The 57,671-nt window shown below is 61.1% G+C and carries 41 protein-coding genes, 1 tRNA gene and 2 rRNA genes (1 of these 44 running past the window's edge); 26 read left to right on the forward strand and 18 right to left on the reverse strand.

Going from position 1 to position 57,671, the window contains the following annotated elements; genetic code table 11:
• Positions 1-59 precede the first annotated feature (59 nt).
• From BN1188_RS00745 to recD, 6 genes are all read left to right on the forward strand, one after another.
• A tRNA-Ala gene (locus BN1188_RS00745) sits at positions 60-135 on the forward strand.
• Positions 136-383: 248 nt separating this feature from the next.
• A 23S ribosomal RNA gene (locus tag BN1188_RS00750) occupies positions 384-3,271 on the forward strand.
• A 117-nt stretch (positions 3,272-3,388) separates the two neighbouring features.
• Positions 3,389-3,504, forward strand: a 5S ribosomal RNA gene (gene rrf, locus BN1188_RS00755).
• Positions 3,505-3,687: 183 nt separating this feature from the next.
• Positions 3,688-7,152 carry an exodeoxyribonuclease V subunit gamma gene (gene recC / locus BN1188_RS00760; RefSeq protein WP_040259275.1) on the forward strand — a complete coding sequence of 1,155 codons (3,465 nt, stop codon included), beginning with the start codon at positions 3,688-3,690 and terminating at the stop codon, positions 7,150-7,152.
• A complete protein-coding gene (gene recB, locus BN1188_RS00765; protein WP_040259276.1) occupies positions 7,149-10,841 on the forward strand; it encodes an exodeoxyribonuclease V subunit beta in 3,693 nt (1,230 codons plus the stop codon). Before recC ends, recB begins: the two co-directional genes overlap by 4 nt.
• The gene (recD, locus tag BN1188_RS00770; protein WP_040259277.1) at positions 10,838-12,907 is read left to right on the forward strand and encodes an exodeoxyribonuclease V subunit alpha; all 2,070 of its coding nucleotides are present in this window, start codon (positions 10,838-10,840) and stop codon (positions 12,905-12,907) included. The genes recB and recD overlap by 4 nt, the downstream gene beginning before the upstream one ends.
• On the opposite strand, the gene BN1188_RS22075 is transcribed toward recD, so the two are convergent.
• From BN1188_RS22075 to BN1188_RS00790, 4 genes are read right to left on the reverse strand one after another with little or no spacing between them, the layout of a single operon-like run.
• Positions 12,876-14,432 (reverse strand): amino acid ABC transporter permease/ATP-binding protein, encoded by a 1,557-nt coding sequence (locus tag BN1188_RS22075; RefSeq protein ID WP_040259278.1) that lies wholly within the window; start codon positions 14,430-14,432, stop codon positions 12,876-12,878. The two genes, recD and BN1188_RS22075, sit on opposite strands and share 32 nt — an antisense overlap.
• A gap of 41 nt (positions 14,433-14,473) precedes the next feature.
• Positions 14,474-15,262 (reverse strand): ABC transporter substrate-binding protein, encoded by a 789-nt coding sequence (locus BN1188_RS00780; protein ID WP_040259279.1) that lies wholly within the window; start codon positions 15,260-15,262, stop codon positions 14,474-14,476.
• Between the two features lie 41 nt (positions 15,263-15,303).
• Positions 15,304-16,338: an isopenicillin N synthase family dioxygenase gene (locus BN1188_RS00785; protein WP_040259280.1), complete on the reverse strand. Its 1,035-nt coding sequence runs from the start codon at positions 16,336-16,338 to the stop codon at positions 15,304-15,306.
• On the reverse strand, positions 16,335-17,189 hold the full coding sequence (locus BN1188_RS00790; protein ID WP_040259281.1) for a sugar phosphate isomerase/epimerase family protein: 855 nt from the start codon (positions 17,187-17,189) through the stop codon (positions 16,335-16,337). The genes BN1188_RS00785 and BN1188_RS00790 overlap by 4 nt, the downstream gene beginning before the upstream one ends.
• A 483-nt stretch (positions 17,190-17,672) precedes the next feature.
• On the opposite strand from BN1188_RS00790, the gene BN1188_RS00795 reads away from it, so the two are divergent.
• The 6 genes from BN1188_RS00795 to BN1188_RS00820 all read left to right on the forward strand — a co-directional run bounded on the left by BN1188_RS00795 (position 17,673) and on the right by BN1188_RS00820 (position 31,824).
• A complete protein-coding gene (locus BN1188_RS00795; RefSeq protein WP_052469098.1) occupies positions 17,673-19,676 on the forward strand; it encodes a peptidase domain-containing ABC transporter in 2,004 nt (667 codons plus the stop codon).
• A 270-nt stretch (positions 19,677-19,946) separates the two neighbouring features.
• Positions 19,947-20,666: a hypothetical protein gene (locus tag BN1188_RS00800; protein ID WP_148485229.1), complete on the forward strand. Its 720-nt coding sequence runs from the start codon at positions 19,947-19,949 to the stop codon at positions 20,664-20,666.
• On the forward strand, positions 20,663-22,021 hold the full coding sequence (locus tag BN1188_RS00805) for a hypothetical protein (RefSeq protein WP_040259283.1): 1,359 nt from the start codon (positions 20,663-20,665) through the stop codon (positions 22,019-22,021). The genes BN1188_RS00800 and BN1188_RS00805 overlap by 4 nt, the downstream gene beginning before the upstream one ends.
• A gap of 1,615 nt (positions 22,022-23,636) precedes the next feature.
• A complete protein-coding gene (locus tag BN1188_RS00810) occupies positions 23,637-28,226 on the forward strand; it encodes a S8 family serine peptidase (protein WP_232430882.1) in 4,590 nt (1,529 codons plus the stop codon).
• Positions 28,227-28,282: 56 nt separating this feature from the next.
• The gene (locus tag BN1188_RS00815; protein WP_040259285.1) at positions 28,283-30,412 is read left to right on the forward strand and encodes a peptidase domain-containing ABC transporter; all 2,130 of its coding nucleotides are present in this window, start codon (positions 28,283-28,285) and stop codon (positions 30,410-30,412) included.
• Complete coding sequence (locus BN1188_RS00820; RefSeq protein ID WP_040259286.1) at positions 30,409-31,824, forward strand: HlyD family type I secretion periplasmic adaptor subunit; 1,416 nt, start codon at positions 30,409-30,411, stop codon at positions 31,822-31,824. Before BN1188_RS00815 ends, BN1188_RS00820 begins: the two co-directional genes overlap by 4 nt.
• A 12-nt stretch (positions 31,825-31,836) precedes the next feature.
• On the opposite strand, the gene BN1188_RS00825 is transcribed toward BN1188_RS00820, so the two are convergent.
• Positions 31,837-32,766 (reverse strand): LysR family transcriptional regulator, encoded by a 930-nt coding sequence (locus tag BN1188_RS00825; RefSeq protein WP_040259397.1) that lies wholly within the window; start codon positions 32,764-32,766, stop codon positions 31,837-31,839.
• A gap of 122 nt (positions 32,767-32,888) precedes the next feature.
• On the opposite strand from BN1188_RS00825, the gene BN1188_RS00830 reads away from it, so the two are divergent.
• Together BN1188_RS00830 and mmsB are read left to right on the forward strand one after the other, a co-directional pair.
• A complete protein-coding gene (locus BN1188_RS00830) occupies positions 32,889-34,415 on the forward strand; it encodes a CoA-acylating methylmalonate-semialdehyde dehydrogenase (RefSeq protein WP_040259287.1) in 1,527 nt (508 codons plus the stop codon).
• A 9-nt stretch (positions 34,416-34,424) separates the two neighbouring features.
• Positions 34,425-35,318 carry a 3-hydroxyisobutyrate dehydrogenase gene (gene mmsB / locus BN1188_RS00835; protein ID WP_040259288.1) on the forward strand — a complete coding sequence of 298 codons (894 nt, stop codon included), beginning with the start codon at positions 34,425-34,427 and terminating at the stop codon, positions 35,316-35,318.
• Between the two features lie 26 nt (positions 35,319-35,344).
• Here the strand turns inward: mmsB and BN1188_RS00840 are convergent, their stop codons facing one another.
• Complete coding sequence (locus BN1188_RS00840; protein ID WP_040259289.1) at positions 35,345-35,641, reverse strand: putative quinol monooxygenase; 297 nt, start codon at positions 35,639-35,641, stop codon at positions 35,345-35,347.
• Between the two features lie 155 nt (positions 35,642-35,796).
• Here BN1188_RS00840 and BN1188_RS00845 point away from each other — a divergent pair, with 155 nt between their 5' ends.
• The 3 genes from BN1188_RS00845 to ggt all read left to right on the forward strand — a co-directional run bounded on the left by BN1188_RS00845 (position 35,797) and on the right by ggt (position 39,034).
• The gene (locus BN1188_RS00845; RefSeq protein WP_040259290.1) at positions 35,797-36,381 is read left to right on the forward strand and encodes an NADPH:quinone oxidoreductase MdaB; all 585 of its coding nucleotides are present in this window, start codon (positions 35,797-35,799) and stop codon (positions 36,379-36,381) included.
• 20 nt (positions 36,382-36,401) lie between these two features.
• Positions 36,402-37,298: a LysR family transcriptional regulator gene (locus tag BN1188_RS00850; protein WP_040259291.1), complete on the forward strand. Its 897-nt coding sequence runs from the start codon at positions 36,402-36,404 to the stop codon at positions 37,296-37,298.
• Between the two features lie 68 nt (positions 37,299-37,366).
• Positions 37,367-39,034 (forward strand): gamma-glutamyltransferase, encoded by a 1,668-nt coding sequence (gene ggt, locus BN1188_RS00855; protein ID WP_040259292.1) that lies wholly within the window; start codon positions 37,367-37,369, stop codon positions 39,032-39,034.
• Between the two features lie 44 nt (positions 39,035-39,078).
• Here the strand turns inward: ggt and BN1188_RS00860 are convergent, their stop codons facing one another.
• The gene (locus tag BN1188_RS00860; protein WP_040259293.1) at positions 39,079-40,662 is read right to left on the reverse strand and encodes an aldehyde dehydrogenase (NADP(+)); all 1,584 of its coding nucleotides are present in this window, start codon (positions 40,660-40,662) and stop codon (positions 39,079-39,081) included.
• A 310-nt stretch (positions 40,663-40,972) separates the two neighbouring features.
• On the opposite strand from BN1188_RS00860, the gene BN1188_RS00865 reads away from it, so the two are divergent.
• The 6 genes from BN1188_RS00865 (at position 40,973) to BN1188_RS00890 (ending at position 45,946) form a co-directional block, all read left to right on the forward strand.
• Positions 40,973-41,965, forward strand: a complete 993-nt coding sequence (locus tag BN1188_RS00865; protein ID WP_040259294.1) for a response regulator — start codon at positions 40,973-40,975, stop codon at positions 41,963-41,965.
• A 1-nt stretch (position 41,966) separates the two neighbouring features.
• Positions 41,967-42,920: a sensor domain-containing diguanylate cyclase gene (locus tag BN1188_RS00870; RefSeq protein WP_040259295.1), complete on the forward strand. Its 954-nt coding sequence runs from the start codon at positions 41,967-41,969 to the stop codon at positions 42,918-42,920.
• 79 nt (positions 42,921-42,999) lie between these two features.
• Positions 43,000-43,461, forward strand: a complete 462-nt coding sequence (locus BN1188_RS00875; protein ID WP_040259296.1) for a DUF3597 domain-containing protein — start codon at positions 43,000-43,002, stop codon at positions 43,459-43,461.
• Positions 43,462-43,471: 10 nt separating this feature from the next.
• Positions 43,472-43,666, forward strand: a complete 195-nt coding sequence (locus BN1188_RS00880) for a hypothetical protein (protein WP_040259297.1) — start codon at positions 43,472-43,474, stop codon at positions 43,664-43,666.
• A gap of 144 nt (positions 43,667-43,810) precedes the next feature.
• Positions 43,811-45,679, forward strand: coding sequence for a bifunctional diguanylate cyclase/phosphodiesterase (locus BN1188_RS00885; protein ID WP_052469100.1), 1,869 nt, complete (start codon positions 43,811-43,813; stop codon positions 45,677-45,679).
• A 27-nt stretch (positions 45,680-45,706) separates the two neighbouring features.
• Entirely contained in the window at positions 45,707-45,946 is a 240-nt protein-coding gene (locus tag BN1188_RS00890) for a hypothetical protein (RefSeq protein WP_040259298.1), read from the forward strand.
• Between the two features lie 325 nt (positions 45,947-46,271).
• Here BN1188_RS00890 and BN1188_RS00895 read toward each other — a convergent pair whose 3' ends face one another.
• Complete coding sequence (locus BN1188_RS00895; protein ID WP_040259299.1) at positions 46,272-47,156, reverse strand: bestrophin family protein; 885 nt, start codon at positions 47,154-47,156, stop codon at positions 46,272-46,274.
• 208 nt (positions 47,157-47,364) lie between these two features.
• Here BN1188_RS00895 and BN1188_RS00900 point away from each other — a divergent pair, with 208 nt between their 5' ends.
• Complete coding sequence (locus BN1188_RS00900; protein WP_040259300.1) at positions 47,365-48,051, forward strand: helix-turn-helix transcriptional regulator; 687 nt, start codon at positions 47,365-47,367, stop codon at positions 48,049-48,051.
• Positions 48,052-48,240: 189 nt separating this feature from the next.
• Positions 48,241-49,497 (forward strand): RtcB family protein, encoded by a 1,257-nt coding sequence (locus BN1188_RS00905; protein WP_052469101.1) that lies wholly within the window; start codon positions 48,241-48,243, stop codon positions 49,495-49,497.
• Positions 49,498-49,518: 21 nt separating this feature from the next.
• On the opposite strand, the gene BN1188_RS00910 is transcribed toward BN1188_RS00905, so the two are convergent.
• From BN1188_RS00910 to BN1188_RS00955, 10 genes are all read right to left on the reverse strand, one after another.
• A complete protein-coding gene (locus BN1188_RS00910) occupies positions 49,519-49,845 on the reverse strand; it encodes a type II toxin-antitoxin system PrlF family antitoxin (RefSeq protein ID WP_040259301.1) in 327 nt (108 codons plus the stop codon).
• Positions 49,846-50,093: 248 nt separating this feature from the next.
• Positions 50,094-50,402 (reverse strand): curli-like amyloid fiber formation chaperone CsgH, encoded by a 309-nt coding sequence (gene csgH, locus BN1188_RS00915; protein WP_040259302.1) that lies wholly within the window; start codon positions 50,400-50,402, stop codon positions 50,094-50,096.
• A gap of 5 nt (positions 50,403-50,407) precedes the next feature.
• A complete protein-coding gene (locus BN1188_RS00920; RefSeq protein WP_040259303.1) occupies positions 50,408-50,923 on the reverse strand; it encodes a hypothetical protein in 516 nt (171 codons plus the stop codon).
• Positions 50,913-51,806, reverse strand: coding sequence for a CsgG/HfaB family protein (locus BN1188_RS00925; RefSeq protein ID WP_040259304.1), 894 nt, complete (start codon positions 51,804-51,806; stop codon positions 50,913-50,915). Before BN1188_RS00925 ends, BN1188_RS00920 begins: the two co-directional genes overlap by 11 nt.
• A 74-nt stretch (positions 51,807-51,880) precedes the next feature.
• On the reverse strand, positions 51,881-53,026 hold the full coding sequence (locus BN1188_RS00930) for a hypothetical protein (protein ID WP_040259305.1): 1,146 nt from the start codon (positions 53,024-53,026) through the stop codon (positions 51,881-51,883).
• Positions 53,027-53,156: 130 nt separating this feature from the next.
• Entirely contained in the window at positions 53,157-53,585 is a 429-nt protein-coding gene (locus BN1188_RS00935; protein ID WP_052469109.1) for a curli assembly protein CsgF, read from the reverse strand.
• An 11-nt stretch (positions 53,586-53,596) separates the two neighbouring features.
• Positions 53,597-54,025 (reverse strand): CsgE family curli-type amyloid fiber assembly protein, encoded by a 429-nt coding sequence (locus tag BN1188_RS00940; RefSeq protein ID WP_040259306.1) that lies wholly within the window; start codon positions 54,023-54,025, stop codon positions 53,597-53,599.
• A gap of 465 nt (positions 54,026-54,490) precedes the next feature.
• Positions 54,491-54,661, reverse strand: a complete 171-nt coding sequence (locus tag BN1188_RS21830) for a DeoR/GlpR family DNA-binding transcription regulator (protein WP_232430883.1) — start codon at positions 54,659-54,661, stop codon at positions 54,491-54,493.
• 267 nt (positions 54,662-54,928) lie between these two features.
• The gene (locus tag BN1188_RS00950) at positions 54,929-55,684 is read right to left on the reverse strand and encodes a nuclease-related domain-containing protein (RefSeq protein ID WP_040259307.1); all 756 of its coding nucleotides are present in this window, start codon (positions 55,682-55,684) and stop codon (positions 54,929-54,931) included.
• A gap of 166 nt (positions 55,685-55,850) precedes the next feature.
• On the reverse strand, positions 55,851-56,054 hold the full coding sequence (locus BN1188_RS00955) for a hypothetical protein (RefSeq protein WP_040259308.1): 204 nt from the start codon (positions 56,052-56,054) through the stop codon (positions 55,851-55,853).
• 890 nt (positions 56,055-56,944) lie between these two features.
• Between BN1188_RS00955 and BN1188_RS00960 the strand changes: the two genes are divergently transcribed.
• Positions 56,945-57,671: the 5' portion of an AAA family ATPase gene (locus BN1188_RS00960; protein WP_084596122.1), read on the forward strand. It continues 1,565 nt past the right edge of the window; the window shows 727 of its 2,292 coding nt (coding positions 1-727); it begins with the start codon at positions 56,945-56,947; the stop codon falls past the right edge of the window.

Genomic DNA, 57,671 nt, shown 5'->3' on the forward strand with positions numbered 1-57,671 from the left:
GCAGTTCGAATCTGCCCAGACCCACCAATTTCCAGTGGTAACGGCCGGTAGTAGAATACGGGGCCATAGCTCAGCTGGGAGAGCGCCTGCCTTGCACGCAGGAGGTCAGCGGTTCGATCCCGCTTGGCTCCACCACCATCCTCTGTTCGAAAGCTTAGAAATGAGCATTCCTTCACACTGAAGCGGAATGTTGATTTCTGGTCTTTTCCAGAATCGTTCTTTAAAAATTTGGGTATGTGATAGAAAGATAGACTGATCGACCAGTTTCACTGCTGGTAGGATCAGGCTAAGGTAAAATTTGTGAGTTGCTCGAAAGAGCGAATGCGAATTTTCGGCGAATGTTGTCTTCACAACCGTAATCCCAAGATTGCTTGGGGTTATATGGTCAAGTGAATAAGCGCATACGGTGGATGCCTTGGCAGTCAGAGGCGATGAAAGACGTGGTAGCCTGCGATAAGCTTCGGGGAGTCGGCAAACAGACTTTGATCCGGAGATCTCTGAATGGGGGAACCCACTCAGCACAAGCTGAGTATCTTGTACTGAATCCATAGGTGCAAGAGGCGAACCAGGGGAACTGAAACATCTAAGTACCCTGAGGAAAAGAAATCAACCGAGATTCCCTTAGTAGTGGCGAGCGAACGGGGACCAGCCCTTAAGTTGACTTGAGATTAGCGGAACGCTCTGGAAAGTGCGGCCATAGTGGGTGATAGCCCTGTACGCGAAAATCCCTTGTCAATGAAATCGAGTAGGACGGAGCACGAGAAACTTTGTCTGAATATGGGGGGACCATCCTCCAAGGCTAAATACTACTGACTGACCGATAGTGAACCAGTACCGTGAGGGAAAGGCGAAAAGAACCCCGGAGAGGGGAGTGAAATAGAACCTGAAACCGTATGCGTACAAGCAGTGGGAGCAGACTTGTTCTGTGACTGCGTACCTTTTGTATAATGGGTCAGCGACTTATATTCAGTGGCGAGCTTAACCGAATAGGGGAGGCGTAGCGAAAGCGAGTCTTAATAGGGCGTTTAGTCGCTGGGTATAGACCCGAAACCGGGCGATCTATCCATGGGCAGGTTGAAGGTTAGGTAACACTGACTGGAGGACCGAACCGACTACCGTTGAAAAGTTAGCGGATGACCTGTGGATCGGAGTGAAAGGCTAATCAAGCTCGGAGATAGCTGGTTCTCCTCGAAAGCTATTTAGGTAGCGCCTCATGTATCACTGCTGGGGGTAGAGCACTGTTTCGGCTAGGGGGTCATCCCGACTTACCAAACCGATGCAAACTCCGAATACCAGCAAGTGCCGAGCATGGGAGACACACGGCGGGTGCTAACGTCCGTCGTGAAAAGGGAAACAACCCAGACCGTCAGCTAAGGTCCCAAAGTTATGGTTAAGTGGGAAACGATGTGGGAAGGCTTAGACAGCTAGGAGGTTGGCTTAGAAGCAGCCACCCTTTAAAGAAAGCGTAATAGCTCACTAGTCGAGTCGGCCTGCGCGGAAGATGTAACGGGGCTCAAACCATACACCGAAGCTACGGGTGTCACGCAAGTGACGCGGTAGAGGAGCGTTCTGTAAGCCTGTGAAGGTGAGTTGAGAAGCTCGCTGGAGGTATCAGAAGTGCGAATGCTGACATGAGTAACGACAATGCGAGTGAAAAACTCGCACGCCGAAAAACCAAGGTTTCCTGCGCAACGTTAATCGACGCAGGGTTAGTCGGTCCCTAAGGCGAGGCTGAAAAGCGTAGTCGATGGAAAACAGGTTAATATTCCTGTACTTCTGGTTACTGCGATGGAGGGACGGAGAAGGCTAGGCCAGCTTGGCGTTGGTTGTCCAAGTTTAAGGTGGTAGGCTGGGATCTTAGGTAAATCCGGGATCCCAAGGCCGAGAGCTGATGACGAGTGCCCTCGGGCACGAAGTGGTCGATGCCATGCTTCCAGGAAAAGCTTCTAAGCTTCAGGTAACCAGGAACCGTACCCCAAACCGACACAGGTGGTTGGGTAGAGAATACCAAGGCGCTTGAGAGAACTCGGGTGAAGGAACTAGGCAAAATGGCACCGTAACTTCGGGAGAAGGTGCGCCGGCGAAGGTGAAGGGCTTGCCCCGTAAGCCTATGCCGGTCGAAGATACCAGGCCGCTGCGACTGTTTATTAAAAACACAGCACTCTGCAAACACGAAAGTGGACGTATAGGGTGTGACGCCTGCCCGGTGCCGGAAGGTTAATTGATGGGGTTAGCGCAAGCGAAGCTCTTGATCGAAGCCCCGGTAAACGGCGGCCGTAACTATAACGGTCCTAAGGTAGCGAAATTCCTTGTCGGGTAAGTTCCGACCTGCACGAATGGCGTAACGATGGCGGCGCTGTCTCCACCCGAGACTCAGTGAAATTGAAATCGCTGTGAAGATGCAGTGTATCCGCGGCTAGACGGAAAGACCCCGTGAACCTTTACTATAGCTTTGCACTGGACTTTGAGCTTGCTTGTGTAGGATAGGTGGGAGGCTTTGAAGCGTGGACGCCAGTCTGCGTGGAGCCATCCTTGAAATACCACCCTGGCAACCTTGAGGTTCTAACTCAGGTCCGTTATCCGGATCGAGGACAGTGTATGGTGGGTAGTTTGACTGGGGCGGTCTCCTCCCAAAGAGTAACGGAGGAGTACGAAGGTGCGCTCAGACCGGTCGGAAATCGGTCGTAGAGTATAAAGGCAAAAGCGCGCTTGACTGCGAGACAGACACGTCGAGCAGGTACGAAAGTAGGTCTTAGTGATCCGGTGGTTCTGTATGGAAGGGCCATCGCTCAACGGATAAAAGGTACTCCGGGGATAACAGGCTGATACCGCCCAAGAGTTCATATCGACGGCGGTGTTTGGCACCTCGATGTCGGCTCATCACATCCTGGGGCTGAAGCCGGTCCCAAGGGTATGGCTGTTCGCCATTTAAAGTGGTACGCGAGCTGGGTTTAGAACGTCGTGAGACAGTTCGGTCCCTATCTGCCGTGGACGTTTGAGATTTGAGAGGGGCTGCTCCTAGTACGAGAGGACCGGAGTGGACGAACCTCTGGTGTTCCGGTTGTCACGCCAGTGGCATTGCCGGGTAGCTATGTTCGGAAGAGATAACCGCTGAAAGCATCTAAGCGGGAAACTTGCCTCAAGATGAGATCTCACTGGAGCCTCGAGCTCCCTGAAGGGCCGTCGAAGACTACGACGTTGATAGGTGGGGTGTGTAAGCGCTGTGAGGCGTTGAGCTAACCCATACTAATTGCCCGTGAGGCTTGACCATATAACACCCAAGCAATCTGCCCAAGGGCAGAACGCGAAGGCAACACCGAAAATTCGCCATCACAAACACACATACCCAGATTCGCTGCACCGTGCAAACGAGGCAGCTACCGAATTTCTTGACGACCATAGAGCGTTGGAACCACCTGATCCCATCCCGAACTCAGCAGTGAAACGACGCATCGCCGATGGTAGTGTGGGGCTTCCCCATGTGAGAGTAGGTCATCGTCAAGATTCATTCCCAAAACCCCTGGTCGCACCGCGATCAGGGGTTTTGTCTTTTTCCGGGTCTGAAACGGCACGCGTCGAGCCTCAAGCCTTAAGCAAACAGATCTAAAGCTGCAGGCGCGTGCTTGAGCTTGCAGCACCCGGCTTGTAGCTTATGCCTGTTTTCCGCCAATCTGACTCAGGTAGCCCATGTCGCAGTTCGAACCCATCACGCCAGGCTTCATGGTGATCCACGGCAACCGCCCAGATGATCTACGTAGCCTGGTGGTGGAGTGGATGCGTCGCTATCCCTTGCGCCCACTTGAGAACGAAGTTGCCTTGGTACAAAGCAACGGTATCGCTCAATGGTTGAAAATGGCCCTGGCCGCGGACCCAGAAGACGGCGGCTGTGGCGTCGCGGCTGCAATCGACGTGCAACTACCAGGCAGTTTCATGTGGCGGCTGTACCGGTCGGTACTGGGCCGCTCGGAGATTCCGGAAAACTCGGTACTAGACAAGGGCCCCCTCACATGGCGGCTCATGCGCCTCCTGCCAGTGCTGATCGAGCAGCCCGTGTTCGCCCCGCTGGCCCGCTTCCTCAAAGAGGATCGGGACATGCGCAAACGCTACCAGTTGGCGCAACGGCTGGCTGATCTCTATGACCAGTACCAGGTCTATCGCGCCGACTGGCTTGAAGATTGGGCCGAAGGACGTTACCAACTGCGCAGCGTGCGGGGTGACGCGCGCCCTTTGAACGACGGCAACACTTGGCAAGCCGCGCTGTGGCAGGCGTTGCTGGCTGACGTGGGCACGCAAGGCATGGCACAGAGCCGGGCAGGGGTGCATCAGCGTTACATGCATACCATGCTGTCGGCGCAAACCCCGCCACCGGGCCTGCCGAGCCGAGTGATCGTATTCGGGATCTCCTCGCTGCCCGCGCAGGTACTGCATGCCTTGGCCGGACTGGCCCGATTCACGCAAGTCCTGCTGTGCGTGCACAACCCCTGTCGCCATCACTGGGCCGACATCGTAGCGGACAAGGACCTCCTGCGCCGCGAGTACAGAAGGCAAAGCCGCAAGCCCGGCATGCCGCTGCAGCTGGACGCTACCAGCTTGCACCAGCACGCGCAGCCGCTTTTGGCCGCCTGGGGCAAGCAAGGCCGTGACTACATAGCCTTGCTGGATGAGTTCGACCAGCCAGACAGTTACAGGGGCGCGTTCAGCGACGGCAAGATCGACCTCTACAGCGATGGCGGCACCGATACGCTGCTGAGCCAGCTACAGAACGACATCCTGGAGCTGCGCCCCCTGGCTGAAACCCGTGAGCTCTGGCCCCCGGTAGATCCGCAGGTGGACCCTTCCGTCCGTTTCCACATCGCCCATAGCGCTCAGCGTGAAGTGGAGGTGCTGCATGACCAGCTCCTGCAGCGCTTTTCCAGCAGTCCGGACCTGAAGCCGAGGGACATTATCGTGATGGTCCCGGACATCAATGGCTACGCGCCTTACATCCGCGCCGTGTTCGGCCAGGTGGCGCGGGACGATAAACGCTTCATACCCTTCACCCTGAACGATCAGGCCCAGCGCGGTCGGGACCCACTGCTCATCGCACTGGAGCATTTGCTGCAGCTGCCCGATAGCCGCTTCGCCGTCGGCGAGATTCTGGACCTTCTCGACGTACCCGCCGTGCGGGCTCGTTTCGGCATCCCCGAGCAGTCCCTGGCCATCCTGCACGCCTGGATCGAGGGCGCCGGCATCCGCTGGGGGCTGGACGCCGGGCAGCGCAAGGCGTTGGGCCTGCCTGAAGGCATGGAACAAAACAGCTGGCGATTCGGCCTGCGACGCATGCTGCTGGGCTATGCCGTGGGCGGCGGCGAAGGGTTCGCCGGAGTCGAACCCTATGATGAAGTCGGTGGCCTGGACGCTGCGCTGGTGGGCCCCTTGTTCGCCATCATCGACCGCCTGGACCACTGGTACCAAGCCCTGCTCGAGCCGGCCGCGCCTGAGATATGGGGCCAGCGCCTGCAAGGCTTGGTCAACGACTTCTTCAAGCCCGAGGACGAGCACGCCGAGTACCTGCTCATACAGCTCGATGAGCTGCGCGACCAATGGCTGCAAGCCTGCGAAGAGGTCGGCCTGGTGGAGGCGCTGCCTCTGACAGTCGTACGCGAAGCCTGGTTGTCGGGGTTGGACCAGGGCGGATTGAACCAGCGCTTCCTGGCCGGCTCGGTGAATTTTTGTACGCTGATGCCCATGCGCGCCATTCCCTTCGAGATGGTTTGCCTGCTTGGCATGAACGATGGTGACTACCCCCGCGCGCAACCGCCGCTCGACTTCGACTTGATGGCGGCCGACTACCGCCCCGGTGACCGCTCCCGGCGTGAGGACGATCGCTACCTGCTGCTCGAAGCCGTGCTCTCGGCCCGTACGGAGCTGTACATCAGCTGGGTGGGGCGCAGTATTCGCGACAATACCGAGCGCCCACCCTCGGTGCTGGTGGGCCAGTTGCGCGATCATCTTGCCGCCGGTTGGCGGCTGCAGGGTGAGCCCGATCAAGGGGAGGCCCTGGTGAAGGCTTTGAGCCTGGAGCACCCCTTGCAGCCCTTCAGCATCCGTTATTTCCAAGAAGGCCAACCGGCCTTGTTCAGTTATGCCCGTGAGTGGCAATCGGTCCATGAATCTGGCGCTCCATTGACCGCGGTCGAGGACTTGCCGCCCTTCGAGCCCGACGGCCCGCTGGGGCTGGAGGTGCTGGCGAACTTCCTGCGCAACCCGGTCAAGCACTTCTATACGCAACGCTTGAAGGTGCATTTCGAAGCGTTGCAAGGCGCCTTGGAAGAAGCCGAGCCGTTTATCCTCGATGGTCTACAGCATTACAGCCTGAGCACTCACTTGCTGGAAGCGGCCCTGCAAGGCGGGGAAGGCGAACTTGAAGCCCTACTGCGCACCCAGGCTGGGCGACTGCAGGCAGCCGGGCATTTGCCCATGGCCGGCTTTGGCGAACTGCTCCAGGCGGAGCTGATCGCGCCTTTGCCAGACCTGCTCGCCCGCTACCAGGGCTTGCTGGTCCGCTGGCCCGCGCCAATGGAAAGCGCGCTGCCGTTGTACTTCCAGGCTCAGGGCCTGGAAGTGGAAGGCTGGCTGGCGGGGCTACATGAAGGTGAGGGCGGAGCCTTGTTGAGCGTCACCCTGCTGGCCAACGCAATCAACACCCGAGGCGGGCGCAAATGGTCGCGGCTGATCGCGCCCTGGGTGCAGCACCTGGTGGCCTGCGCCGAAGGGCTGCCACTGCACACCGCCGTGGTTGCCACTGATACCACCCTGCTTCTGGCTCCCCTGGATGCACAGATCGCCCATGACACGCTGACAGAACTGCTAATAGCGTGGCGCAACGGCATGTCACGGCCGTTACCGGTTGCCCCGCGCACTGCCTTCGCCTTTCTTGCGGCCAAGGACCGGGACGCGGCATTCAAGGCGGCCCAAGTGGCCTACGAAGGTTCGGAATTCCCAGGCGCGAGTGCCGGCGAGCGGGCGCGTGACATGGCCTTGGCACGGCAATACCCTGACTTCGCCGCGCTTATTGCCGATGAGACTTTCGAAGGGTGGGTGCAGGCGCTGTACCAGCCCTTGTTCAGCGCCCCCTGGGCGGACCTTCAGGCCCGGGAGAATGCCCGATGAGCGAAGCACCCCGCCCCCTCGCCCTCAGCTTTCCGCTGCGCGGCAGCCAGCTGATCGAAGCCAGTGCCGGCACCGGCAAAACCTTCACTATCTCTGCCCTTTATCTGCGCCTGGTACTGGGCCACGGGGTAGGGGATTCAGGGTTCGGTCGCGAACTGCTGCCACCGCAAATCCTGGTGGTGACCTTCACTGACGCCGCCACCAAGGAGTTGCGAGACCGCATCCGTGCACGCCTGGCCCAGGCGGCACAGTTCTTCCGGGACGAGATCGCCGCGCCTGATGCGCTGGTCGGCCAGCTCCGCGACGATTACCCCAACGACGCCTGGCCCCTGTGTGCCAGCAAGCTCGATGCGGCAGCCCAGTGGATGGATGAAGCAGCGGTCTCGACCATCCACGGCTGGTGCCAGCGCATGTTACGCGAACATGCCTTCGACAGCGGCAGTCTGTTCACCCAGAGTCTGGAAACCGACCACAGCGAGTTGCTCAATGAGGTGGTACGCGACTACTGGCGCCAGTTCTGTTACGGCATGGTAGGCGACACCCTCGGCTGGGTAAGGGAAAACTGGAAGTCGCCAGCCGCCTTGCTGACGCGGGTGAAAGGCCTGCTTGGCGGTGCTGGCCCCTTGGACGAAAACGCACATCCGGCCTTGCACATCGAAGAAGGGCTGCGTCGCCGCCTGGATGAACTGGCCCAGATCAAACAACCCTGGGGCACCTGGGTGGAGGAGCTGCGTGCCTTGCTATTGCAGGGCATCGCTGACAAGGCCGTGGACGCCCGCAAGCTGCAGCCCCGTTACTTCGAGCCCTGGCTGCAAGGGCTGGCCGAGTGGCATGGGACTTCGGATGCTCACTTACTGGATATCGGCAAGGGCTTCGAGCGGCTGACACCACAGGGCCTGGCTGAAGCCTGGAAGACCGAGCCGCCCAGCCATGCCGCTCTGGACGCCATGGTCGACCTGCGCGAACGCTTGCGGCAGTTGCCCGACCCCGGCACGGATGCGCTGGCCCACGCGGCGGCCTGGGTGGCGGCGCGCTTCGAAAGCGAAAAGCGTCGGCGGGCCGAAATGGGCTTCGACGATATGCTGCTGCGTCTGGACGCAGCCCTGCGCGGAGAATCCGGCGAGGCGCTGGCGCAGGTCATTCGCGAGCAGTTCCCGGTGGCGCTGATCGACGAATTCCAGGACACCGACCCGGTGCAATACCGCATCTTCGAGCGTATCTACCAGATCGAACAGAACCGCCAGGACCTGGGCATCTTCCTGATCGGCGACCCCAAGCAGGCCATCTATGCCTTCCGTGGCGCGGATATTCATACCTATCTGCGCGCGCGACGGGCCAGCGCCGGGCGGCTGCATAGCCTGGGCACCAACTTCCGTTCCACCGAGGCCATGGTAGCGGCGGTCAATCGCGTGTTCGAGCACGCCGAGGCCAGGCCTACCGGGCGCGGTGCCTTCCTGTTCCGCGAAGGCACTGACAACCCGGTGCCCTTCCTGCCAGTGGCGGCCCAGGGCCGCAAGGATAGGCTCCAGGTAGAGGGTCAGGCGCAACCGGCCCTGACCTTCTGGGCCCTGCACAGCGACAAGCCCGTGGCCAACGGCAGCTATCGGGAGCACCTGGCCCCCGCCTGCGCCAGTGAGATCGTTCGCCTGTTGGAACTGGCCAAGGTCGGCCAATGTGGGTTCGCCAGCCCAGACGGCCAGCTGCGGCCACTGGCCCCGGCGGATATCGCCATCCTCGTGCGCGACGGCGGTGAAGCCCAGGCTATTCGTTCCGAGCTGCGTGCCCGCGGCGTGCGCAGCGTCTACCTATCGGACAAGGAATCCGTGTTCCGCAGTCAGGAGGCGGTCGATGTGCTGGCCTGGCTGCGCGCCTGTGCCGAGCCGGACGCGGACCGTCTGCTGCGCGCGGCCCTGGCCAGCGTCACCCTGGCCCGACCGCTGGCTGAGCTGGAAGCCTTGAACCGCAACGAGCTGGTGTGGGAAGCACGGGTGATGCAGTTCCGCGAGTACCGCGCGCTCTGGCGCGGGCAAGGCGTGCTGAGCATGCTGCGCCGCCTGTTGCATGACTTCGAGTTGCCGGTACGCCTCACTGCCAGGGCCGATGGCGAGCGGGTACTTACCAACCTGCTGCACCTGACCGAGCTGCTGCAGCAAGCCTCGGCGGAGCTGGATGGCGAACAGGCGTTGATCCGCTACCTGGCCGAACGCATTACCAGCCAAGTGGATGGCGGCGAAGAACAGGTGGTGCGCCTGGAGAGCGACGAACAGTTGGTCAAGGTGGTAACCATTCACAAATCCAAAGGCCTGGAGTACCCCCTGGTGTTCCTGCCTTTCGTCTGCAGCGCGCGGCCGGTGGATGGCAGCCGCCTGCCCGTCAGCTGGCACGATGCCCAAGGCGAACTGCGGGTGACCATGACGCCGGATGAACAGGTGATCGCCATGGCCGATGACGAGCGCCTGGGGGAAGACCTGCGCCTGCTCTATGTCGCGCTCACCCGGGCGCAGTATGCCTGCTGGCTCGGCGTGGCGGACCTCAAGCGGGGCCGCGATAGCCGTTCCGTGCTGCACCGCTCGGCCCTGGGCTATCTGCTCGGCGGCGGCGCAGCGCTAGAAACGTCCGCCGAACTGGCCGGCTGGTTGACCGAGGTCTGCGCGGGCGCTCCGGCCCTGGACGCCCAGGCATTGCCGCCAGTGAGCGACCAGCTCTACGTGCCGCCGCGTAGCGAGCAGCGCCTACAGCCCGCCCGCGAGCCGAGCAGGCGCGCTGCCGAACATTGGTGGATCGCCTCCTACAGCGCCCTGCGCATTGCCGATAGCGTGGAAGGCGAGTCGGCGCCGGACAGCCTGCGCGCCCAGAACCTACTGGATGACGAGCCCCTGGGCAACGCCGGCCTGGTGGCCTCCGGTCATGGTTCGATCCACCAGTTCCCGCGCGGGCCGCACCCGGGAACCTTCCTTCATGGGCTGTTGGAGTGGGCCGGGCGCGAGGGCTTCGGCCAGTTGGCGGAAAACCCCGAAGCCCTGCGTGATACCCTGGCCCGACGCTGCGCCACGCGCGGCTGGGACGGCTGGATACCTACCCTGGAGCACTGGCTTAACGCTCTGCTAGCCGCGCCATTGCCGCTGGCGGAAGACGTCCAGGTTCGCCTGTGCGAACTGCGGGATTACCGCTATGAAATGGAATTCTGGTTCGCCAGCCGAGAAGTAGACGTGGTGCGCCTCGATACCCTGGTACGCCAGCACACCCATGCAGGCGCCCCACGCGCCGCGGCCGAAGGCAGCCGGCTGAACGGGCTGTTCAAGGGCTTCATCGATCTCTGTTTCGAGCATGAAGGCCGTTATTACGTGGCCGATTACAAATCCAACTGGCTGGGGGCCGAAAACGCCAGCTATTCATCGGCCGCCATGGAAGTCGCCATCCTCGAGCATCGCTACGACCTGCAATATGTACTCTACCTGCTGGCGCTGCATCGCCAGCTCAAGGCACGCCTGCCCGGCTACGACTACGACCGCCACGTGGGCGGCGCGCTCTTCATCTTCCTGCGTGGGCTCGGTGCGCGCAGCCGCGGCGTCTATTTCAGTCGCCCACCCAGGATATTGATCGAGCAGTTGGACCTGCTCTTCCAAGGCAGGCTGCACGCGCTGAATACCGATGCCCAAGCCGACCTGTTCGAAGGAGCCCGGCCATGAGTGATCGCTTCAGTCTAGACAACACCATTGCGGTAGCCGAGCCGCTGACCCCGCTGGCCTCCAGCGCCGGCCTGTTCGCGCTTCTGGACCGTTGGGTCGCACGCGGCTGGCTGCGCCCATTGGACCTGGCACTGGTACGCTTCCTGGCCGAGCAAGCCGCCTGCGCGGAACCCCTGGTGCTATTGGCGGCGGCCTTGACCAGCCACCAACTGGGCCATGGCCATGTCTGCCTGGACCTGGCACAAACCCTGGCCGAGCCGGACTTTGCCCTGTCGCTGCCCCCGGAGGGCGAAGACAGCCTCAATCCCGAGGTACTGCCCTCGAGCGTCCTGGCGCACCAGGGCCTGGCGCAGTGGATTCAGGCACTGGAAGCATCGGCGCTGGTTGCCCAAGGCCAGCATGGGCCCAGCGATAGGCCGTTGGTGCTCAGCAACGAACGTCTGTACCTGCGTCGGTACTGGACCTACGAGCGTGCCGTAGAGCTGGCCCTGCGCATGCGCCTGGCTTCGCCAGCGGAGGTGCCCGGCGACCTGCCCGTACGTTTGGCCGCGCTCTTCCCCACGCCTGCGGCCGGGGGTGTGGATTGGCAAAAACTGGCCTGCGCGCTGGCCACCCGTGCCGCCCTGAGCATCATTACCGGCGGGCCTGGTACCGGTAAAACCACCACGGTGGTGCGCCTGCTGGCGTTGTTGCAAGGGCCTCGGGTCGAGGCCGGGCGGCCTTTGCGTATTCGCCTGGCGGCTCCCACCGGCAAGGCCGCCGCCCGCCTTACCGAATCCATCGGCGCCCAGGTGCAGAGCCTGGACGTGGCCGACGCCATCAAGGCGCGCATTCCCACCGAAGTGACCACGGTGCACCGCCTGCTGGGCAGCCGCCCGGGCACTCGGCATTTCCGTCATCACCGGGGCAATCCGCTGCCGCTCGATGTACTGGTGGTGGACGAAGCCTCGATGATCGACCTGGAAATGATGGCCAACCTGCTCGAAGCCCTGCCGCCGCGTGCAAGGCTGGTGTTGCTGGGCGACAAGGACCAGCTTGCCTCGGTGGAAGCCGGCGCGGTACTGGGCGACCTTTGCCGGGACGCAGAGGCTGGTTATTACAGCCCGGCCACCTGGGCCTGGCTGGAAAAGGTCGCCGGTCAGGCCCTGGACGCTTCCGGGCTGCGCGTGGGCGACCCGGTCGAACATGCCCTGGCCCAGCAACTGGTGATGCTGCGCCACTCCCGCCGCTTCGCCCAAGGCAGCGGCATCGGCGAACTGGCCCGGGCGGTCAATGAGCAGCGCCCGGTCGATGCCCGCCGCGCCCTGGCCGACGCCAGTTTCGACGACATCACCAGCTGCCGCCTGCAAGGCGAGCAGGACCAGGCCCTGGAAAGGCTGTTGCTCAGCGGTAGCAGGCGCGGTCGTGGCAGCGCCAGCGGTTATCGTCAGTATTTCGATGTGCTGCAGCGGCACCGCCCGCCGGCAGATACGCACTTGGCGGACCCGGCCTGGCTGGCCTGGGCTGGTGAAGTACTGGGCAGCTTCGACCGCTTCCGCCTGCTCTGTGCGGTACGCAAGGGGCCCTGGGGCGTGGACGCCATCAACCAGCGCGCCACTCGGGCACTCTATGGCGCGAACCTGATCGAAAGCGATCACCACTGGTACGAAGGCCGCCCCGTACTGATGACCCGCAATGACTACGGCCTGGGCCTGATGAACGGTGATATCGGTGTCACCCTCCGTTTGCCCGAATCGGAAGACAGCAACCGGTTGACGCTGCGCGTCGCCTTCCCACGCAACGACGGCCAGGGTGGAGTGCGCTTCGTCTTGCCCAGCCGCCTCACCGATGTGGAAACCGTGTACGCCATGACCGTGCACAAGTCCCAGGGCTCTGAGTTCGAGCACACGGCGCTCATCCTGCCGGATGTGCTCAACCCGGTGCTGACCAAGGAGCTGATCTACACCGGCATCACCCGGGCGCGGCGCTGGTTCACCTTGGTGGAACCACGCCCGGGCGTGTTCGAGGAGGCGGTAAGCCGACGGGTGCGGCGCCTCAGTGGCCTGATGCTAGAGCCGGCTGGCTGAGCTCGACCGGCGCTTGCTCTTCCAGGCCCACGAAGCGGCGCACACGCTGTGCCGCGGGGTCGCTGCGCAAGGCTGTGGGCGAGCCGTCGAAGGCCACCGTGCCGTGCTCCATGAAGATGACCCGGTCGGAAATGGAAAGGGCGAACTCCATTTCGTGAGTGACGATAATCAAGGTCATGCCTTCGTTGGCCAGGTCGCGGATCACCTTCAACACCTCGCCCACCAGTTCCGGGTCCAGGGCCGAAGTGGGCTCGTCGAACAGCATCACATCAGGCACCATGGCCATGGCCCGAGCGATGGCCACCCGCTGCTGCTGCCCACCGGAAAGCTGCTGCGGATACTTGCGCGCATGGGCCAGCAAACCCACCTTGTCCAGCAATGCCAGCGCCCGGCTTTCGCTCAGCCCAGCCGGCTCGCCGTGGTAGCGGGGCGCGAGGGTGATGTTGTCAACCAGGGTGCGATGAGGGAATAGGTTGAAGTTCTGGAACACCATGCCGATGCGGCGTATGCCTTGGCGCACGCGACCGCTATTGGGATGCTCGCCAGCGTTGATGTAGCTTTCTCCGAAGAGCACGATCTCGCCGCGGTCGATGCTTTCCAGGCCGTTGATGGTGCGGATGAGCGACGTCTTGCCTGAGCCTGACGGGCCGATGATGGAGATCACCTCGCCACTGGCCACGCTCAGATCGATGCCCTTGAGCACTTCATGGTTGCCGTAGCGCTTGTGCAGCCCACGCAGTTGCAGCGCTGGCGCCGCGCCTCGGGTCGGCACTTGCGCTGGACGCAGCGCAGCCGCTGGCAGGGTACTGCGTAGCCGAGCCACTTCAACATCACCCAAGGCAGCCGGGGTGCGCCTGTTGAGGTCCAGGCCGCGTTCCAGCCATTGCAGCGCCCAGCCGAACACCGTCACGATCAGCACGTAGTAGGCACCCACCGCGGCCAGGGTTTCCATCACCAGGAAGTTTTGCGCGTACAGGCGTTGACCCACGGTGAGCAGCTCGGTCAGGGAAATCACCGAGACCAGCGACGTTAGCTTCACCACCGTGATGTATTCATTGATCAGGGTCGGCAGCGAGATCCGAAAGGCCTGGGGAATGACGATCAGCCGCTGCAGGCCGATCGGCCCGATGCCAAGCGCGCGGCCCGCTTCGCGCTGCCCCTTGAGCACGGAGATCAATCCGCCGCGGTGAATCTCCGCCATGTAGGCCGCCTCGGTCACCACCAGGGCGAGCAGGCCGGAATAGAAAGGTTGCGATAGCAGCGCGCCGCTGGCGGGAAACAGCTGTGGCAAGTTGTAGACGAATACCACCAGTACCAATAGCGGAATGCTGCGGAAAAACCAGATGTACAGGCTGGCCGGCACACGCAGCCAGGCCAGCGTCGAAAGCTTGGCCGTGGCCAGGAAAAAGCCCAGCACCATGCCCAGCAGCCAGGCCAGGGCGCTCAGGCAGATCACGGTGACGCAGGCCTTCCAGAAATCCGCCATGGAAAACAGCGAAACGAAATAACCCCAATCGAATTCCATAGGCACCTCAAGCGCCGCCCCGGACGAGGCGGCGGATAAACTCAGTTAACCGCTTCCAGGTCGTATTTCTTCAGGATCGCGGCGTACTCGCCGTTTTCCTTGCTTGCCTTCATTGCCTGCACGAGGGCCTGGTAGGTTTCGGCATTGCCTTTCTTCACGTAGATGCCCAGGGTTTGTGGGTACACCAGCTTTTCCGAGCTGACCACCACCCGGCCATTGGTGCGCTGGGCGATCATGTGCGCCGCGCCGGCGATTTCCACCTGGGCCTGGACGTTCTTGGAAAGCAGGGCCTGGGTGACTTCCGGGGCGGAAGGGAACTCGCTTACGGTGATGGCGCCTTTGTTGTTGGGCACGCAATAACTGCTGGAGAGTTCGCGGAATTTCGCTACCCAGGTGGTGCCTTGTTCCAGGCCGATCTTCAGCCCGCACAAGTCTTCGGGCGTCTTGGGGCTCAGCTCGCTGCCCTTGGGCACCATGATCGCCGCGCCCGTGTTGGCGTAGGGAATGGCCTGGGCCTGAGCCTCGCGCTCAGGGGTGATGTACATGCCGGAGATGATCGCGTCGTAGTGCCCCGCGTTCAGGCCATTGATGAGGTTGGGGAACTTGGTGTCCACGAAAGCCGCCTGGCTGCCCATGGTCTTGGCCAGGGCGTGAGCCAGTTCCGGGTCCGAGCCCACCACCTGTTTGTTGGCGTCATAGGACTCGAACGGGGGGTAGGTGATTTCCATCCCCACCTTGAACACACCCGGCGTGGCGGTCGGGCCAGCGGAGCTGGCGGTGGCGCAAAGCAGGCCGGCGGCAAGCAGGCCGAAGCGAACAGTGTGGCGCATGGGTGAAGGCTCCTGAAGGGTCACGGGGGAAGGCGGTACGTTCATAGCGCGGTCGCCTGGTTCTTGAGATGGCCGAAGCTGGCCGGCTTGCGTGCCTCACTGGGCAAGCGCAGCTCGCCGGCGGCGACCTTGCGGCGCAGGTACTGGTAGGTTTGCAGCGCCTGGCCCCACATGTGCTCGCCGATGGCCAGCGCTTCGTACTGCTGTTGGCCCTTGTCGAAGCTGGGCAGCGGGGCGATGCGGGTGTGGTAGTCGCAGGCGTAGAACAAGGGGAAGGCATAGCGCTCGGCCGCGACCTTGCGCACCCGGTGAGCGGTGGCCACGAAGGTACCGGCGGTCATCACTTCGAGCATGTCGCCGATGTTGACCACGAAGGCGCCAGGGTGTGGTGGCGCATCCACCCACTGGCCTTGGTCGTTCATTACTTCCAGGCCCGGCTGGTCGGCGTGCAGGATGGTGAAACACTCGTAATCGGTGTGCGCCCCGATGCCCGGGGCATCCACTCGACGCGGGTCGAAGGGGTAGTGAATCAGCCGTAGCTTGGACGGCGGGCGGCTGACCATGGGCGCGAAGTAGTCCTCCGGCAGGCCCAGGGCCAACGCGAAGCCGCCGAACAGTTTGCCGCCCAGGTCGAACACCGCCTTGTAATACGCTTGTACCGCGGCCTGGAAGCCGGGCACCGGGGGCCAGTCGTTGGGCCCCAGCAAGGGTGTGCCGGCCAGGAAGAGCGGGTCGTCGGCGGGCACTTCGAAGCCCACGTCGAAGGCTTCCTTGTGATCTGGCTCACCTTCCCCGTACACCTCTTCGCCCTTGGGCACGAAGCCCTTGTGGCTGGCCGAGGTGCCGATGTAGTGCTTCATCTTGGCATCCAGCGGTTGGGCAAAGTACGCCTTGGCCGCTGTCTGCAAGCCTTCGATCAAGGCCAGGTCAATGCCGTGGCCGGTGATGTACAGAAAGCCCACCTCACTGGCGGCACGGCCGAGTTGCTCGGCCACTGCCAGGCGATGCTCCAGCTCGACGCTGAACAGGCCGGCGATATCGACCACGGGAATGCTGCTGAAATTGGCGTTGCTCATGCCGACTGGCCCTCGTCGAGGAAACGTTGGAAATGGGCGCGCTCGGCGGTGGCCATCCACTGGTTGATAGCCCACAGGTCCGCCACTGGCGCGTTGATGAAAGGCAGGTGATGCAGGTAGCCGTCGGCACCGAATTCAGGCGTGAGGGTGGTGACCGCCTGGCCACGGGCGCGCTGGGCCCGCCACACGGCTTCCCAATGGCTTTGATGGAAGGCCAGGGCAGCGGCGTATTCCGGGGCAGCGGGGTGGGGCACTTGGGGGCCTTGGTCGTAGCCCACCCGGGCCTGGATGTGCATCACCCGCTCCACGAACGGTGATAGGTCATCGGCCAGGTCATCCAGCAGGCGCTCGCAGCACACCACCCAATGGCTGATATCGCTGGTGAAACGCAGGTCAGGCAGTTGGCGGATCAGCTCCAAGGTGACCCAGGGGTTGAACAGGGAGCGGGCGCGGTGGGTCTCCACCAACACAGGCGCCGCCTGTGCGGAGGCCATCGCCAAAAGCTCGCCGAAGAACTCCACCTGTTGCGCCAATGGCCAGCGATCATTGCCCGCCAGCAGGTTGATGAAGCGCGGCGTCAGTTCGCTAGCCCAGTCCAGCTTGCGGCGCAGGTCTTCAAGGTGCTCGGCGGGTGTGGCGCGCTGCTCGGGCAGCACATCGTAGGCTGTAAACACCGTGGCGATATAGGGCACCTGGTTGCTGGCGAGGAAGGCCCCGAATTCCCGCCGCTCTGCCGCCTCCAATGGCAGCCGCGCCTCCATGCCCTCGAAGCGCGCGGCCAGCAGTTCCTCCAGCGCCTGCGCCTTGCTGGCGCGGTAACCCCAGAGTGAACGGAAAATCTCAAGACGCATCGGCAGGCCCTCGGTCCATCGCTACAGGTGCCCCCGGCCATGGCCGAGGGCAGATAAGGGCAGTAGCAAAGATGAAACCGAGGCCGGGCCTCTGACGGGCCCGATCCGATGCGCCGATGGTAGGCATTACGCAGCGGCCCGATGAATAGGCTGGGGCAAATCATAAGTTCAGGGAAATCTGAACTATGGCGCTTGAGTAAGCCCGGTCTCGACCGTGGGCTGGTAGGAGGCAGCGACAGCTGCCGAACTCCAGCGCTTTCAAGCCTCTCTGCTTTAACACAACCAGCCGCGCGCGCGGGCGTGGGCGATGAAGACCCAATCGCGCAAGCTTTTTACAATATTGTTTTTTTACTGAAACCCTTGCGTCAAAGGCATTCTTAAGACTTCCGCGAAACGTCCTACAGAACCTTCAGAAGCGGGCTGACAGCGTTCCCCTGGCCCTTGTGGTTAACCTTGGTCCGACTTCGTTGAACGGCTCGGATCATGGAAAACAACGCCCCCAGCCTTAAGGCCTGCCTCCAGGCAATTGGTCGTTTTCACCATTGCACCACGGCGGTGTGCCACAGCCAGGACCTGACTTGGGCCACGCTGCTCGATGAGGCCAATCGGCTTGGCCTTACAGGCCAATACCAGCGCTGCGACGCGTCCTGCTTGAACAGGCAGGCGCTTCCGGCCATCGCCTTGGGTGCCGATGGTCGCGCCTTCATCGTTGCGGGGGTGCGCCCGGGCGAGGCACTCATTCATGACCCGCTCAGCGGCCAATCGGAAACCTTGACGCTGGCAGGGCTGGCCGAGCGCTGGTCCGGGCAACTGTTGCTCCTTCGCTCCGCCCGGATGGCGCTGGGAAGCCTGGCCAGATTCGATTTCACCTGGTTCGTGGCGGCGCTGGTGGAACATCGCAAGTGGCTGTGGCAAGTCCTGGCGGCCGCGTTCGGGTTGCAGCTTTTCGCCCTGATGGCGCCTCTGTTCTTTCAAGCGGTGATGGATAAGGTTCTGTTACATCGCAACCTGCATACCCTGGATATCCTGGTCATCGCCCTTGTAGCGGTAGCTCTGTTGGAAAGCGCGCTCAGCGCCATCCGCACCTACGTTCTGGAGCACACGGCCGCGCGCATCGACGCCAAGCTTGGCAGCCAACTCTATCGCCATCTGCTCGCCTTGCCCCTGCCTTACTTCCAGGCGCGGCCGTGCGGCCACCTGGTCGCGCGGTTGGGGGAAGTGGAAACCTTGCGCCACTTTCTGTCCGCACAAACGCTTGGGGCAATCATCGACGCGCTGTTCTTCCTCTTCTTCAGCGCGGCCCTGTTTCTATTGAGTCCGCTATTGGCCCTGGTGGTATTGGCCTCGCTTCCGCTGTACCTCGCGCTCGCACTTTGGCTAACGCCCCGCTTGCGCCAACGGCTGGAGCGGCAAGCGGCACATGGCGCTGCCCAGCAGGCATTCCTGCTGGAAACCTTGCGCGGCATCGACACTGTGAAAACCCTGGCCGTGGAACCGCAGCTGAAGCAGCGCTGGGCCAGCCTTCAAGCTAAAACCCTGCTCGCCGGGTTCCAGGCTGGCAACGCATCGGCTCTTATGCAGGAAGCCGTGGGGCTGGTGGGCAAGCTGACCACGGCCGGCGTGCTGGGCATAGGCGCTTGGCTGGTGATCCACTCGAGCCTGTCCTTGGGCCAGTTGATAGCGTTCAATCTATTGGCCACCCGGGTCGCCCAGCCGCTGCAACGCCTTGCGCAGTTGTGGGTGCATCTGCAGCAGGCAGGTATCGCCATGCATCGACTGGCCGATGTGCTCGACGCCCCGCGAGAAGATACCGATCCTGAACTCAAGCCCATGCCCGATGTGATCGGCCAAGTGGAGTTTCGCGAGGTTCACTTCCGCTATGGACCCGGCGAACCGCTCATCCTGAAAAACTTCAACCTACTCGTCCGCCCTGGCGAAGTCATCGGCATCCGCGGCCCTTCCGGCTGTGGCAAGAGCACCCTGGCCCTGCTGCTGCAGAACCTTCAGGTGCCGGAGCGAGGCCAGGTGCTCATCGATGGCATCGACCTGGCCACGGTGCAGCCCGTTTCCTTGCGGCAACAGGTCGGCGTAGTCACGCAGGACGCGGTGCTGCTCAGCCGCTCTATACGGGAAAACATCGCCATCAACGACCCCGGCGCCCCCCTCGATGAGGTGATGGCCGCCGCGAAGCTGGCAGGCGCCCATCAGTTCATTCTAAAACTGCCCCAAGGCTACGACACCCTTTTGCACGAAGGCGGAGGCTCGCTATCGGGCGGACAACGCCAGCGTATCGCCCTGGCCCGCGCCCTCTTCGCCAAGCCCAGACTATTGATCATGGATGAAGCCACCAGCGCCCTGGATGCCGAGGCCGAGCAACACATACTCGATCACATGCCCGAGATATGTAGGGGGAGAACGGTATTGATCATTGCCCATAGGGCGCAAGCGTTGAAGAAGGCGGGGCGGGTTATAAATCTAAGGTTGTAATCAGTGTGATTAATGTGGATAGGCGAATCCTCAAGATCAATCAATGCAAAAGTAAAATTTTATATTCTTTGACCTAATAAGTAACGGATCAAGTTGCTCTCTAGGTACTGACGTAGCCTTGTTGAAAAGTTTATTTTATCTATCTTGGGAGATAGGGTAAGTCATGATGGTTAACATATTTATAAGTCGAAAAATGGACGTTAATCTTGATTTCTGCTGGAGTTGAGGTCGATTGATTTGGGCGCCTGGTTTATGAAAAAGGTCTGCTACGTGTCAATTCTGCTGGCAGTCATGGTTGCCGCGCACATGACTTACCCTCTGGAAGAGGGGCCAGGGTTCCGACTGAAGTCGAATAGGGTCGAAGCTGACCCTAAACTTGGTTCGGTTGAAGGCGCTACATATAACTGCGGGAGGTTCGGAAATAGGGTCTACAGGTTTCCGAAGGCACTCACCGAACCCTTTATCCAATATATCGGTGACCAACCATGGTCCCCCGAAGTTCCAAAGGTCAAACGGTCCTGTAAAGATGAATTTCGAGGCACGGGTTTCCTGGCGTGCTTACCAGATTTTCGGTTCCAAAGCGCGTTGTCTGAGTGGGAGGAAAATTGTCGGATCTTTGTGAGTTTATCTAATACGAGCGGCGACAAATATCTCGAAGAGATTGTCAAGGATAAGAGGCTTTATAGATTAGAGAGTAAGAATTCGGATTTTTATGATGGCGACCTGGAACTTTATCGTTTCGACGTGGACGTTGGTGCGGTTCAGAGGATTTTCTGGAGAGCCAGATCGGAAAATAAACCATACGTATATGGAAAGTGCACGCTTAGTGTTACTTATCCCCAATGTGATTTCAAGAAGTTTAGTGCTGCATCAGGCGCTGCTATAAGCGTGAGCTTTCCCATGCACGATATTCGTCATTGGGAGGAATGGCTGAATGCGGTAGAAAGTAAATTGCTAATCTTTCAAGTAGTTCGCCTAGGAGGTGAATGATTATGCAGTTGGTGCGAGAAGACATTGTTGTAGCTAAACGTTTGCGCAATGAAGGTGGGCCTGCTGCGGTGTATGATTTCTTGATCTCGCAAGGGTCAAGGTATGCCGTATTGGCAAATGGCGTAGCCAAGGAAAATACCTTTGCCGGAATATCTGCGCTTTCATATATGAGGGAACGTTACTACGAAGAGCATGGCTCAGAAATGCCTGAGGAGGTTCTGAGAGGTGTAAAGTTCGGTATGGCTTTGGGTTGTATCGATGCGCTTGAGGAGAATATAAAGTCAGGTCTTCAAGATGTTAGCCTGGATCAAGCTGAAAAATTCCATCGAGAAACATTTCGCGGCCTCGGTTTGAAGGCGGACTATTGGACTCTTCATGTCGTGCTTAACACCTTGCCGCCCGAAGAGCGCGAGCCTTATTGGAGGAATACGCTGGGGCGGGCCGGAAGTTTCACAGGCGAAGTGATGATCGCCGGAGAAACTCTCAAGGAAATGGCCTATCACGGGGCGACTTTTGGCGATCCTGATGTGCTCAGTTGGGTTGTTCGAGTTGGCGGGCCCCGCACCGTTGCCGCGCTATCGAACCCTATCCTTAGGGAGTCGACCACCATCGTCGAGGAGTCTGTGGACCAGCTGCTTACCACCGCGACCTATTTCGTACCGGACGAAGAACTGGCCATCTTCATCAAAAACAATCCGCTGCCCAAGAACCGGACAAAGGAAGAAACCGAGGCGGCCGAATCGGTTCGCAATGGTTACGCCGTTTCCGAGGCTACCCATCAAATCCGGTTGGGGCGCGGCGCGTTGGAAAAAACGGACTTCGTTTCTTCGCAAATCTCTAGCCTAGCCACAGGTGGCATCCGCCCAGGTGAAGTGCAGATAGATCCCAATACGAAGCCCAACGAGTACCTACAGCAAAGCTATATCGACAAAGGTGCCGCATGCACGCCTGCCGAGCGGCTTCAGAACAGCCTGATCTTCAATAACCTGGGCGCCAACACCACTCACAACGTTTATGTCGACCCGCTTCTCCTGGACCTGACCGGGGAGGGGGTGAAGATGACCTCCATCGCCGAAGGCGTGCTCTTTGACATCGACAACAGCGGTACCCTGAAGCGCACAGGCTGGAGTGGCGCTGGTACCGGGATGCTTGTACTCGACGATGGCAGCGGAGTTGTACGGCATGGCGGGCAATTGGTTTCTGAATACCTGGGGTCCATGCCTGGAGAGGACGGCCGGCCGGGCGAGGTAAAATTTGACGACGCCTTCGCCGCGCTTGCCTCGCTGGATAGTAACGGAGATGGACGGGTGACGGCGGCGGATGCGCAGTGGCAGCAGCTTCGGATATGGAATTGACTCGTAAAGTACCATGTGCACCCCAGCTTTTTGAAGAAACGGTTTTGCTCAGCTTTTATCTCTTGCTTCAATGAGTCGTAAAAATAACCGTTGATTGCGTTGCAGACGCATTGCCGGAATTCCGAATTCCTATATGAGGGAGGGCTGCTAGTGATTCATATATGGATCATCCGAGATACGGAGGGCTGCTAGCACCGCGTTATGATCCGCAAATTTTTTTTCTTGGCGATACTAGCGATTATAGGCATTTTTTTCGTTTGGCCTCCTAAGGAATACTTTATGGATATAAGGACCTGCTCCCTGTTTAAAAGGCCAAAATCGCTTGTTGCGACAATGGATTTGAGCGAGGAGGAGTGCTCTTTGATTGGTGTAAATAATTCCAGTATTGTAAGTTTCAGGATAGATGTCCGTAATAACCTTATAGTTTCGGATAAAAGAAAGTCGGGCTCCGTTTTGGTAACTGTAGATCTCAAGCCCTCCCTGCCCTCAGTTAAAGGTCGAAGGGCATTGGGCAAGGCCGATGCGGCGCCAAACCTATCCGGCAGGAATACAAATTTTCAATTTGAGGGAGAAGATCATGAGACGGTTAGCGTTTCACCCTACCTGTCTAGTTGGCTAGTACATCGATATTATCGAGGTCGGTATGTGGTTTACTCATACAAAGGAGATGTGGCTCCTATAGGTTATATAGATCACGTGGTGCTTGGTTATTTGAGTAGAATCCAATAAAAAGGAATTTTTTATGAGTATATCGCTTGGTGAGCAACAGATTGCAGCTCTAAAAACTCTCAATGACAATGGAAATTATCCAGAGGCTTATGGGTACCTCAGTGAAATTGTGAAGCAGGAAGTCGCTTCAGTCAGCGATCCTGTGATACGTCAAGATTACATTCGTTTGATCACCTGGTTAAATACAGCCAAGTCAATAAATTCCGATGATGGCTCTCTGTTAAGTGAGATAGTAAGAGGGGCAATGCAATCGGCTTCTTTACAGAACGGAATTCCACTTTCGATTGATGAGTTTCAGAGAGCGTCGGACGAGTTTGCCAAGGCCATAGTAGGCGCCGTATTAACTAGTGGTGCCGTTCCTACAGCGGATGAGATAGTCAATGCGGATATAAGAAATGCAGTAGATAGCTTCGGGCTTGAGGCTTGGCAATGGGCTGGAACCGCCGGCGATCTATTCCCTCCGCCCTTAGGGCTAGGGAAAGACTACCAAAGTTTTCCTCTGGATATAAACCTGCCAAAAACCGCTTTCAAAGCTGCATTGCAGAATGTGGCAGGGCTCCGACGTTATCTGCGGGGATGGCTTCCAGAAACGGTCGCTGAGCACGACGCAGTCAGCCAAAAAATAATGGATGTAATGGCCGGCTTATTGACCAATCAGCTGGAGGCGAGCCAAGGCCCCGATTCCCTGAAGATAGAAGTTAACTCTAATCCTCTGCCAAAAATCAAGATAGAAGATGAAAGTGCAGTCGTTGGAAATGTGCGGCAGGGTTTCGTTACACGCTCTGCTACTGAGTCCATAGCTCTGACGAACGGGGAACTTGATGGCGCTAATTTTATTGACTCGCAAATCTCCAGCCTAGCCACAGGTGGCATCCGCCCAGGTGAAGTGCAGATAGATCCCAATACGAAGCCCAACGAGTACCTACAGCAAAGCTATATCGACAAAGGTGCCGCATGCACGCCTGCCGAGCGGCTTCAGAACAGCCTGATCTTCAATAACCTGGGCGCCAACACCACTCACAACGTTTATGTCGACCCGCTTCTCCTGGACCTGACCGGGAAGGGGGTGAAGATGGTTTCCATCGCCGAAGGCGTGCTCTTTGACATCGACAACAGCGGTACCCTGAAGCGCACAGGCTGGAGTGGCGCTGGTACCGGGATGCTTGTACTCGACGATGGCAGCGGAGTTGTACGGCATGGCGGGCAATTGGTTTCTGAATACCTTGGGTCAATGCCTGGAGAAGGCGGCCGGCCGGGCGAGGTAAAATTTGACGACGCCTTCGCCGCGCTTGCCTCGCTGGATAGTAACGGAGATGGGCGGGTGACGGCGGCGGATGCGCAGTGGCAGCAGCTTCGGGTATGGACCGATGAGAATCGCAACGGTAGTAGCGAACCGGGCGAATTGAAAACGCTGGAAGCCTGGGCGATCTCCGAAATATCTCTCGCTGCCTCGGCCCGAAATGTTACCCATGCAAGCGGCAACACCGTCCGTGCCGCCGGCACCTTCACCATCGACGGACAACAACGGGAAGCGATCGCGGTCAGCTTTCTCAGCGATGCGGTAAGCCACCGACTACATGAGGATGGGCAGGGGCAGCGGATCGAAAGCCGCGCCGCGGAAGCTACTCGGATCAGCTACGTTACCCGCGATGACAGCGGAATCACCCTGGATGCCCAGGCGCTCGGGGTGCAGACCGTTCAGGGAGGGCTTGGCAACGATACGCTCAAGGCCGCTCCCGCAGGCAGTTGGCTGATCGGTGGCGGCGGCAGCAATCGCTACGAAGGCGGGCCGGGCGATGATGTGTTCCTGATCAGCGCCAGTGATGATCCTGCACAGATCAACGGCGGCGGGGGACGCGACAGCGTGATCGTGATCGGGGACCGCAGCGTTTCGCTCAACCTGGCCAAGGCCGGACTGTTAATGGCGCAGGGCGGCCGCGGGCACGATGTGTTCATCGCTGGGGGCAATCATGGCGTTTTCATGAAAGGCGGTGCCGCCGGTAGCACGCTCATCGGTGGCGGTGGCAACGACGTAATGGTCGGCGGCCAGGGTCGTAATATCATCGTTGGTGGCACAGGAAAATCCGTGATCTATGCCGGCCCTGGCAATGACCTGATCTTCGGCTCTACGCAGGGAAGCATTATCTATGCTGGCGCTGGCAAGGCCCGTATCACCGGCCGCGACGCCGACGACGTCATCGAAGCGGGCAAAGGCGATGCGGTGATCGATGGTGGCGGCGGGGTGAACCTAGTGACCCTGCATGGGAATCACGGCGATTACGTCATCACCCCCACCGAGACAGGCTATCGCATTCAGGACAAGCTCGCGGGGCGTGACGGCACCCTGACGCTGACGCGCATCCAGAAGCTGAACTTCGCTGATATCTCAGCGGTGACCTTGGGCGGCCCCAACGCTATGCCCGTGGGCGATAGCATTCGCACAGACGCCGCGGGAGCGAAGCTGACCCGCCGAGACGGTGCCCGGTTGATCGCCGCAGCCACGTTGCTGGCCAATGATCAGCCCATGGGCAGCCAGGGCCCCTTGCGTATCAGCGAGGTGAGCGATGCGCTGGGCGGCACGGCGGTGCTCAATGAGCAAGGCGACGTGGTTTTCATGCCAGACCCACATGGTCAAGGCGCCATGGGTTTCAAATACGCCCTGGTTGACGCAGCGGGCAACCCGGCCATGGATGTGGTCAGCCTGAAAACAGGCGAGGCGGCACCCATGCGTGGGCAGGTTCACCTGTTAACCGACCAGACGCCTGCGGACCCGCTGGCCTCCAGGCAATGGTATCTGGCTGACGTGGGTGTGCTACCGGCTTGGGAGCAGTACAGTGGCAAAGGCATTCGAGTAGGGGTCTTCGAGCCGGGCGGCGAGTTTTCCGTGGGGCCTGAAACCTTCGATATTCACCACCCGGACCTGGCGCCCAACGTAGACCCACGCTGGCTGGCGTCACAGCGCAAGGAAGGCGTGCTGCCGCCCCAATTCTCCAATCATGCGACCCAGGTCGCCGGGGTCATCGCCGCCGCGCGGGATGGCCAGGGGGCCGTGGGGGTCGCCCCGGCCGCCAGCCTGGCCGGGCACTATCTGGCGAACCGAGGCCATGACCTCAAGGGCCTGGCCAACACCTCGCATTACGACATTGCCAACAACAGCTGGGGCTTCGTGAACGATTTCGCGTTATCGAACCTGACCAGCGGGAGCGTCACGACGGAAACCGCGCTGTTGCTCAACAGCCAGTACGCCGCCCGTAATGGTCGCGGCGGCCTGGGAACCGTCATCGTCAGTGCCGGCGGTAACAAGCGCGCCGAAGGCGGCAGCGCGCAGGGCTCGTTGACCCACAATAACCGTTTCGGCATCCAGGTCGGCGCGATCAATGCCAAGGGTGACCTTTCTACCCTTCATATAGGCGCAACCCCATTTTCCAATCCGGGCACCAGCCTGCTGGTATCCGCGCCCGGGAGCGATGTATTGGCGCCCAGTCGCAAACTGGACACCCCTCGGGGCGCTGTCTTCGGTAGCGATTACACAGCCACTCAGGGCACCAGCTTCGCCGCGCCCATCGTTTCCGGGGTGGTCGCCTTGATGCTGGAGGCCAATCCTTCCCTCGGCTATCGGGATGTGCAGCGCATCCTCGCCCTGTCGGCCGCTTACGTGCCGGATTCGGCCACCACCTGGGCCTACAACGGCGCCCGCGACTGGAATGGAGGCGGCTTGCGCAAAAGCGATGACTATGGCTTCGGCAAGGTGGACGCACGCGCCGCGGTGCGGTTGGCGGAAAGCTGGGGCGCTACCAGCACCCTGGCCAACGAAGCCGAAGTAGGCGTTGCCAGGACGCCAGTCAACCTGGCGGTCGCCCCGGGGCAAGCCGTGCGCACTGAGCATGTGCTTCCCGCGGGCGTTAAGGTCGAGCATGTGGAGGTCGATATCTACAGCGAGGTCGGCCAGTTAGGGGACCTGCAACTGCGTTTGACTTCGCCCTCGGGTACCCAGAGCCTGCTTCTCGACCGCGCCGGGAAAAAACGTTTCGGCGACGGCGTGGGCGATGCGGATCGTGGCAGTGATCGCAGCGGTACCTTCAATTACAGCTTCATGTCCACGCACCATTGGGGGGAATACAGCCAGGGCATTTGGACGCTGGAGGCCATCAACGCCGCAGGCGGCAAGCCCATCACCTTGAACAGCTGGGGCCTTCGCGCCTTTGGCGAGGCGGCGTCCGCCGATGATCAGTACGTCTATACCGATGCGTTCGCAAGCATTGCCCAGGAGCCGGCACGGGCGGTGTTGGATGATACGGTCAATGGCACGGCGGGCGGTTTCAACATCTTCAATGCCGCCGCCATGTCCGGGGACGTGATGGTCAACCTTCAAACCGGCGCCGCGAGGCTGGCGGGGCAACCTTTGTCCATCGTATCGCCAGGCGGGCTGAGCCATGTGATTGGGGGTGATGGTAATGATCACTTGCTCGCCTCTGGGCAGGGCACCGTGCTCGAAGGTGGCCGGGGATCGAATACCCTCACAGGCGGCGCTGGCCGAGACCTTTATGTGGTGCGCCAGCGAGCGAATGGGCAGGACACTATCCAGGGTTTCGAAGCTGCCAAGGGCGAGCTGATCAACCTGAGCGGTAGCGGTGTCAGCATGTTCGCCGAGCTCAAGGTGATCCAGGATGGCGCGGATGCCCAAGTGCAACTGCCCGAAGGTCAGCGAATCAACCTCGTGGGCACCCAGGCTGCCAGCCTGTCGGCGGACCATTTCCGCTTCGACCGCCGTTTCAGTCTACCGGAAGGGTATTTCAGCGGGGCCGCTGCCGTGGCACCTCAACCGCCTGCGCTACGGCCAGGTGAGGTCCTTCTGAACGGTGGCGCGGAGGGCGTTGGCCTGTACTTCGATATGGAAGGGCGAGCCCAGGCCAAACTCAACGGCGTGATCTATGAGCGCGCTGAACCTGGGCCCGCGATCTTCGTTGCGGCCAAGCAGGAAGGCGAGACCGACCTGCGCAACGCCTTGCGTGGTTTCAACCCGTCCACCGACAAGATCGACCTTTCTCAATTGGGTGTATCGGAGTGGTCCCAGCTGGCGGTTGAGAAAAGTGAGCGCATCGTGATCAACGGGCTGCCACTGGCCAACGGTACCAAGCTGAAGACCAAACCCAATGGCAATGGCAAATTCCTGGAGCTGATGTATATCGATGGTCTGGACCCCAACCAGCTCGGCCCTGACCACTTTCTGTTCGCCCCGGCCGGGAGCACACCCTACCTGCCGGACCCTCAGTTGCCACTGGCCCAAGCCTTGATCAGCGAGCCTGGTTCCCTCATCGCCGGGTCAATCGCTACTGGCGCGGCGGCGCCCTTGTCGGGAGGCGCGTCACTGTCGCACGCCATTGCCGGCTTCGCCCCCGAAGGCGCGGGCAGCTTGCCTACCGTCTACGACCACCACCTGCCTTTCCATGGGGCGTTGCTAACCCAAGCCGCCTGACTTCTTCAACTTGGCGCCGTTCAGCCGAGCGGCGCGCTTCTTGGTCGCGTTACCTGATGAACACTCGCATCGCTCCGCAGCGCCCGGCCGACCCCGCCTTGTGGGCACTGGTCCAAGTCGCTCGTCATTACCGAATCGCGGGCTGCCCGCTAAGCCTGGCGCATGAACATGGCTCAGGCGGCCAGCCCTTGACCCTTGGGCAACTGCAACATGCTGCTCGCGCACTAGGCTTTCACACTCATGTGCAGCAGGGTTATCGGCGCCTGCATCGCTTGCCATTACCTGCCATTGGCTATGGACGGGACCAGCGACCCTACGTGATGTGGCGCCGCGCGCAGGGCAGGCTATGGATACAACGCATGGGGGATGCCGAGCCTTTCCCGGTCAGCCGCGTTGGATTAGCGAGCCGCAGCGGTGGGATTACCCTGCTCCTGAGGCCTGCCCCGGCACAGGCTCCGTCAAGCACCTCCGGCTTCAACTGGTGCTGGCCGACTATTCGCAGATACAAGCATGCACTGGCCCGCGTCTTGGTTGCGGGTATCTGCCTGCTCGGCTTTTCGCTGATCACGCCGCTGTTTTTCCAGGTGGTAATGGACAACGTCCTGGTACACCGCAGCCTGCCGACCTTGGCGGTGATGATCATCGGGCTGCTGGGGGTGATACTGTTCGAAAGTGTGTTCAGCGCCGCGCGGCATAGGTTGTTCGCCCACTCTTTGGCGCGCATGGACGCTGAGCTCAAGGCTGCCCTGTTCGAGCACTTGCTTGGGCTGGCGCCCAGCTTTTTCAGCCAGCGCCCGGTCGGTGAGATCGCCGCCCGTATGCGAGAGCTGGACACGGTGCGGGACTTCCTGACTCATCATAGCCTGGCGGTTGCGCTGGATGGTCTGTTTTCCCTTGTCTTCCTGGGGGTGATGCTGGCGTACAGTCCCGCATTGACGGCCGTGGTGGCAGGCTCTTTGGTGATCTATGCACTGCTTGCCCTGTGCTGGGGGCCGGTATTGCGTGGCCAGGCCGAGGAGGCTCAAGCGCGTTCGGCAGACAACCAGGGCTTCCTGGTCGAGTCGCTCCATGGCGTGAGCACGCTTAAAGGGATGGCAGCCGAGCGTTGGACCGCGGACCAATGGGACACCCGTCTCACCCAGGCCGCCTTGGCTCAGCGCCGGATGGGATTATCGGCCGCCTACGCTCATGAATCGATTGCCCTTACGGGCAAGCTCGTGGCGGCAATTACTCTCTGGTGTGGCGCGCAAGCGGTGATGGCGGGAGACCTTACCGTGGGAAGCTTCATAGCCTTCAACCTGTTTGCCAGCCGCGTCGCTCAGCCCGCCCTTCGATTAGGGCAGGTATGGGCGCACTACCAACAAGCACAGGTGGCCCTGCGGCGTTTGGCGGTAATCCTGCAACAACCGACACAGAGGCGCCTCGGCACACTGGCCTTACCCCCCTTGGTCGGCGAAGTGGCAGTCGATTCACTGTGCTTCCGCTATAGCGATGACGGCCCTTGGGTGCTCGACCATCTGAATTTCACTATTCCCAGCAGGCAGCGGGTTGGCATCACCGGCACCTCGGGTTCCGGAAAAAGCACCTTGCTCAACCTCCTGTTGGGGTTTGCCCCGCTGAGCAAGGGAACCATTCGCATCGATGGCCACGACATCGCCACGGCTGACCTGGCCAGCCTGCGACGGCAAATCGGTGTGGTCACTCAGCGGCCGTTTCTCTTCCAGGGTACCGTGCATGAAAACATCGCGCTGGCACTCCCGGGGGCAAGCAGGGACGAGGTGATGGAGGCGGCCCGCCAGGCGGGAGCGCACGCATTCATCGAGCGACTACCCCATGGTTACGACACCCTTTTGGTCGAGGCGGGAGGCAATCTCTCTGGCGGCCAGCGCCAGCGCATTTCCATTGCCCGCGCCCTGCTGCCGAACCCGCCCATTCTGTTCTTCGATGAGGCCACCAGCGCCTTGGACGACGAAGCCCAGGCTCAACTGATCGCGGCCCTTCCACAGATCGGTCACGGCCGCACCCTGATCATGATCGCTCATCGGCTCGAGACCCTTCGCACCTGTGACCGCATTCTGGTGCTCGATGACGGGCGGCTGGTGGAGCACGGAAGCCCGGCCGAGCTGGCCGGCAGGCCTGACGGGCATTACGCCCGGCTGCTGCGATTGCAGGAGGCACAGGCATGATGCGTTGGCGAGCCATGGCCCGTCGCTATGCGGCGGCCGTCCGTGTAGCCTGGGCGAGGCGCCAGCCGGAGCGACACGATCGTCCACCGGCGGAATGGGCGTTCATGGCGCCGGCGTTGGCGCTACAACAGCGTCCGCCTCAGGTTTTTCCCAGGTTGCTGCAAGGCCTCATCCTGGCCGTTCTGCTGTTCGCCCTGATCTGGTCGGTGGTTGGCAAGGTCGATGTAGTCGCTACGGCCAGTGGAAAGGTTGTGCCCAGCGGGCGCAGCAAGGTCGTGCAGCCGAAGGAAAGCGCAGTGATCAAAGCGATCCACGTTCAGGATGGCCAGCCTGTAGCGGCCGGAGAAGTCTTGGTAGAGCTGGAGGCTCGGGCAACCGCGGCCGACCTTGCGCGACTGCGGACGGATCTGCTGTCCGCGCGAATGGACGCGGCCCGGGCCGTTGCAATGATCGCAAGTGTGGAAACCGACCAGCCACCCCAACTGCCCGATGACCGGGTAGCAGGCGTCAGTACTCTGAAGCGGCAAGCCGTTCAGCGGTGGCTGGAAGGCCAGTACCTGGAGCTGCGTAGCCAATTGGATCAGGCAGCGGCTGAAATCGCTCGCGCCGAACACGAGTTGGGCTCCCTCGATGTATCCATAGCGGCCTTGCGGTTGTCTCTGCCCATCGCCCGGGAGTTGGTAGAGGACTACGCTCAGCTTCTAGCGGAGAATGCTGTTGCCAAGCATCAGTATCTCCAGCGCAAACAGGAGCAGCTTCAACAACAGCGAGAATTGGAGCAGTTGCGAGCCAGGCGGCAGGAGGTCACTTCAGCGCTACAGGCAGCGGTCCATCGGCGTTCCATTATCCTCGCCCAGCAGCGCCGGAACATGCTGGACCTTCAACACGAAGCTGAGTCAAGGGCGAATACTCTGGAGCATGAACTGGAAAAAGCACGGCTGCGCCACGGTCAGCGCACGCTCCGGGCGCCAGTGGACGGTACTGTGCAGCAACTGGCGGTGCATACCGTAGGGGGCGTGGTCACTGAAGCGCAGCCCCTGATGGTCATTGTGCCAAAGGAGCAACCTATCGAAGTGGAGGCCTTTCTGGCGAACAAGGATGTAGGCTTCGTCGAGCCTGGGCAGTCCGCCCAGATCAAGGTAGAGACCTTCAGTTATACCCGCTACGGCTTGGCGCAGGGCGTGGTCAGCAGCGTGTCCCATGACGCCATCGAGGATGCACAACGGGGCTTGGTGTATGCCGTGCGTATTCGCTTGGACAGCCCCTGGCTCACATGCCCCGGTGCGGCTCCCCTGTTACTCACCCCTGGCATGGCGGTCACCGCGGAGATCACCACCCGTCAGCGTCGCTTGATCAGTTATTTCCTTACGCCTTTGGAGGTGATGACAAGGGAGAGCCTACGGGAGCGATAACCGCTTTTGCCCTCAGGCCGAATGCCCCATCAACACCCCCTGCCGCGCCTCCGTCTCCGCCCTGATGTAATCCCACAACAAGGTTATCCGCTTCAACTTCCGCAGGTCCTCCCGGCAGTACATCCAGAACTGCCGGGTCAGGCTCACTTGGTCCGGCAGCACGGGAACCAGGTCCGGCGCTTCGGCGGCGAGGAAGCAGGGGAGGATGGCCAGGCCATGGCCCTGGCGGGCGGCGACCATCTGCGCCACCACGCTGGTGCTGCGCAGGCGGGCGCTGGCGTTGGGCAGCACATGGCTGAGGTAGAGCAGCTCGGCGCTGAAGGCCAGGTCGTCCACATAGCTGACGAAGGGATGAGCGGCCAGTTGGCTGACGTCGGTGATGGCTGGGTAGCTATCCAGGTAATCGGCGGTGGCGTAGAGGCGCAGCCGGTAGTCGGTGAGCTTGCAGCAGACGTAGGGGCCATGCTCGGGGCGCTCCACGGCGATCACGATGTCGGCTTCGCGCTTGGAGAGGCTGATGAAATGCGGCAGCGGCAGGATGTCCAGCGAGATGGCTGGGTACTGCTCCACGAAGCGGCTCAACAGCGGAGTGATGAAGAAACTGCCGAAGCCTTCAGTGCAACCCATGCGGACATGCCCTGAGGGCGCCAGGCCGGAGCCGGTGACTTGTTCACAGGCCATGTGCAGGGTGCTTTCGATGGCCTCGGCGTAACCGAGAAGACGCTGCCCTTCGTTGGTGAGGCTGAAGCCGTTGGTGCGGGACTTCTCGAAGAGCAGGGTGCCAAGGGAGGCTTCCAGGGCATTGATGCGGCGGGAGACGGTGGTGTAGTCCACGCCCAGGCGTTTCGCCGCGCTGCTGGCCTTGCGCAGGCGGGCCACTTCGAGAAAGAACTTGAGGTCGTCCCAGTTCAGGCCTGCCAGGGAAGTTAGGTGTTTTTGCATGATGGTCCGGCTTATATCTACGTTCTTATTGGAAGTTTGCATACCTATACTGGATGCAGCCCCAGGCTGCCACTCCTCTTAAATGGCGGCCCTGCGAATAACAACAATCACGCGGAGGTTTCATGAACGCACCCGTTCCGTCCAATTCCACCCAGGTCGAAAACGCCAAGCTGCTGATCGATGGCCGCTGGGTCGAATCGAACACCACTGAATGGCAAGACGTGCTCAACCCCGCGACCCAGCAAGTGCTGGCGCGGGTGCCCTTCGCCACGCTCGAGGAAGTGGACGCCGCCGTGCAGGCCGCGCAGCGGGCTTTCACCGAATGGCGGCAAACGCCCATAGGCGCGCGCATGCGCATCATGCTCAAGCTGCAGGCGCTGATTCGCGAGCACAGCAAGCGCATTGCCGCGGTGCTCAGCGCCGAGCAGGGCAAGACACTGGCCGACGCCGAGGGGGATATCTTCCGGGGCCTGGAAGTGGTGGAACACGCCTGCTCCGTGGGCAGCCTGCAGATGGGTGAGTTCGCGGAAAACGTGGCGGGCGGTGTCGACACCTACACCCTGCGCCAACCCATCGGGGTATGCGCAGGCATCACGCCGTTCAACTTCCCGGCGATGATCCCGCTGTGGATGTTCCCCATGGCCATCGTGTGCGGCAATACCTTCGTACTCAAGCCTTCCGAGCAAGACCCGCTTTCCACCCTGCTGCTGGTGGAGCTGGCCCTGGAGGCCGGCATCCCGGCCGGTGTGTTGAACGTGGTGCACGGCGGCAAGGAAGTGGTCGATGCCATCTGCACCCACCCCTTGATCAAGGCGGTGTCCTTCGTGGGCTCCACGGCGGTGGGCACACATGTGTACAACCTGGCCGGCCAGCACGGCAAGCGGGTGCAAGCCATGATGGGCGCGAAGAACCATGCGGTGGTGCTGCCAGACGCCAACCGCGAACAGACCCTCAATGCGCTGGTGGGCGCGGCCTTCGGTGCCGCCGGCCAGCGCTGCATGGCCACCTCGGTGGCGGTGATGGTTGGCGAAAGTCGCCAGTGGATTCCTCAGCTAAAGGCCTTGGCCGAGCAACTGAAGGTCAATGCGGGCAGCGAGCCGGGCACCGATGTGGGCCCCTTGATTTCGCCGCGGGCCAAGGCGCGAGTGGAAGAGCTGATAGAAAGTGGCGTGCGCGAAGGTGCGCGTCTGGAGCTGGACGGCCGCGGGGTGAAGGTACCGGGTTACGAGAACGGCAACTTTGTGGGCCCGACCTTGTTCACTGGCGTAACCACGGACATGCGCATCTATACCGAGGAGATCTTCGGGCCGGTACTGGTGGTGCTGGAAGTGGACACCCTCGACGAGGCCATCGCGCTGGTCAACCGCAACCCCTTCGGTAATGGCACCGGGCTGTTCACCCAGAGCGGCGCGGCGGCGCGCAAGTTCCAGAGCGAGATCGACGTGGGCCAGGTGGGGATCAACATCCCGATTCCGGTACCGGTGCCCTTCTTCAGCTTCACCGGCTCGCGCGGCTCGAAGCTGGGCGACCTCGGGCCTTACGGCAAGCAGGTAGTGCAGTTCTACACCCAGACCAAGACCGTGACCGCCCGCTGGTTCGATGACGCCAGCGTCAATACCGGCGTGAACACCACCATCCACCTGCGCTAAGGAGCTGCCATGCGTATCGCATTCATCGGCCTGGGCAACATGGGCGCGCCCATGGCCCGCAACCTGATCAAGGCCGGCCATCAGCTGGTGCTGTTCGACCTCAACCGAGGCATCCTGGAGGAACTCGGCGCCCTGGGCGCAGAGGTGGCCGAATCCCCGCGCCAGGCCGCCGAGCCGGCTGAACTGGTGATCACCATGCTGCCAGCCGCTGCCCACGTGCGGGCAGTGTTCCAGCAAGAAACCGGCGTGCTGGCCGGCATCCGTCCCGGCACTCCGGTGGTGGACTGCAGCACCATCGACCCGCAGACCGCTCGCGACCTGCACGCCCTGGCCGCCAAGCAGGGCGTGGATTTCGCCGACGCCCCGGTGTCCGGCGGCACCGGCGGGGCCCAGGCCGGTACCCTGACCTTCATGGTCGGCGCCAGCGATGCCCTGTTCGCCACCTTGCAGCCCGTGCTGGCGCAGATGGGCAAGAACATCGTGCACTGTGGGCAGGTAGGCACCGGCCAGGTGGCCAAGATCTGCAACAACATGCTGCTGGGTATTTCCATGATCGGGGTGGCCGAAGCCATGGCCCTGGGCAATGCCCTGGGCATAGACGTCCAGGTGCTGGCAGGGGTGATCAACAGTTCCACGGGCCGCTGCTGGAGTGCAGAGACCTACAACCCCTGGCCGGGGATCGTGCCCACGGCGCCGGCAAGCCGCGGCTATACCGGCGGCTTCGGCGCGGCCCTGATGCTCAAAGACCTGGGCCTGGCCACCGAAGCGGCCCGCCAGGCCAACCAGCCGGTGCTGATGGGTGGGTTGGCCCAGCAGCTGTACCAGGCCATGAACCTGCGAGGCGAGGGCGGGCTGGATTTTTCCGCCATCGTCAAGGCCTATCAAGCCGGTGAAAACACCTAGCCGCCGGTGCGACGGGCAATGGGGCTTCACTTCAGCGGGCGTACCCGCTGGATCTCGAAGTCCCCCTCCAGGTACTCCATGCGAGCCTCGAAGAACGCCTGCATGTGCGGCAGGGCGGAGTGCACGTCCAAGGCCTGCTTATCGGCCCACACCTCGAAGAATACGAACAGGCTCGGGTCTTCGTCGTCCTGAAGCATGTGGTATTCGATGCAGCCCGGCTCGGCGCGGCTGGCGTCGACATAGTTCAAGAACAACGCTTTGAACGCCTCGGCGCGCTCGGGGCGGGTCTTGGCTTTAAGGATGAAAGCATAGGCGTCTGTCACGAAGCGTCTCCAAACCAGTGAGCGGAGTTGAAGATTACCGCAACAATGCAGATGGAATTCGTGCATTGGCGGAACAAGCGATTTGCATCGCCTCAGCTGTTTTCTCAAGCCCCCAGGCTCTAGTCTGCGCTCCATCGAATTTTTGGAGGTTTCAGATGAAGATCCTGTTGCTCAACGGCGGTAAGCAGTTCGCCCACTCCGACGGCCGCTACAACGAAACCCTGCACAATGCCGCCCTGGCCTACCTGGACCATGCCGGGCATGACGTGCAGACCACCTTTATCGATGGCGGCTACGACATCGAGGCCGAGGTGAAGAAATACCTCTGGGCCGACGTGGTGATCTACCAGATGCCCGGCTGGTGGATGGGCGCGCCCTGGACGGTGAAGAAATACATCGACGAGGTGTTTACCCAGGGCCATGGCAGCCTGTACTCCAACGACGGCCGTACCCGTTCGGACGCCTCCCAGCGCTACGGCAGCGGCGGGCTGATCCACGACAAGCGCTACATGATCTCGGCCACCTGGAACGCCCCCCAGCAAGCCTTTGACGACCCGCAGGACTTCTTCGAAGGCAGGGGTGTGGATGCGGTCTACTTCCCCTTCCACAAGGCCAACCAGTTCCTCGGCATGCAACCGCTGCCCACCTTCCTGGCGGTGGATGTGATGAAACGGCCGAATGTAGATGCGGACGTTGCCCGCTATCAGCAGCACCTGGAAACTGTGTTAAAAGGAATGTGAATTCCCGCAGAGCCTGGTATGTGAAAGCCCGATCCGATGAACTGCAACTCTTCGTTTCAGTGGTCGACGGCGGCTCCTTTTCCGCCGCCGCCGAGCAGGTCGGGCAATCGCCTTCGGCGGTAAGCCGCTCCCTGGCGCGGCTCGAGGCCAAGCTGGGCACTACCCTGATCAACCGCACCACCCGGCGCATGAGCCTTACCGAGGAAGGCAAGTTCTTCCTGGAGCGGGCCAAGGCCATCCTTGAAGACATGGAAGCACTGGAGGAACACCTCGCCCTGCGCCAACAGGCGCCGGCCGGACGGCTAAGGGTCAATGCCGCCTCGCCCTTCATGCTCCATGCGGTAGTGCCCCATGTGGCGGAATTCCGCAGCCGCTACCCGGATATTTTCCTCGAGCTCAACACCAACGACCTGATCATCGACCTGCTCGAAGAAAGCACCGACGTCGCCATTCGCATCGGCAGCCTGGCCGATTCCACCCTGCATGCGCGCCACCTGGGCAGCAGCCCACTGAACCTGCTGGCCAGCCCGGCCTACCTGGAGCGCCATGGCACGCCACGGCATGTGGAAGACTTGCAGCGGCACACCCTGCTCGGCTTCACCCGTAACGAGGGGCTCAACCAGTGGCCGCTGCGTCACAGTGGCGGGGACCGCTGGGCCATTACCCCGGCGCTGGCTGCTTCCAGTGGCGACACCCTGCGCGAGCTGGCCCTGGCCGGGGAGGGTATCGTGTGCCTGTCGCATTTCATGACCCACCACGACATCCGCGAGGGCCGGCTCAAGGTACTGCTGGCCAGCCACAACAGCGGCCATCGCCAGCCGATTCACGCGGTGTACTACCGCAACACGCAGCTGGCCCTGCGCATCCAGTGCTTCCTGGACTTCATGCAGGAGAAGCTGAAGGCGTACGCCAAATAACCGGATTTTGCCGAGACGGCGTTTTTGGTCCTTACTTGAGGGCGGATTTCCCACAACAAGGATCGCCCATGCGTCTCGTACTCTGCAAAACCCTGGTCGCCACGGCCGTGCTGGTCGCCTGCGGCACCAGCTGGGCCAGTGCCCTGCCGGCGGGGGCCATCGCCTCGCCGGACCGCTACGGCGCGGAAGTGGCCGAAGCCGTGCTCAAGCGTGGCGGCAACGCGGTGGATGCGGCGGTGGCCACTGCCTTCACGCTGGCAGTGACCTTCCCCGAGGCCGGGAACCTCGGCGGCGGTGGCTTCATGACGTTGTACGTCAACGGCAAACCTTACTTCCTCGATTACCGGGAAACCGCGCCCAAGGCCGCCACCAAGGACATGTACCTAGACGCCAAGGGCGAGGTGGTGCCTGACCTGAGCCTGGTTGGCGCCAAGGCGGCCGGGGTGCCGGGCACCGTGATGGGCCTGTGGGAAGCCCACAAGCGCTTCGGCAAGCTACCCTGGGCCGAGCTGTTGACCCCGGCCATCGGCTACGCCAAGCGCGGCTTCATCGTAGCCCAGGAGCAGTACCAATACCGCGAGGATGCCCTGGGCCTGTTCAAGGGCAGCACCAACTTCGGCAAATACTTCGGCAACATGAAGGTCGGCGAGCGCTTCACCCAGCCGGAGCTGGCGCAAACCCTGGAGCGCATCGCCGACAAGGGCGTAAGCGAGTTCTATCAGGGCAAGACGGCCCAACTGCTGGTCAAGCAGATGCAGCAGGACAAGGGCCTGATCACCGCGGCGGACCTCAAGGGCTACAAGGCCCACTGGCGCGAGCCGCTGAAGATCGACTGGCGCGGCAATGCCATCTACACCGCGCCCCTGCCCAGTTCCGGAGGGATCGCCCTGGCCCAGCTGCTGGGCATCAAGGAGAGGCGCAGCGAAGACTTCAAAGGCGTACCGCTCAATTCGGCCCGGTACATTCACCTGCTGGCGGAAATCGAAAAGCGCGTGTTCGCCGACCGCGCCGACTACCTGGGCGACCCGGACTTCAACAAGGTGCCGGTGGACAAGCTGATCGCCCCGGCCTACCTGGACCGCCGCGCCGCCGAGATCAACCCCAAGGCGATCTCGCCCACCGAGCAGGTGCGCCCAGGCCTGGAAACCCACCAGACCACGCACTTCTCGGTGATCGACAAAGACGGCAACGCCGTGAGCAACACCTACACCCTGAACTTCGACTACGGCAGCGGCGTGGTGGTGGACGGGGCGGGCTTCCTGCTCAACGACGAAATGGACGACTTCAGCGCCAAGCCCGGCGTGGCCAACGGGTTCGGTGTGGTCGGCAGCGACGCCAACGCCATTGCCCCGGGCAAACGGATGCTGTCTTCCATGAGCCCGACCATCGTGACCCGCAACGGCCAGGTGACTCTGGTGCTCGGCACGCCGGGTGGCTCGCGGATCTTCACTACGCTGTTCCAGGTGCTCAACAACCTGTACGACTATCAGCTGACCCCGGTGGAAGCGGTGACCGTACAGCGGGTGCATCACCAGTTGCTGCCCAAGGACACCATCTACTACGACGCGCTGGCGCCGCTGACGGGAGAGGTGGCCGATGACCTGAAGAAAATGGGCTACACCCTGGAAGATCAGGGGTGGCTGATGGGCAATGTGCAGTTGATTCGGGTACAGGACGGCGAGCTGGAAACCGCGTCTGACCCGCGTGGGCGCGGGGAGGGGCGTGTGGTGAAATAAGCGAAGGTGGCCGCCGCCTGGCGGGGCGGCGGCCGGCACAGCCATCAGGCGATGGGCTGGGTGCTCCACTCGCCATTCACCAGGCGCTGAAGGCCCAGCGGGTTGGCGTTTTGCAGGGCTTCAGGCAGCAGCGCGTCCGGGTAGTTCTGGAAGCAGATCGGGCGCAGGTAGCGGTCGATGGCCAGGGTACCGACCGAAGTACCGCGAGCGTCCGAAGTAGCCGGGAAGGGGCCGCCATGGACCATGGCTTCGCACACTTCTACACCGGTGGGGTAACCGTTGACCAGGATACGCCCTACCTTGTGCTCCAGGATCGGCACCAGCCACTGGTAGGCGGTCAGGTCCGCGGTTTCGCCGATCAGGGTCGCGGTGAGCTGGCCACGCAGGCCCAGCAGGGCTTGCTTGAGCTCGGCGTCATCGGCTACTTCCACCACTACGGTGGTGGGCCCGAACACTTCTTCCTGCAGCAATGGGTCGCCCTTGAGCAACAGCGACACGTCTGCCTTGAACAGCTGGGCCTGGGCCTGGCTGCCTTCCTGAGCGTTACCGGCCAGGTGGGTGATGCCCGGGTGGTCGTGCAGGTGCTGCACGCCCTGGCTGTAGCTGCCCAGGCCGCCGGCGTTGAGCATGGTCTGCGGCGCCTGGCCGGCGATTTCACCCTTGAGCGCTTCGAGGAAGCTGGTGAACTCGGCGGACTTCACACCGATGACCAGGCCCGGGTTGGTGCAGAACTGGCCCGCGCCCATGCACACGGAGCCGGCCAGCTCCTTGGCCACGGTGGCGCCGCGGGTTTTCAAGGCTTCCGGCAGCAGGATCACCGGGTTGATGCTGGACATCTCGGCGAATACCGGGATGGGCTCCGGGCGCTCGGCGGCGATCTTGCACAACGCGGTGCCGCCCTTGAGCGAACCGGTGAAGCCCACGGCCTTGATGGCCGGGTGCTTGACCAGGGCTTCGCCGACGCGGTTGCCGAAGATCATGTTGAACACGCCCTTGGGCATGCCGGTGCGCTCAGCGGCGCGGACGATGGCCGTGCCCACCAGGTCAGCGGTGGCCATGTGGCCGCTGTGCGCCTTGACCACCACCGGGCAGCCTGCGGCGAAGGCCGAGGCAGTGTCACCACCGGCGGTGGAGAAGGCCAGGGGGAAGTTGCTGGCGCCGAATACGCCCACCGGGCCTACGCCAATGCGGTACTGGCGCAGGTCCAGGCGCGGCAGGGGCTTGCGGTCTGGCAGCGGCAGGTCGATGCGGGCACCCAAGTAGTCGCCCCGGCGCAGTACTTTGGCGAACAGGCGCATCTGGCCGCTGGTGCGGCCGCGCTCGCCCTGGATGCGGGCAGCCGGCAGCGCGGTTTCGCGACAAACGATGGCAACGAAATCGTCCCCGAGAGCGTCCAACTCATCAGCGACGGCCTCGAGGAACTCAGCGCGGCGGGCCGGGCTCAGTTGGCGGAACTCAGGGTAGGCCGCTTCGGCGGCGCGGGCGGCTTCGTCCACTTCAGCCTCGGTGGCCTGGTAGAACGCATAGGGCAGGGCTTCGCCGGTGCTGGCGTCTACGCTCTTGAGGCTGGCTTCGCCCCCTTTGCTACGGGAACCGTTGATGAAGTTCTGTCCGAGAACGTCAGGCATTCTTGTCTCCTTGTTCGGTTAACGGGGAAGCATGAGCGGTGCCGAAGCGGGGATACAAACCAAAGCGAAGAGCTTCGACGCAGGTTATCGCTGTTTGTTAACGGACATCATACAACTGCGGGCGGGGATGTCCAAGCACTGCTCAGGGTGCTCTTCACTGTAGCCTGACGCAACCGCTGTGATTTGCTACCGTCCGTATGAGTAAGTGGATACAGACTGGTAGAGTAGGTGGCCTTATGCCACAACTCGCTGTTTGGCGTACCGCGGGCTTTCCCCGCGCCACGGGCAACTAATCGGGATAACCCTGTCGATGGCCGTTGTACCTTTGCTGATCTGTGACGATTCGAACATGGCCCGCAAGCAGTTGCTGCGGGCATTGCCCGAGGGGCTCAACGTATCGGTCACCCAGGCCGAGAACGGGCGGCTGGGGCTTGAGGCCATTCGCGCGGGCAAGGGCCAGGTGGTGCTGCTGGACCTGACCATGCCGGAAATGGATGGCTACCAGGTATTGGCCGCCATTCGTGACGAGCGCTTGCCGGTGAAGGTGGTCGTAGTGTCCGGCGATGTGCAGGACGAAGCCGTGCGTCGGGTGATGGTCCTGGGGGCGGTCACCTTCCTGAGAAAGCCCGGCAACCCGGATGAGTTGCGCAAGGCCCTGGCCCTGTGTGGCCTGACAGCAGGCGGCGAAGGCAGCCCCAGCGACGTTGCCTCAGCCATGAATATCAGCTTCAACGATGCCTTCCGGGAAACCGTGAACGTAGCCATGGGCCGAGCCGCGGCGCTGCTGGCCAAGGTGCTCAATGTGTTCGTGGAGCTGCCACTGCCCAATGTGAACGTGCTGGAAGTAGGCGAGTTGCACATGGCCTTGGCCGATGCCCAGCGGGGCAGCCAACTGACCGCCATCTGCCAGGGCTACATCGGCGAAGGTATCGCGGGCGAGGCCCTGCTGATGTTCCATGACAGCAGCATGGCCGACATGGCCCGCCTGCTGCGCCAGGAGTACCGTGAAAGCAGCCAGTCCGAAATGCTGCTGGACCTCTCCGCCCTGCTGATCGGCGCCTGCCTCAGCGGGATCGGCGAACAGATCGACCTCACCTTCTCGCTCAGCCATCCGCAAGTACTGGGTGAACACGCGCGCATCGAGGACCTGATCAAGCTCAACCGCCATCGCTGGAAACAAACCCTGGCCGTTGAGATCAGCTACAGCGTGGAGGGCCACGATATTCATTTCGACCTCTTGCTGTTGTTCACCGAAACCTCGCTGCCCCGGCTAAAAGGCAAGCTCGCGTACATGATGAACTGACATGAATAGATCCCTTGACCTGACCGAGCTGCATTGGCTGCTGGCCATTACTCAGAGTATCGACGTGGGCGTGGTGGTGTTCGACCGCCAGTTCAACGTGACGGTATGGAACACCTTCATCGAGAACCACTCCGGCGTGCCCGCCCGCGAGGCCCAGGGCAAGTCCTTCTTCAGCCTGTTCCATGAGGTGGACCAGACCTGGTTCACCCGCAAGGTCGAAAGCGTGATTACCCTGGGGTCGCCGTCGTTCACCATCTGGGAGCAGCGGCCTCATTTGCTGAAGTTCGAGACCTACCAGCCGATCACCGGCTCCGAACCCTTCATGTACCAGAACACCACGCTCTTCCCGCTGCGTTCGATCAACAATCAGGTGGAGCATATCTGCCTGGTGGTCTACGACGTGACGGAAGTCGCCACCAATCGTCGGCAGTTGCAAACGGTCAACGCCCAGCTGCAGAAGCTCTCCAGCACCGATCGCCTCACCGGCCTGTACAACCGTGGCCACTGGGAAGAAGCCCTCAAGCATGAGTACGCCCGGCACAGCCGCTACGGCAACGACTGTACCCTGATCATGTTCGACATCGACCACTTCAAGCAGGTCAACGATACCTATGGCCACCCCGGGGGCGACCGGGTGATCCAGCGGGTGGCGGACCTGGTGCGCGAGCACGTGCGGGATTCGGACATCTGCGGCCGCTACGGCGGCGAGGAATTCGCCCTCCTGTTGCCGGACACGGACAAGGAAGGCGGGCAAATCCTGGCCGAGCGTCTCAGGGCGTCGATCGAGGAAACCGTGGTGGAGCACGACGGCAAGCTCATCCGTTTTACCATCAGCCTGGGCGTGGCGGACCTGCACCGCCCGGCCGCCGACCATCAGGAACTGATCGAGCGCGCCGACCAGGCGCTCTACAACTCCAAGCGCAGTGGCCGCAACCGGGTGACCGTGCACGCCTGAGCACGATTGTCGATGCGATCAAACTTTCCTCGTAAGGCGCAGGTCAACTTTTTACCTATCGCGTTACGAGGAAACATTGATGAGCTTTTTCAAAGATATCCTGAGCAAGCTGGGCATCGGCCACGACGATAATCAACCGACGTCCACTACCACGTCTACCGTGGGCGCGGCCTCGACTACCACCACGGGCCCTGCCACCACCGCCCCAGCGGGCACCGCGCCGGTGAACCAGGATGGGCTGGCCCCCAGCATTACCGGGACCTCGGTACCGCGCACCGACAGCACCATTGACGTGGGCGCCAAGCTCGACGGCATGGCCAGCGGCCACGCCGAAAAACTCAACTGGCGTACCTCGGTGGTGGACCTGCTCAAACTGCTGGGCATCGACAGCAGCCTGGAGCACCGCAAGGGCTTGGCCAACGAGCTGGGCTGCCCGGCCGACAAGCTGAATGATTCCGCTGAAATGAACATGTGGTTACACAAAGCCATCCTCCAGAAGGTAGCGGCCAGCGGCGGCACCGTTCCGGCGGATCTCCTCTGAGGACATTCCCATGGCTGTCACCGTGAAACGACTCGAAGGCAGGGACATTCCCTGTGAAGCCCGGCGCGAAGACGAGGGCGTGGTATTCCAGGTCACCGACGAGCATGGCCGCTGCGAATACCGGAAAACCGATGTAGACGCGGCCCGGCGCGCCGTTGAGCTGAGCGATCGTGAGCGCATGGAGCGCAGCGGTTCACGGGGCTAGACAGTTCTATACTGCAAGCGACCCGGCTTACTGTAGCGCCAGCGCAACTGGCGGATGGGGCTCGACCGCCCGTTCGCCAGCTGCGCTGGTTGCGCAGAAGCGCGTAGCACCCATAGCACGGTAATTTCTTCCATGAATGCATCCGTGAGCGACGCTGAGGAGATCCGCCTGCGCTTGTTGCATGCCCTCAACCTGCTCGATACCGAGCCCGAGCCGGAGTTCGACCGCATCACTCGGCTGCTGGCCCGTGTCCTGGACGTTCCCATCGCCCTGATCACCCTGGTGGACGAACATCGCCAATGGTTCAAGTCTGCCGTGGGGCTTCAAGTGCGGCAGACACCTCGGGAAATCGCCTTCTGCGACCATGCCATTCGCCAGCGTCATGCCTTTGTGGTAACCGATGCCCAGGGTGACGAACGCTTCGCCAACAACCCTCTGGTTACCCAATCGCCCTATATTCGCTTCTATGCCGGCGTGCCGCTGCACACCAGCGAGGGCCATGCCATGGGCACCTTGTGCGCCATCGATTCGCGCCCTCGCGAGCTGTCCGCGGACCAACTGCAGATTCTCACGGACCTGGCCGAATTGGCCGAGCGGGAATTGCGCCTGCGCGAAACGGCTTTCTTGTCCCGCTCCCATCTGGAGCACTCCCAGGCCCGTATCGAGACCGCCGAAGACCGCCTGCGCTCGGTGTTCGAAAGCGCGGGGCCGGGCATGGCCTTGTCCGACGCCGAAGGCACCCTGCTGCGAGTGAACCCGGCCTTTTGCGAACTGGCCGGATACAGTGCTCAGGAGTTGGTAGGCATGAGCTACCGACAACTGACCCACCCTGACGATCTGGAAGACAACGCGCAGTTGCGTGAACAGCTGCGTAAGGGCCTGATCTCGCGCTTCGAAATGGAAAAACGCTACCTGCGCAAGGACGGCGACGTGCGATGGGTCCACCTCACCCTTACCCGCCATGACCTGAGCAATGGCGAGCTGGATTTCATCCTGGCTGTGGCCACTGACATCGAGGCTCGCAAGACCGCCCAGGCTGCCTTGGCTCAACTGGCCGAGGAACTGGAAGCCCGCGTGGCCGAGCGCACCCAGGCCCTGCATCAGCGTGAGGCGGAGCTGGTGGCTGTGCTCGAATACACCCAGGATGCTTATGTGCGTACCGACGAGCACGGCCGCATCCTGGCCTGGAACCGCCAAGCCGAGGCGACCTTTGGCTGGTCTCGGGAGGAAGCGGTAGGCCGGCTGCTGGAAGACCTGCTGGTGCCACCGGAACTGCGCGAACAGCATGTGCGCGGCATGCGCCGTTACCTCAGTACCGGGGAGAACCGCGTACTGGGCAAGCGCCTGGAACTGCAGGCCCTGCATCGGCAGGGGCATACCATTCCCGTGGAGCTGCACATCAACGCCCTGCATGTGGAGCAGGGCGTGTTTTTCAACGCCTTCCTGCATGAAATCAGCGCCCGCAAGGCCCGAGAAGAAGCCCGCGAGCGCGAAGCCCTGCAAGACCCGCTCACCGGCGTGGCCAACAGGCGTGCCCTGAGCGAATGGCTACCCCGCGCCATGGCTGGCGCCAACGACGACGGCGACTGCCTGAGCGTACTCTTTCTCGACCTGGACGGTTTCAAGGCCGTGAACGATAACCTCGGCCACGACGCCGGAGACCTGCTGCTCAAGGAAATGGGCCAGCGCATGGTCCAGTGCCTGCGCGGCACCGACCGGGTGTTTCGCATCGCCGGGGACGAATTCATCGTGGTGCTCACCCACCTGGCCGACCCGGGCCAGGCCAGCGGTGTCGCCGAGAAATTGCTCACCGCCCTGAGCGCGCCCGTGCTGCTGGCCGCGGGTAGCGTCGAGCTCAGCGCCAGCATCGGCCTGACCCTCTACCGCGACGGCGACCCGCGCGCCGCCGAACAGCTGATCAAGGATGCCGACACCGCCATGTACGACGCCAAGCAGGCGGGCCGTAATCAGGTGCACGTATTCGAACCTTCCCGGCAAATCCCCGTCCTTTGAACACTGTCTTTGCAAGAGAGCTCCGCCATGTTCAAGGATTTACAGCAAATCAGGGTCAACGAACTGCGCCTGTGGCACGACATGCTCGAAGACGCCAAGCTGCGCAAGGGCGCACCGGACTACTATCAGGCCGCACTCCGTACCCACGTGGAAGTGCTCGAACGCCTGGGCGTGATCAGCACCCAGGAATGCTTCGATCTCAAGCGGCAAGCCGACGACGCCTACGCCCAGGCGCGCGAAACGCTGGAAGACGACTCCATTCGCTAGCTCCCACCGGAATACACTTCCGAAGCCTTGCATAAGGCTCCAGTTCACCCGGTGGGAGCCAGCAAAGCTGGCGAATTCCCTCTTGATGCAGGGTTATTCGCTAGCTGTCGCTAGCTCCCACCGGAATACATTTCCGAAGCCTTGCATGGGGCTCCAGTTCACCTGGTGGGAGCCAGCAAAGCTGGCGAATTCCCTCTTGATGCAGGGTTATTCGCTAGCTGTCGCTAGCTCCCACCAAATATCTTTTCGAAGCCTTGCATGAGGCTCCAGTTCACCCGGTGGGAGCCAGCAAAGCTGGCGAACAACCCCCCGATTCCATGCCCAATCAGGCACATCCCCCCAACGCATCCCGCTGCATCGATTCCAGATTCTTTTCAATGGTCTCGCAGATGGCATCCACCGGAATCTGGTGCTCGCTGGCGCGGAAGGGGCTTTGCAGGTCTGTGCCGATGCGCTCGATGGCCAGCAGCATGAAGCCCACCACCGTCGACGCCAGGGGCGTGAACCAGCCCAGGGATTCCACCAGGCCGATGGGCACGATCAGGCAGAACAGGGTCAGGAACAGCCGGGGGAAGTACACATAGGGGTAAGGCAGCGGGGTATTGGCGATCCGCTCCATGCCGCCTTGGGCATTGGACAGTTCCACCATGGTGGCCTCCAGCCGTGCCAGGCGCATGCTGTCCAGTCGCCCCGCCTGGTACTCCTTCGCCAGCAGCGCCGCCGACCCGTTGAGAATGTCATTGGCGAAGTTGTTGGTGCTGCCGTGGCGCTCGAATTCATCATCCGGAATGAACGCACGCACCTCAGGCGGGCAGGGGCGCCCGCGCAAGTGCGCCGCCACGCAGTTCACATAGGCCACATGCCGACGGAGCAGCGTGGCCTTGACCGGGTTGGCGCCCTCGGCCGGGTCCTCCACGAAGGTCAACACCTCGCGCGCGAAGCTGCGCGAGTTGTTCACCATGGAACCCCACAGTGTCCGCGCCTCCCACCAACGACCGTAGGCGCTGCTGTTACGAAAGCTGATCAACACCACCAGCGCCGAACCCAGCAAGGTAAGCGGCATCAAGGGCAGATTGAACTTGCTGTCCAGGAACAGCATGAAATCCACGGTCACGGCCACGTCCCACAGCAACAGCCAGAACAGGGACCAACCGACATAGCCCAGGGTCTTGATGATCAAGCGGTACTTCTTGATGATCGCTGCCTTCACTTCAGAACCTCGCGTGATGCGCTTGTGTGATGAGCGTCCGACGGTGAAGGAGGGCGGAAGGTTCGGTACTAGAGCGGGGCAATCCGTTACAGGACGTGAATCGGTTCAGGGGCAGTCGCCAGCAGGGACGAGGAAGCACGCGCGAGCGTGATGCCTTCGGGCGGATCGCGTAAGGTAGAGCGCTCATGCCTTCATGGAGCGCCTTGTCATGCCCACCACAGAACGCCTGCCTGCCTTGCTGGAAATCCTGCGCGAACGTTCACCGGTAGAGGGCGCCGCGCTCGCCAGGGAAATGGGCGTTACCCCACGAACCCTGACCAAGGACATCGAATGTCTGAGAGCTCAAGGCGCTCGCATCGAAGGTGACGCCGAGGCAGGCTACACGCTGCGCCCGGGGGTTCAGCTACCGGCCCTGGCGCTCACTGACGACGAACTCGAAACCCTGATGCTGGGCCTGCGCTGGGTCACCGGTCGCTCGGACCAGCGCCTGGCCCAGGCTGGCCAGAGCGCCCTGGATAAAGTCAGCGCAGCCATACCGCCCGGCTTTCGGCACGGGCTGAACAAGTCCACTTTGTTCCTCAGGCCCCAGGCCCCTCAGGAAACGCCAGAGGTCACCGAAGCGCAGATTCACGAAGCCATCCAGGCCGAGCGAAAGGTCAGCATGCTTTACCGCGACGCCAGCGGCCGCGCCACGACTCGCGTTATCTGGCCGGTAGGCCTGGGATATTTCGATAAAAAGCTTGTGCTGGTGGCCTGGTGTGAAAAGCGCGAAGACTTCCGCCATTTCCGGCCGGCGCGGATGGTGGTCTTCGACATCTTGAAAGAAGGCTTCCCCATACGCCGCCAGGCCCTGTTGGAACGCTGGCAAGCACTGGAAGGCGTCGAGCTGGTGTAGGAGGCAGCGAAGCTGCCGAATCCAAGCCGCCCTTGGTATCTCTTTTCCTCGGCCATGGCATGAACGCCGTCCAGATACCATTCACCCTCCCAGCGCAATTCCACCCCGCCAGGCCAGTCCAACCTTAAGCGAGGTACCCTTCGCCAGCGCCAAAGGCCCCCGTCAGGCCCTGAAACCGGAGACCCAGCCATGGCCGCACAGCCTGATAAACAACCCAGCCACGCCCACCAGCAGCCCTATGACCTGCTCGAAAGCCCCAAGGGCAGCCCCATCAAGATGTGGAATCGCGGCGTCCCCGTGGAGCCCGCCGCCCGCCAGCAATTGCTCAACACCGCCCAGATGCCGTTCATCTTCAAGCACCTGGCGGTGATGCCAGACGTGCACCTGGGCAAGGGCTCCACCATCGGCAGCGTAATCCCTACGAAGGGCGCCATCATCCCCGCCGCCGTGGGCGTGGACCTGGGTTGCGGCATGTCCGCCGTGCGCACTTCACTGCGCGCGCCAGACCTGCCCGACAACCTCGCTCCGCTTCGACACGCCATCGAAAAAGCCGTACCCCACGGCCGCACCGCCAAGGGCGGTCGCGATACCGGCGCCTGGGTCACCCCGCCCAGCCAGGTGGACCACGCCTGGGCCGCGCTTAAAGGCCGCTTCGACCGCATCGTGGCCAAGCACCCGGTGCTGGCGAAAACCAACAACCACAAACATCTCGGCACCCTGGGCACCGGCAACCACTTCGTGGAGGTATGCCTGGATGAAACCGATCACGTCTGGTTCATGCTCCACACCGGCTCTCGCGGCGTCGGCAACGCCATCGGCACCTACTTCATCGCCAAGGCCCGCGAAGAAATGCGCGCCCACATCGCCAACCTTCCGGACAAGGACCTGGCCTACCTCAAGGAAGGCACCCGCAGCTTCGACGACTACGTGGAAGCCGTGGAATGGGCCCAGGACTTCGCCCGCCAGAACCGCGCCGTGATGATGCTCGCCGTGCTCGACGCCGCCCGCAAGGTTATCCACAAGCCCTTCGACGCCCACCTCGTCGCCGTGGACTGTCATCACAACTATGTGGAGCGCGGCACCTACTTCGGTGAAGACATCCTGCTCACCCGCAAAGGCGCCGTCTCCGCGCAGAAAGGCCAAATGGGCATCATCCCCGGCTCCATGGGCGCCAAGAGCTTCATCGTCCGCGGGCTGGGCAATGAAGAAGCCTTCTGCAGCTGCTCACACGGCGCCGGACGCGTGATGAGCCGCACCCAGGCCAAGGCGATGTTCACCGTCGAGGATCAGAAACGCGCTACCGCCGGGGTGGAGTGCCGCAAGGATGCCGCGGTGATCGACGAGATCCCCATGGCGTACAAGGACATCGACAAGGTGATGGCCGCGCAGCGGGATCTGGTGGAGGTGGTGCATACCTTGCGGCAGGTGGTTTGTGTGAAGGGGTGAGCGTGAATCACCCATTTTGACTCATTCATCCTCCGCTGCCAGCGCAGCTTCCAAGTCGACGTCGATGTTACCGACGAGCGCGTGGATGCGTGATACAAGGCTGGCGTCTATGGCCTGTAGATTCTCAGGGTGACCGGCGCTGTCCCTGGCCAGGAAGCCTAGAAGCTGGCCGATCAGCGGGTCATCCTCGGAAGCCTCGGCACGGGTCAGTACCACTTCGCCACTGGGGCGAATTTCGTGATGGATTTTGTCCCGCTTATTGAGGCCCGAGGCGTGACGTACTGTTTCAGGGACCGCAGTTCGATAGCGGTCGGTAAGCGTGGGCTCGACTTCAAGCGCTCGGGTCATGATCGGCTCCAAGAGAAGGGCTTTGGAGCGAAGGTAATGCAACTGCGTTGTTCCGCCAATGCTGGCCTCAGGCTCCCCTCAAGGATACTGCTCGCTAGTTATTATGCGCGTTTGTGAGGCAAGTAGCCGGAGATAGGCTGCAGGCCGATTTGTTGGGCGAATAGCCGAGCCTGCTCTGCGATGTATGCCAGGGCCATTATCACTTGGCCACTGCAGAGCGTGCTGGGTAGTTGATTGCCAAATCGCTTTCAACGCTGCGCCTGGTCTTCACATTGTCTATCCACTGCCTTGACCAGCGCCTGCTGGTCAAACACGGAAAGGTGCACCTTACACACCGCGCCCTCGGGCAGGCTGAGGTGTACGATCGAGCCTGCGCTGCCGCTTTGGAGTTCACCTCCTTGGACGATTTCGGACGTCCCGCCCGAACTGCTTTGGCTTACCTTCAGCTGATACCGCAGTGTGAGCGGGGTGGGGTTTTCAAGGTGAGGGCGGATCACCACAATTCCACCATCGCGCTGAGTATCGATGCTTACGGCCAGCTGACTGTAATCGATCATGGGGCTCACTGTTGGGTAACGGTTGCGGTACCACCGGTGCCGTACTGGCTTACGGTTACCTTGCCGCCGAAGCCATTCTGGGTCACGCTGGCCTGGTTACCGGTGCCATATTGGCCGACAAAGGCCTGGTTATAGGCACCGCTTTGTACCACGCTGGCTTGGTTGCCAGTGCCGATCTGGGTGACTGCGGCCTGGTTGTAGCGGCCATTTTGGTCAAGCTGGACGTAGTTGTTGTAGCCGTATTGCGCCACCGCAGCGGCGTTGTAAGCGCCCCCCTGGTTGACCGTTGCGGTATTTCGGTCGCGCTGTTGCAGCATTTGGAGGTGCTGGTCGCGGCCGACTTGATCTACAGCGGCACTATTGTCATTGCCAATCTGAGTCAGGTCGACTCGGCTTCCGCTGGGGCGAATGCTCGAATAGCGTGCCTCCGATACCAGGTCTGCCGCCTGGCTCGCGGTGCTGGCTATCAGCAGGGCTGCAGCTAATAGGCCGCGCCAGCGGTAATGAGCGTTACGATCCATGTACTTCACCGTTAGCAGTGTCTCGGTTTTCAGGGCCCGTGGGAGATAGCGTGGTTTGCTCGTCATAGGCTTGTAGGTAGCGCTGCAACAATGGCTTATTCAGGTCGTCGGGGTTTTTCAAGTTCCAACTGCCATCACGTGCTCCCTGCGCGATGAGATGGATCAGACCATTTTCGATGGCTTCACGCACACATTGCTGCACCGGTTCGTTCTGCGAGAATCCGGTTTCGACTTCCAACAAGTGTTGGTAGCTCACATATTTGAACACGCCAAAGTCCACTTGGATCGAGAAGATCGTCTTGGTGGTGGTAACGCTCTGGATGATGTCGCCCGTGCGAATGTCGACCGCACGCAGGTTCACGGTGACCTGGTCTTGGCGGTAAGTGTCGGAAGGTCCGATACCTAAATAGCGCACCCCGGCACCGCCGGTGCGCACATTGCTTTCGTAGGCGATGATCGCGCCTTCGATGATCAAGTTGGCCGGACGCAGGGCAGGTAGCTGCACCTGGGCTTTGTCCTGCGGGATTTCCAGGGCGCGGATGATCTTGCGCTCGGTGAGAAGGTCTTGGAGATTTTCGCGCTCGACAGGTTTGAACCAGCGAGAATCCCGCAGCGCGGTGATCAGCAGCGAAGCTGCGCCCTGGGTCACCGAGGTTGAGAATGAGCTATCCGGCGAAGGTTTGTATTGGCCGGTCTGGTCTCGCAACCCATAAACAGCCACGGAGATTGGACCTGCCGGAGGGGGCAGCCGAACCAGATCCCGCGTGCTGTGAGTAGGAGGCGAAATACTTGCAGCAGAAATAGTGCCCGCAGGGCGCGAAGTGGCACAGCCACTCATGACTAACGCGGCGATTATCATCAATGAAAGCGAGCGGGCGCGCATGGTGTTACTCCGTAAAAAAACCGCCGGGGTGGAGACCGGCGGAGTTACTGCATGGTGACTGCTAAAGCGAGGTATTAACGCTGAGTCACTACAGCGCTGTTGCTGGCGCCGCCGGACTGGCTGATGGTGGCTGTCTGGAAGTTGCCGCTTTGGGTCAGGCTGACCACGTTGGCAGTGCCGCTCGCCGCGATACCGCTCTGGTTGATAGTGGCGGTGTTGTTGAAGCCGGTTTGCAGCAGGGTTTCTTCGTTATAGGCGCCCGACTGGTTGACGTAGGCGGAGTTATCACTGCCCCAGCTCTGGGTAACCAAAGCCGTTTCATTGAGGCCGCGCTGGTTCACAGCAACCAGGCCGTTATCAGCGCCTTCTTGCTTGACCGTGGCGTTATGGTTGTGGCCTGCCTGGTCAGCAGTGGCGCGGTTGCCGGTACCGGCCTGGGTGATGGTTGCGTTCATGTTATTACCCGAACGCTGATAGGCACGAGCGTCGCCCAACGAACCGGTCTGGGTGATAGTAACGCCACCAAAGTTGGCGTTGGACTGCTCTACCAGGCCTACGTTGTTGTTGCCGGACTGGTTCACGCTGGCGTTCTTGAAGTCGGTATCGTACTGGGTGATATAACCCTTGTTGTTGAAGCCGCCCTGGGTCACTTTCACCGATTCACCCATGTAGCTGTCGGTCTGGTTGATTCCGGCGTAGTTGCTGGTGCCTTTCTGGTCGATTGTGGCCGCACCGGCAATGGTCTTGTTTTGCGAGATGTAGGCTTTGTGGCTATTGCCGCCCTGATCGATCTGCGCTTTAGCGTTGCCACTTCCAGCCACTTGTGTAATGCCGGCGTCGTTGCCATGGCCACCATTGACAGCCTGGTTGATAGTGGCAGTAACTTTGGCCACGGTAGTGCCTTCCTGGCGGATATTGGCGTTGTTTTGCGTGCCGCCTTGGGTCAGCTTGGCGACCTGGTCCACGTCCTTGGCCAGCGGAGTACCCGAAACCTGAGTGACGGCGGCGGTGTTCGACGCGCCTACCTGCTTCACAACCGAGTCATTCCGCGTGCCGGTCTGGTTGATGCTGACCTTCGAGCCGGCCGCAAAAGCCTGGTCGACGTTCAGAACGTTCTTGTCACCGTTCTGAGAGGTATTTACGGTGCTGTTGTCTGCGAAGGCAGTGCCTGACAAAGCCGCCAGTACGGCAACAGCGATCAACGATTTACGTGCGAACATGGAGATATTCCTTTCCCGGTTTAGTTTGTCTGGTGTGTGTTTGCGCAGGCAAAAGCGCCCGCACGTTTGCACTTCAAGCGTGGAACGAACTTTCTGTGGCGAGTTGCTGAGGATGCTTTTGGAAGCGAAATTATTGGTTGATCTGGAACGACGTGGTCTGCCCGGTTGTTTTGTCCGTAGTGGTGATTTGCAGCAGGCCAGCTGAAAGATTGGTGATTGTTATAGTGAAGTCGGTAGTTTCTACCGTGCCCGGGGTCAGTTTCCCATCGGTGCCAACAATGCTCGAAGTTACGGCCGATGAAACCCGACTTAGAATGGCGCTCTGCAACATGCTGTTGAACTGCGTCAAGGCACTGTTCGTTGAGCTGGAAGCGGTACTCGACGAATGATCGGTGAAGTGGTTCTGAGCATTCGCTTGGTTCAATAATACCGGGCCGTTGAGCGGGTTGCCGCCGAAGGACGGGTTCACGGGGGTGTACACCAGCTCGCTGGCTTGTAAGCCCGGCAATACAAATGGCAGCAGGGCAAGGCCCACGAAAACGGTCGATAAGCACTTCATGTAGAGTCCCTTCATAGCTCGTCGCGGCCCACATCCGGGTCGCCGAAAAATTGCGTCAACTGGTAGTCGAGGATGCCCTGGAACACCCGGGCGGCAGCATCTGCCGCAATGGCCGGGATCTGGCTTCGGTTCGTCGGAAGGAGCATCTGCATCATCCGGCGGTTGCCGTAGGTAATGTAGATCTGACTTCCCAAGCGCGCCGTAGGGCGCTCAGTGATCGATACACTGAAGCGGCCAGCCTCGTCTTTTTCATTCCATGCCAAAGCAAAACTGTCGTAGAAGGCGCGTCCATTCATTGTCACAGTCTGCCCCACCACTAGCCCGCCCACATCATCGCGGCTCAGAGCGCGGTGCTGTGTCAGAGCTTGTGTGGTGCTTACGCTTTCATCCGCAAAGGCCACTGAGCCGATGCATAGTGCGAGCGCAACCAGGCTGATCAAGGCAGAGCACTTCATTGGTTTTGTAAGGCACTGGATAAGATATGCGGCATTTAACTACAAGTGCCTTCACTATGCCACTATCCTTTAATCATTTTTTTGACTTAGCCATAAAGTTGGCGCCATATTTATGTCTTAAAACTTAGTAACTGGTTGGCGACTTTGCGGACCTAAGTTGATCACGTGCAAGTTCATTGACTCGCACATGCAGCGCCAGGCGCGCAACGTTCGCAAATCGGCGCTTACGGCAAGGTGTCACTCAAGAAGAAGGTGGGCTTGGTGCAGCGGTTACGGCGCGGCCACATGTGTCGGCGTCAGGAAAGAACGAATATCTGCGCGGCGCGCTTGATGATGCACTCTTTCAGCTAGACCTGAACTCGGCCACCAACCCGTCCGGGCCCAGGAACCCCTTATCGACGCTCAGGCGGCTGAGGGTCAGCTCCGCCAAGGGGCCGAGGATGCTCATGCTCAACCGCGCAAGTCGCCGCCAATCAGGGTGAACCCCGGGCGGGTTGGCCAGGCCGTCACCGCGAGCAGGTTGTTGGTGACCACATGTAGGTTCTGTCGGGAGGAAAGATGCAAGGCCAGCGCTGCGCAGGTGGTGCCCCCATTGAGCATCAGGGTGTCACCGTCCTCCACGTGCCGGGCCGCCGCCCGGGTGATGGCGTCTTTATGCTCGCGCTAAGTGAAGGTCTTTAACTCGAGCGCGGCGGGTTCGGGGCCATGCTGTGCTTACTTGGTCCCGACTTGATCCCGACTTAGCCCCGACTTAGCCCCGACTTAGCCCCGACTTAGTCCCTGCTTGGGACTGAAAAAGTCACGCCCGGTATGCCGATGACCAAACCGTGATAGAGCTGGATGTGCGCTGCATAGGCGATGAGCTTGGGGCCTGGCTATAATCTCCTGTCAAAGAGACTGCATCACTCGACACTTCGGGAACGCGGAACAACCCCAGAATTGCTGGCCCGCTTTCGCGCCGGACTTAGCCGTGCGGACGACCAAGGCGCTGCCACACTTGGGGCACAACCGCTTGGCGGTGGGGTCCGCCCGTTGCTGAAGCCGCTGTACATGCTCCCGATGGGTTGCCCGTGTCGGCGCGTGGCGCCCGGTTTGCAGGGCACTCAACATGGCACACACTTCGGCCTCGCTGAAGACAGGTTGCCGGAAGGACTCGATATAGCGAACGAAGCCGCCGCCCTGGGTGACATTGGCTGGCATCTCGGTTTTGAAGGTGCTGCTGCCAACGAAGGCAATCACCGAATGCACATGCTCGGGACTGATCCCCAGCGCGGCCTCCAGTGCCTTGAGGTGCTTGTAGTTCTGCCGTAAAGGATTCTGGAATTTGAAGCTGCGCTTGTAGAGCTTCTGGGTCCACTGTGCCTGGCCCTCGCTGCCGAAGATCCAACCACTCATGTTCTTAGTTTCCAGTACGAAAATGCCGTACGGGGACAGGAATACGTGATCGATTTGCGTGGTGCCGTCTGGGGTATCCAAGGTGAGGTTGTGCAGGCGACGGTAGGTTTTCTGGTCGAGGTGTAAGTAGGCCGCGAAGCGCGCCAAGAGCTCGCCGAGGTGACCCTTGGCCCAGCGGGACTTCAGCAGCGCAATCAGGGGAAGAGCGGAAAGAGGCCAAAGTAACAGCGGGCTCAGGTGAGGCAGCATTGATAGAACGCCATCGAGCGACCTATAAGGCAATATCCAGTGGCTCATCTTACCTGTTTTGTCCGTGATGGCTCTATAGCAACGCGTTGTTCGCTGGGCGCTGCAGGGGAATATGCCGAACCGCGACGCACATCGAGCGAGTGCGCCGCGATCCGTGGCAGCCGCCCTATACCGGTTGCCTGAGCTCAAGCATTAATTCAGAAACAAGCATGAAGCTGGTCTCGGTCAGCACGACCACGGCTTGGTTAATAGCCCGGCATAGCCTAAGGTCGGCGTCGCTTGTTTCGCTGGCCAGTACGACGGCCGTCTCCAGCAACTGGCTGGCGCGTTGAAGCTTTTGGTAAATGGGGGTAGTGGAATGGTCAGTCATGGTCGGCATTTCCGTATGTGAGCGAACACTGCCGCACCCGCCGTCAAACGAGTGGTGGCAGCTGTGCATGGGTTGACGGACCGGTCACATACGCACCCGGCGCACCCGAAGGCGCCCCACGCACAGCCGCCATTGAGTGTGGAGCGGGTATAGGAAAGCCCCGAGCCAAGCCATGAGACTGCACGTTCGTATGTAGGGCAGGCCGTCAAACCTGGTCGCGCGTGAGGCGTGACGGGGGGAGGATAGGGACGGTGAATTGCGAGGTCAACCGTCGGTGTTGGGCAATGGCATGCTCGCGTCCCCTGGATGAGCAGATCAGCGTTTGCCCCTTTCTCAACCAGCTCGGTCAATGCGATAGTGGGCTTGGTCATCGTGGTTTTCTTGGTGTTCGTTTGGTCTTCGCAAACTCAACGTTAGCCAAGAGCCACGATGACCCTCCTTGTTTGCCCATTGGGCGCTTTCGGCTGGTTCAGTTACACCAATTTCAGGGACACGATCAGTCCCCAGGGTATGGGTAGACTTCGCGGTCTTGTGGCCGGGGGGCATCATGATGAAGGCTCCTGAAAAACGGGAGCGTCAGGGGCGATGACTGGCTTTTGAAGGTGGGCTTAGTGCAGCGGTACGGCGCGGCCGAGTGTGTCGGCGTCGGCAAGACCGAATACCTGCGCGGCGCGCTTGATGATGTACTCTTTCAGCTAGACCTGCTGGTTTCTGACTTCGTACAGGCCGAACTCCGTCACTGCGCTGTCTGCGCCCAACAATGTCTCGTCGCCGCTCGCCGGCGTAGGCTATTAGATCTGGCCCTATGGCAACACGCCAGCAATCCGATCTACACTGAGATTTGCCTATGTCTATCTGATGCTGAAAACCGGAGTGCGCCTGTGAGTGATATGCAAGGAAGCCTGTTCAAGTTCTGGTTAAGCGACACCGGTAAAGCCTTGACTACGGCTGATAACTATCGGTCGGGCCTGAATACAATCACCAAGCACTTGGGGCGTGACGTGCTGCGAATAACGGACGTCGACGAGCTCGAGGCTCTATACCGTCAGTATGGCCCCGGTGGGGAGTTTGCACATATAGGTGCAAGCAATAGCGGTAACGTGCACAACGGGCTCAAGCAATGGCTGGAGTATCAGAGGCGGCAGTTCATGCTAGGTGCGATCCCTGGCTATGCCGATCAGCGCGTATTTGAGCTACTCAGCAAAGGTACGCCTGAGGAGCAAATGTGGGTTTGGACGTTATTAAGGTGCATCCGCCAACGATACCCGCAGGCGGATCACTGGACCGTAAACGTTACCCCGCCTGATATCCGAATCGGCGTGCGCGAGCAGAGCAGCCTTAGGGGCAGGCCTGCGTTTACCCTTTATTGGTACGGCGGTGAACTACGTTTTTCGCTGCGTGAGATAGCCGATCATCATGCCTTGATGAACGCGCGGGGGGAGAAGTGGGAGATCAGCGCTCGCCATCGCCCTGCTCAAGCAGACATAGAGGCCTGGCTGACCACGGTGGACCATGTGCTTACAGGTAAGCAATTGCCATTAAAGGGTTCTGGTAGGGTACCTAGCGATTATGGACAGGCTGAACTGGGAGGACCCGAAGCAGTGATCAACTTACCAA

This window comes from Pseudomonas massiliensis (genome assembly GCF_000826105.1).
Classification (GTDB): domain Bacteria; phylum Pseudomonadota; class Gammaproteobacteria; order Pseudomonadales; family Pseudomonadaceae; genus Aquipseudomonas; species Aquipseudomonas massiliensis.

Excerpts from the sequence above, each read along its gene's own strand:
- BN1188_RS00795 (WP_052469098.1), top strand. The coding sequence starts at position 17,673 with ATGGAAAACAACGCCCCCAGCCTTAAGGCCTGCCTCCAGGCAATTGGT.
- BN1188_RS00905 (WP_052469101.1), top strand. The coding sequence starts at position 48,241 with ATGGCCGCACAGCCTGATAAACAACCCAGCCACGCCCACCAGCAGCCC.
- BN1188_RS00815 (WP_040259285.1), top strand. The coding sequence starts at position 28,283 with ATGAACACTCGCATCGCTCCGCAGCGCCCGGCCGACCCCGCCTTGTGG.
- BN1188_RS00950 (WP_040259307.1), bottom strand. The coding sequence starts at position 55,684 with ATGCTGCCTCACCTGAGCCCGCTGTTACTTTGGCCTCTTTCCGCTCTT.
- BN1188_RS00860 (WP_040259293.1), bottom strand. The coding sequence starts at position 40,662 with ATGCCTGACGTTCTCGGACAGAACTTCATCAACGGTTCCCGTAGCAAA.
- BN1188_RS00780 (WP_040259279.1), bottom strand. The coding sequence starts at position 15,262 with ATGCGCCACACTGTTCGCTTCGGCCTGCTTGCCGCCGGCCTGCTTTGC.
- BN1188_RS00920 (WP_040259303.1), bottom strand. The coding sequence starts at position 50,923 with ATGGATCGTAACGCTCATTACCGCTGGCGCGGCCTATTAGCTGCAGCC.
- BN1188_RS00845 (WP_040259290.1), top strand. The coding sequence starts at position 35,797 with ATGAAGATCCTGTTGCTCAACGGCGGTAAGCAGTTCGCCCACTCCGAC.
- BN1188_RS00825 (WP_040259397.1), bottom strand. The coding sequence starts at position 32,766 with ATGCAAAAACACCTAACTTCCCTGGCAGGCCTGAACTGGGACGACCTC.
- recD (WP_040259277.1), top strand. The coding sequence starts at position 10,838 with ATGAGTGATCGCTTCAGTCTAGACAACACCATTGCGGTAGCCGAGCCG.
- ggt (WP_040259292.1), top strand. The coding sequence starts at position 37,367 with ATGCGTCTCGTACTCTGCAAAACCCTGGTCGCCACGGCCGTGCTGGTC.
- BN1188_RS00925 (WP_040259304.1), bottom strand. The coding sequence starts at position 51,806 with ATGCGCGCCCGCTCGCTTTCATTGATGATAATCGCCGCGTTAGTCATG.
- BN1188_RS00830 (WP_040259287.1), top strand. The coding sequence starts at position 32,889 with ATGAACGCACCCGTTCCGTCCAATTCCACCCAGGTCGAAAACGCCAAG.
- BN1188_RS00880 (WP_040259297.1), top strand. The coding sequence starts at position 43,472 with ATGGCTGTCACCGTGAAACGACTCGAAGGCAGGGACATTCCCTGTGAA.
- BN1188_RS00790 (WP_040259281.1), bottom strand. The coding sequence starts at position 17,189 with ATGCGTCTTGAGATTTTCCGTTCACTCTGGGGTTACCGCGCCAGCAAG.
- recB (WP_040259276.1), top strand. The coding sequence starts at position 7,149 with ATGAGCGAAGCACCCCGCCCCCTCGCCCTCAGCTTTCCGCTGCGCGGC.
- BN1188_RS00870 (WP_040259295.1), top strand. The coding sequence starts at position 41,967 with ATGAATAGATCCCTTGACCTGACCGAGCTGCATTGGCTGCTGGCCATT.
- mmsB (WP_040259288.1), top strand. The coding sequence starts at position 34,425 with ATGCGTATCGCATTCATCGGCCTGGGCAACATGGGCGCGCCCATGGCC.
- BN1188_RS00955 (WP_040259308.1), bottom strand. The coding sequence starts at position 56,054 with ATGACTGACCATTCCACTACCCCCATTTACCAAAAGCTTCAACGCGCC.
- BN1188_RS00865 (WP_040259294.1), top strand. The coding sequence starts at position 40,973 with ATGGCCGTTGTACCTTTGCTGATCTGTGACGATTCGAACATGGCCCGC.
- BN1188_RS00820 (WP_040259286.1), top strand. The coding sequence starts at position 30,409 with ATGATGCGTTGGCGAGCCATGGCCCGTCGCTATGCGGCGGCCGTCCGT.
- BN1188_RS00930 (WP_040259305.1), bottom strand. The coding sequence starts at position 53,026 with ATGTTCGCACGTAAATCGTTGATCGCTGTTGCCGTACTGGCGGCTTTG.
- BN1188_RS22075 (WP_040259278.1), bottom strand. The coding sequence starts at position 14,432 with ATGGAATTCGATTGGGGTTATTTCGTTTCGCTGTTTTCCATGGCGGAT.
- csgH (WP_040259302.1), bottom strand. The coding sequence starts at position 50,402 with ATGATCGATTACAGTCAGCTGGCCGTAAGCATCGATACTCAGCGCGAT.
- BN1188_RS00785 (WP_040259280.1), bottom strand. The coding sequence starts at position 16,338 with ATGAGCAACGCCAATTTCAGCAGCATTCCCGTGGTCGATATCGCCGGC.
- BN1188_RS00805 (WP_040259283.1), top strand. The coding sequence starts at position 20,663 with ATGATTATGCAGTTGGTGCGAGAAGACATTGTTGTAGCTAAACGTTTG.
- BN1188_RS00900 (WP_040259300.1), top strand. The coding sequence starts at position 47,365 with ATGCCCACCACAGAACGCCTGCCTGCCTTGCTGGAAATCCTGCGCGAA.
- BN1188_RS00935 (WP_052469109.1), bottom strand. The coding sequence starts at position 53,585 with ATGAAGTGCTTATCGACCGTTTTCGTGGGCCTTGCCCTGCTGCCATTT.
- BN1188_RS00875 (WP_040259296.1), top strand. The coding sequence starts at position 43,000 with ATGAGCTTTTTCAAAGATATCCTGAGCAAGCTGGGCATCGGCCACGAC.
- BN1188_RS00890 (WP_040259298.1), top strand. The coding sequence starts at position 45,707 with ATGTTCAAGGATTTACAGCAAATCAGGGTCAACGAACTGCGCCTGTGG.
- BN1188_RS00910 (WP_040259301.1), bottom strand. The coding sequence starts at position 49,845 with ATGACCCGAGCGCTTGAAGTCGAGCCCACGCTTACCGACCGCTATCGA.
- recC (WP_040259275.1), top strand. The coding sequence starts at position 3,688 with ATGTCGCAGTTCGAACCCATCACGCCAGGCTTCATGGTGATCCACGGC.